The sequence below is a fragment of the Allofrancisella inopinata genome, assembly GCF_012222965.1.
GTDB classification, from domain to species: domain Bacteria; phylum Pseudomonadota; class Gammaproteobacteria; order Francisellales; family Francisellaceae; genus Francisella; species Francisella inopinata.
Genome location: NZ_CP038241.1, coordinates 1,614,799 through 1,672,469, shown reverse-complemented (window position 1 = coordinate 1,672,469; position 57,671 = coordinate 1,614,799). Strand labels below are relative to the sequence as shown.

The window sequence follows — 57,671 nt, the reverse complement described above, 5'->3', positions numbered from 1 at the left end:
TGGCATAGATACTAATGGTATCTTAGTTATAATAATTTGTATGTTATTTTCTTTTACAATGCCCTTTGTTTTATATGCTTTTTTACAGAAATGGATTTTGAAAGTAAGAACCGATTCTGTTTTGATAGCCTCATCATATAGTTCTGTAAGTGCTGTAACTTTTATAACTGCAATAAATGTACTTGTGGCAGATAGTGTAAATTATGATGGCTATATGATAGTAGCTTTGACTATTATGGAGTTTCCAGCAATAATAGCAGGCACGATGATATATTATCTTTTTATCGAAAAAACAACAAAGGCATCACAATCTACAGTATTTTTGAATTCTGTTAAGGAATCACTATTAGATTATTCTGTTATATTGCTTGTAGGAAGCTTGTTTATAGGGTTTTTGTGTGGAGATAGTGGAAACATGGATATGTCACCTCTGACTTCTTCGTTATTTAAAGGAATGTTAGCGCTTTTTCTTTTGAGTATGGGTATTTCAGCTGGGGAGCAAATAGGTATATTAAAAAAAGCTGGAATTAAATTAATAGCTTTCGCGGTGCTGATGCCAATAGCATTATCATTACTAGCTATTTTGTTAGGTTCTATTATACATCTAGGCGAAGGTAATACTCTATTATTAGCGGTACTTTTCGGTGGAGCATCTTATATAGCTGTTCCAGCAGCAATGTCTGAAACAGTTAAAGGTGGAAATATAGGATTAATGGTTGCTTTAGCATTAGTTATAACTTTTGTTTTTAATATAAGTGTCGGTATACCTATATATTTGTCTATCCTTTCTTAAAATATATTTATTAAAAAGCTTAGATTCTATATTTTCTTTTCCAACCTTGCTAAAATTATCTCCATTAATTTTTCTAGAACTTATATAGTAATTTACGGTTTTTTATAAATGAAAGAGATGAACAAAAACTATAATCCAAAAGAAATAGAACAGTCTAATTATCAGCAATGGGAAACAGCTGGTAAATTTGCTTGTGGTAATAATAGTCAGTCAAAAGAAACTTATACCATAATGCTTCCACCACCAAATGTCACTGGAACGTTACATATGGGGCATGGTTTTCAGATGACTCTAATGGATATACTTACACGTTACAATAGGATGTCTGGTAAAGATACATTATGGCAACCAGGTACAGATCACGCAGGTATAGCAACTCAAATGGTTGTAGAAAGACAGCTAAATGCTCAGGGGATCTCAAGACATGATTTAGGACGTGAGAATTTTGTTAGTAAAGTTTGGGAATGGAAAGAGCTATCAGGTGGTACGATTACATCGCAAATGCGTAGAATAGGGGCATCACCAGATTGGGATCGTGAGAGATTCACTATGGATGAAGGTCTTTCTGATGCTGTTAAAAGGTGTTTTATCCAGTTATATAAAGATGGGTTAGCGTATCGTGGTGAGCGATTAGTAAACTGGGACCCTAAGCTAAAAACAGCTGTATCTGACTTAGAAGTTGCTCAGGTAGAAAGCCACGGCTCATTATGGCATTTTATTTATCCAGTAGCTGATAGTGATGAGAAGATTATAATTGCAACAACCCGTCCTGAGACAATGCTAGGCGATATGGCAGTTGCAGTTCATCCAGAAGATGAAAGATATACTCATCTTGTTGGTAAAATGATAAATCTACCACTTACAGATAGACAGATTCCAATTATTGCTGATGATTATGTAGAAAAAGATTTTGGTACAGGTTGCGTAAAAATTACTCCTGCTCATGATTTTAATGACTATGAGGTGGGTAAAAGACATGACCTGCAAATGTTCAATATCTTAAACAATGATGCTAGTTTAAATTCGCAAGTTCCCGAAAAATACCAAGGTTTAGATAGATTTGAGGCACGTAAACAAATCGTTGCTGATATGGAAGCTTTAGGTCTTTTAGATAAAATTGAGCCTCATGCACTAAAAGTGCCAACTGGAGATAGAACGGGAGAAATTTTAGAGCCATATCTAACTAAACAATGGTTTGTTAAGGCTGATGTGCTTGCAAAGCCAGCTATTGAAGCAGTTGAAAAGGGTGATGTAAGATTTGTCCCTGATAATTGGAAAAATACTTATTTTGCATGGATGAGAGATATTCAAGATTGGTGTGTATCTAGGCAGCTATGGTGGGGACATAGAATACCAGCTTGGTACGATGACGCTGGAAATGTATATGTTGGAGAAGGTGAGGCTGACATTAGAGCTAAATATAATCTAGCTGCTGATATTACTATCAGGCAAGATGAAGATGTCTTTGATACATGGTTTTCATCAGCTCTATGGCCTTTTAGTACTCTAGGTTGGCCTGATAAGACTCCAGAGCTTGCTAAATACTATCCAACAAGTGTGCTTGTGACAGGTTTTGATATTATCTTCTTCTGGGTTGCTAGAATGATGATGTTTGGCATGTACTTTATGAATGACGTGCCATTTAGAGATATTTATATTACTGGTCTTATTCGTGATAGCGAAGGTCAGAAAATGTCTAAGTCAAAAGGTAATGTTTTAGATCCTGTAGATTTGATAGATGGTATTTCGTTAGATGAGCTTCTGAAGAAGAGAACTGCTGGTCTAATGCAACCTCAAATGAAAGCTAAGATTGAGAAAGCCACCAAAAAAGAGTTTCCAGAAGGTATAAGTGCTTATGGTGCAGATGCTGTAAGGTTTACTTATGCTGCATTAGCATCGACATCGCGTGATATTAGCTTTGATACTGCGAGAGTTGAGGGTTATCGTAACTTCTGTAACAAGCTTTGGAATGCTTCAAGATTTGTGATGATGAACCTTGATGATCATAAGGTTTGTGAAACTCACGAATTAGGTGTTGCAGATAAATGGATTTGGAGTGTTTTAAACGCAGCAGTTGCTGATGTACATAGACATCTTGCTAACTATCGTTTTGATTTGGTAGCAAATACTATTTATGACCTTGTATGGAATAATTATTGTGATTGGTATGTTGAGTTTGCTAAAGTCGCTTTGAAGGATGAGTCAGTATCTGAAAGCCAAAAAAATGGTGTTAAATATACACTTACTAAGGTTTTAGAAAATATCCTTGCTTTAGCACATCCACTAATACCATTTATCACAGAGAGTATTTACCAGCAGTTAAAAACGCACTTAAATGATGCTAAAGAAACAATTATGGATGTATCTTACCCTGTAGTTGCTCAAGACTTAGAGGCACCAGAAGCTGAAAAGGCCATCACATGGTTACAAACTGTAGTGACTACTTTGCGTAATATGCGTAGTGAAGCTGGTATCAAGCCATCTTTAGAGATTTCTTTAATTGTTAAAGATGTTGCAGATAAGGATAAAGAGTATCTAGCACAAACTGAAGGATTTATAAAAGCTTTAGCTAAAGTCAAAGATATTGAGTTTAACGATAATCCACCAACTTCTTTATCACAAATTGTTGAAGGGCTTGAGTTAAATATTCCATTAGCAGGGTTAGTTGATATTGAAGCTGAGAAAGCAAGGTTAGATAAAGAATTAGACAAGCTAAAAGGCGAAGTTGATAGGGTACAAAAGAAGCTATCTAATGAAAGATTTGTTTCAAATGCTCCAGAAGCTGTGGTTGCTGCAGAGCAAGAAAAACTCGCGAAGTATCAAGAGCTTTATGCTAAGGTTTTAGAGAAAAAAGAAGCCTTTAAGTGGTTTTAGTGTTAGCTTTTATATAATTTGTACCTTAGCCTTTATTTCTATACAACTTTATTAAACCACATCAATTTCACGACTATACCAATCCTACTATAAATTAAGACATACATTCCAATCTCTAGTACATATAGATTTAACGAGTTTAGTATCATTTGAGAAAGCGTTCCAAGTTTGCTGTAATTTATGGGGCTGTTGCAAGCTGGAATTAGATGTGTGCCATCCAGCATTATCTACTATTAATGCCGCATGCCTACCTTTACCAATAGTCCTCTTTCGAAACTATAATATAAAGTTTATACTGAGTTTCAGAGAATGCTAATATTATGGTTTTATATTGAAAAGTATAAATATCAGAGGTTGACACTATTTTAGCAGCCACTTTTTTGTAATAATTCGTAACGTTCACGGTAATACCTTTTCATATGATTTATAAAAGCCTTTTTAAGAGAAGTAATTTGTAATAAAAATCTATTTAGGCTACTTTGCAACGTCTCACCTTGCTCACCAATTATTGTGTTTTGGCAAAGAACAGATTCTCCTTTTGTAAACTCATTACTTCCAAGCTCATTAATTCTATCAATAAGTAGGCTTCTTAAAATATCTATAAAAATTAAGTTATATTTTTGATCACTTTCTTTTAATGCTTGATCCCTAGCTTTGAATATTTCACTAATGGCAGCGGGGTTATATTTTTTTATTTTTTCTATTTCATTAACTATTTTGTTAAATGATGATCTAATTCCTGAGACATCTTCAGTATTTACTAGACTATAAATCAGTGGATTTTTTTCATCATATATTTCTGTTTTCATCTTTGTTTTTGATAATGCAAACTTATCACTGCTTAGGACACTTTCTAACGTTATATTTTCTAAATAACCTGTAACATTAAAATTAAAACCTGAACCTTTATATTTTTCAACTAGTAAATTGAAAAATTCTTCATGATAGTTTCTAATAGCAGCGTTACATGATATAAGTTGAATATCAGCATTTAATCGGCTTAGATCTAAAGAGGATAAAAGAATATTATCTAAAATAGAAATAACACTACTATAGCTTACAAAACCGTTGTTTAATTTTTCATCCCCTGTTCCAAGACTCATATTATCAGCACCATGGCCAGAAATAAAAACTCTTATATTTGTTATCTTTTTATTTAGATTAATATATTTATTTAAAATGTGTTGCTTCAACAAGTCCACATACTTGGGAAAGAGTTCATTATCAAAATTACAAGTAAGGTTAAACACTGGCACAAGTTTTGCATATTTTCGAAAATTAAAACTAGAGTGAGGAAGGCTTTCGTAAGGTTCAGCACCTATAAGCCTTTCATATTGGACTTGTCCTATCCAAGCGCTTGAGTTATTATTAAAACGGTCTAAATCGTACTCATTAAGGCGATCTCCAATAAATTTAAAGATAGGGTGGTAATCAGGATTTAAACTATTTGTTTCATCAACAAACTTACTAAAGTTTATTGCGAATTCTAAATCATATGCCATTTTAGTTTTCCCTTTATTTTGTCTTGCTACCACCCGTCTAAGTCTGGTTTGCAACAAGTCCCTACTTAGCCGTAATAAACATCTGTCCAGCAGTATTAATACTTATTTGGCCTCCCCAAGTACACATACATGTCGCGTTCTTTAGCAGAGCTGGTTGACCGTTAACCTTTGTTTTAGTTGCTGATGGTGTCCATGGAGATGGTATTATAGGTACACATGGACATGGAGTAGGTACTATTGGTTTGCCCATACCAGCTGGATTTGAGGGGCTATTACACATTCCAAATGGTTTAATATTTGCCATAGGAATATGATCATTTATAGTCGCTGCCAATTGACCTTGACCTTTTACTAAAGGTCCTTTAGGTAATACTGTTAAAGGAGTCGATACAGTGCCAAAAGAACATTTTAAAAGAGCATTACTTACTACAAAATTACTCATTATTACCTCCCATAGGACTGTTGCAAACTAAAATTATATGTTTCTAACTGTGTTAAAAATATTCTCAAAATGCTCATTTACTACGTGTAAACTGTGCTTTTTCAAATGTTTTTGCCTTGTTACCACCCATCTAATTCCAGCTTGCAATAGCCCCCCTATGTTAAATTTTATTACCTAATCAACAATATGCCAAAGTAAGCAAAAACAGGAAAACAAACAGCTGCTAAAAATATACTTTTATAGATCCATAATTTATAAGTTTTCCTAAATTTATTCTCTAGATTATTAAACGTTGGATAACTAATGTCACCTAATTCCTCATTTGGCAATATAGCACAAAGCTTATTTTTATATTTGTCTATTTCAGATTGTAAGCCGACATAACAACCTTTAAACCCTAATGCTAATATTAAATATAAAACTTGAGCTACAACTTTAGGAAATACAGGGTTATCAAGGACAATTTCTATTATTTCAAAAAAATAGTCTCCCCCATCGTTTCGCTGATAAACCTCCTCTTGGAGTAAGTGCCAATTAGTAACATTACTATCTGCTTCTAAGTTTAGTTTATTAATCACCTCATCACAGTAAATGTATATTGCAAATGCAATATAAAAACTAACTCTCTCACCAAGCTCTTGGTAAATCAAATTGTGTATATGCGTCGTTTTAGTAATTACTTTCTCACGAAAAGCTATAATATCTTGCATATTTGTGTCTGAGTCATAACTTTCTATGAAAAAATTTATAGTAGCAAAAACATCTATAATATCTTGATTCATAAACACTCCTTATATTACTTTAATTTGAAAGTTAACCTTAACACCTATTCGTTTAGAAAGGTGTGTTTTAAGAAACATACGTACAAGATCTGCATAGAAAACAAATTCAGGTTTATATAAGTCGGTTCTTATAGATATTACATAACGAAATTCACCACTTGACTCAATATTAATAAGGTTTTTCTCAATAAACTTTACGGTATATGTATCATGATTTGTTATAAGAGAAATTAGTGTTTTAAAAGTGTCAATATTAAGACCTGTAGAGTTAATGATATTTAATACTTTTAAGATATTTTCTGCTCTTTCTAAGAGTTGATTCCTTCTAAAGCCGTAACTATAAATTATATTGAATTTTAGGCTACCAATGCTCCTGCTCAAAGGAATAAAAGTATAACTTTTTTTCTTAACATCCGCGGAGATTATCTGTGTCCATTGAGCGTTTATAACAATTTCATTAGAACCTGAAAGCTCCTCTAATGAAGGATCTAGGAAGGCTATTCTCATATGCCCTGAAGGCTCAAATATTAAATTATAGCTTTTGGCATTACTAAGATTTAGATAGTTATGATAAGCAATTTGTTTATTATATTCCACGCTATATAATTTTGTCGGAACATATTCATTAGGTCCATCTAGGTGTTTTACTCCATAGCTTTCTTGAGTATAATCACAGTTAATTTTCATTGCGTGATCTTCAAATAGATTAAAGACAGGGAGTAGATTAGTTTTTATAACATTGGAAGCTAAAGGTTTCGATATATTATTAGATTTTGGTACTTCTATTTCTAACAAAATTTTATAAAAAAGATAATCTTCTGGTAAATCCTCAAACTCTACGTAAAAGTTACTAAATACTGCTTGTGTTAATGCCTTTAATATGATTTCTTGAGTTATCTCCAGATTAAACTTTAAATCAAAGTTTAAAAAAACGGTAATAGATATAGGTTTATCTAACTCATTTACAAATAATGTCATCTTTGCTGATTTATATTCTCTCAACGTATTTATAAGATGATAAATTTGATGGTTTTTCATAACCAAAGGGTTAGCACTTAGCAAAAAACGGTTTCTATCAAACCTAAAAGGTTTAATTGCATCAATTTCAATGTTAATTATGCTGTTATCTATATAGCAATTTGTTACTTGAAAAGGTAATAGCGCGAAAGGTATAGCAGCTTGAAACCTAAAATTGCTATCGTCTAACTTTAATACAAATTCTTCACCTAGCTCTAAATCTATAAACTTATCGTTTTGATTTGTAGATGCTTCTACTATAGCATGATTGGGTACGTGTTGAAAAAAGTAAGGATAATAGCTATAAAATAAGTTAAACCTTCTTTGTAATATAAATTCTTGAATGCTTTGTGTAGAACGTTGTACCGTATACTCTACCGCATCTATAATTACTTTTAGGTCACCTGACCCTAGAATATCATTTTTATTATGTTTATTTAATTCTAAATATTGATATAACTGTTCTTTTGACTGGATGTTCTTTAAGTCAGTATCCATACTTATACCTCTCATAAATTTTTATTTTATGATTAATTAACTTAGTGTCTTGAGATAGATAAAAGGGCATAAAAATTATTTTTACAGGTTGAACTATAAGCCAAACAGTTACCATGATAGAATATCTATTTATGTCAAAAAGCTTACTTAAAACCAACTTTTCTATACATTTTGAAACCTCTTTGCATTTTTTTTTGTTAAATAAACGGTCCGATTGGAGAGTTATAGTAAAATGTAATTTAGGTGACAGTAATTTATTTCCAAGATGCATATTAGAGAGGTTCGTTTTATGACTTAAGTAGCTAGCTTTATTAACTAAACTTAACTGCCATTTTGATCTAACGTTCAATTTATACTGTACAAGAGCCCTTTCAAATAAGCTGTTATAAGAAGATAATGAATAAAAAAAATTATCATCTCTTGTAAAAAGAACGTCTCCATTTAGATATAAATGTTTTAATTCATCAGACTGTTCTATCAGAAGCATATTTATTTGGTGTTTTAAAAGTTTACTTGCTAAAGCGTTTAATACAGTACAAGATACAGAATCATTATTTATAGAAAAAAAATCCAATACGTGATCAGGCAAAGCCGAATTTGCAGATAGTATTCCCATATTTACAATAAGCTTAATTTTGTCCTGATCAAAAACTATATCTTCTATAAGCCTGCTAGTCTGGCTAAGACTTAAACGGCTTTCAAATGTAATATCTTGTGTATTAAAACCAATACGGTGCAACATGTTTAGCAGTATCATAAGATCAAGTTGCTTAAGTTTATCTAGAGGTACTTTCTTTAAATCTGTTTTGTTCATATATAATCTAACTATCCCTATACATAGTAATAAACGAATTTAAGTTCACTTACATCTTTGCTATTTAGCAAAGATATTACCTGCTCACTAAGAACGTAATCCCACTCTCTTGATGGTAGAATTTCATAAATATCACAGTATTTATCGACACTTGATACAGGTAAAGGGTTAAACTCCAACTTAGAAAGCTTTAAACCAACCATTGCGTATTTATTTACATGCTTAATTCTGCTTGGAGAAGTTAGCTTAATTGTAGAAAGTGAATAGCTATAGTCTTGTGTTGGTTTACGCACAACTAAATAGTGCTTTTTACGATTTAAAACTTCAAACTCTATAATGCCTGTAGATAGTAAATTTTCTATAGGTTTTAAAACCTTATACTCTATAGCTTTTGTATGTAATACTTTTTCACGGATTGCCGCAATTAGATGTTGAAAACTTTCCAAAGGTTTCTCGTGCTTATAAACCAGAGAAGAATCTACTTCTGTAGTTTCTTGGTATTGTAATAAATATAAATATATATTTTGAGTAGCATGAAATATAATTATAGGAGAATACTTACTATATGATAATTGCCAAATATAATACTGAAGCTGGTTACGGCTATACAAAATATTATTTAATAACGTTAATTTAAAAGATGATATTGCTGAGTTAGTTGATTTTTCGTTTAAAACGTAGGAGTGTATTATTTGTAATAAATTACTTAGTTTATCAGTCACTAATTTAAAGTTATAAACTTTTGTAGTTAAGATAGGAGGAAGGAATTCTTTAAGTGTCCACTTGCCGTCTTCTAGTTTATTTAAGGTTAGTACTTTGAAACTAGATAACTCATCTGTTTGCTCAGGATTTATAGTTAGTGAGAGATTTGAAAATTTTGTTTGAACTTTTGTATTATTATCACCAACGTCTTTTGTCAAAGGTTTTTTATTAATTTGTACGACAATCTCAGCAGTATCTGAATCTATAGTATTTAAATTTAATTCTAAGATTTTAGGGTAAGTTGAACTTTGATAATGGATACATTCACAAGTAAGTGTTATGTATAGTAAGGATTCTATCCTGAGGATGTTTTTATCAAATAAATATTCATCTATTTTAAGCTCAGCTAGACCATAAAAATCTACAGTAGAGTTAACTTGGCAAAGGTGAATATTGCGCTTGTTTGATAGATGCTGAGATAATGTAAAATGCTCGGGCAAAACTGCTTGTCCTAAGTGCCAATTTATTTGTTGCATACTCTTACTTTCACTCTACTGTTAGTAAATGTAGTAATCATTTTTGCTCCTCTTTATAAATCCAAAATATCAAAATCTGGACCAAAAGCTTCATCATTATTTGGTGGTGTCTGATAATCATTAATTTTTTCATCAAGCATATTTTTAATATTATTTTTATAGTTAGAAGCTTGCAAAATATCATCTATATCAAATCCAGTATTTATTTTTTTATTTTTAATATTTAACTCAATATCAGCGTGAGTTTTTTGCAGCATAAAATCCCATAAAGCAGAGCCTTTACTATTCTCTATAATTTGTTGAATTTGAGAGTAAGTTTCTGGTGTAACCGAATTTAAAAAAACCTGGAACTGCTTGGGAAAATATTTAATTGGATTAAATTCTTGTATTTCAGTTTGGATCGAATCAAAGAGTAAAGCTAGCTCAAACTTATCTGATACTGCATCCAAAGGGTTAGCTAAGTTGTTAAATCTAGCTATTTTTAGCAAAAGGTTAGACCAATAGAAACTATATGCATTTTCTTTGCTTGTCTGAGCTAGAGAGTTATCTACCTTCTCATTATCAGCTTTTTCTTGATCACTATTAATATCTTCTTTAAAAATGTATTTAGAAATAGTAGCTAGTATTTGGTTTTTTGCTCTATTAAAGTTAATTAATCCAACTTCTTGGATATTACATGCCAAAAGATCTTTAACTTGTTCTAGAAATTCTGTAACTTGCTGTAATTGGTTATCCAAAAAATCAGGATAATAGTAGTTAATAGCATCATTAGCTTCATTAATTAAAGTTATGACGCTACGTAACACTATTGTGTCTTTTTTATTTGTAGGAGTAATAAGGTGATAACCACTTAATACTCCAGCTAAAATTTCTAATCCTGAGACAAAATCTTCAGCTGAGTGGTTTATATTAAAGTAAGCTTGCAAGTAAAGGCAAAACAATTGTATATCTAATACATTATTTTCTTGAATATACTTAGTAATTAAACACATCGTTTCTTGAAAGCTTCGGTTATTTAAAAGTTCTGTACACTCATTTAGTACCTCAAGATTAGAGCGTTTACAAACTTGCCAATCTTGATTAGTATCAAATAGTTTTTTTAACTCTTCACTTGCCTTACTCATGTTTATATCTACTTATTATTTACCACTATCTACACCTACAACTATTTTTTGACTACTATCACTAGTCCATGTAGAAATAGGTGTACCTTTTTCCCATTTACCGGAAATGATAATAGTTCCTGTTAACTCAGTTTCATTATTTGTAGCTGAACGGCTATATAAATCACCACACTCATGAGCTAGCAGATGCTGAAACTGGCGGGTCTTTTCTTCACACAGTGTGAATTTTGCTCCCTGTGGATCGAAATATTTAACAATAGTGCCTTTGTTAGCTTGATCTACAGTTTGCTTATCATTAGCAGATGCTATCTCTACACTTAGCTGTGCTTTTGCTCCAGAAGACAATAGTTTTGTAATAGCCTTGTTTAATTCTGAAACTATAGTTTTTGTTGTTCGTAAGTGTAAGACTATAGTTTGGTTGACAGCATCAAAATCGCCATGCTCTAACTTAAAATTTACAGCAGCACTTCCTGGAGACGTTGTACCAACATCATAATAAGGTATTTTTGTTTTTAGATCTGCTGGTCCTGCTTCTGCACTAAATTTAAGCTCCAAAAAGACAGCATCATGGGTTGGTGACGGACTAGTTAAATTTGCACTAGGGTGCGAGTTTGGAGTTAAAACCATTTTTTGACCATCGATAGCTATAAAATCTGACATCTCTACTCTCCTTATTTATTTAAATGCCAACTACTTATGAGTTAAGTCTTGCATCAATACTTAACTCAACATCCATACCTTCAAACTGAACATGTGGAAGTATGGTAATATTTGATCTGTACCAACCGATTTTTCCTTCTATTGGCTCCACAGATATTTCTGCAGCTTTGAAAGGAAAATAACTTTTTGTCAGATCAGTAGGGTTTGGAACCGTGGTAACATAGCTATTAATCCAACTAGAAAGAGTGTTTGTAATAGTCTCTTTTGTAGCGGATGATCCAATACGGTCACGCATTATCATCTTTATATAATGAGCTAATCGAGTAACCGAATATGTATAAGAAATATTCGCTATCAATTGTGAGTTCTCAGAGTCTTTTGGATCTTTATATTCTTGAACCATCTTTAATGAATTAACACTAAAAAAGCAGCCTTCAGAAGTCCCTTTTTTATATACAAAAGGCATAAATCCTGCATTAGCAAATTCTAACTCCCTGTAATCTGGTATAACAAATTCTGTAGGGACTTTTAGCTCCTCGTAGCCTCTTATGTTAAAGGTATGAGCAGGAAGTCCTTCTACAGTACCTCCAGCACGAGGACCTCTAATACTTTGACACCAACCAGTAATTTTAAATGCTCTCATTAAGTTTTTAGCAAATAGTACTGATGAATTACCCCATGTATACTCTTCATTTGAAAGGGGGCTAGTTATTTTTTCTTTAAAGTTCTTAATATACTTGCCAATGGTTGGATTATTATCTGGATCATACGGAGCTCTTAACAAAAACTGTGGTACTGTTAAACCGATATATGCAGCTTGTTCTGTTTTACGAAAATTATTCCACTTACCGTATTTTGGATGTTCCATAAGAGCACCTAGATTTTTGATATCTGCTAAATCTTCAGCTGTTTCACACCCGAAAAACTTAGGACTAACTGCTGCAATAAAGGGAGCGTGCGAGGCTGTAGCTATTTTACCCATCAAAGACAGCCAGTTTATATCATCTTGTGTATTTTGAAACTCATACAAGCCAATCATTGTGCCGTAAGGCTCCCCACCATACTGGTCATATTCGCTTACGTATAGTTTTTTAAACATATCACTAGATGAAATATCAACTGCATTGGTTTCAAAATCATCTAATAACTCTTCTTTTGAAACATCTAGAACTGAAAGTTTAATAGGAGCATCATTTGGTTTATCTAGATAAATTTCATTAATAGATAACCATTGTTTCTCTAGAGCTTTAAACTTTTCATTGTGAATAATATCATTTACTTGCTCTTCGATTATACTGTCAATACGGTTTATAACGTTACGTGTTAAATGTTTATTATAAAGATTCATATCTTCATTTTTTGCATTTGCAAAAATAGCCGATAATCCAGCAGCTAGCCTTAAAACATCATCAGATGTTATATCTATCTGGTTATTTGCGTCTGTAACGTATTCATATTCAACTTTTCGCAAGATGTTTTCTGTTGTTTTTAAATTCAAGCTAGAGAATAGCTTTGATAAGTTAATCTCATCCTTTACTTCTATTGGTGTAACTTCAGACATTACTTCTCCTCCTTTTCGACTAAAAAAACTTCTTCAGTAACCATTTTGAAAGTCTCTAACGCAGGGAGCTCTTGTTTTATTTTTTCCAAAGTGGATTCATCTCTTAAGATTTCTTTTACCAAATTGCGAAAACCTTTATTGTTATCAACCGTTGATTCAAATTCTTGAACCATTTCTCTTAGTCGAATTAAAGACTTAAGTTGAGGAACGCTTTCAGCTATTACTCCTGGTTGAAAAGATTTCATGGAATCAATTTTTAACTTGACATCTAAATTTGAAGATTTAGATGGAGTTATACGATTTGGAACTGAAATGTTAAGCTCCATATCCATATCTTTCATCATAGAGTCTATAGTTCCGTCCATGTGACGGATTTTTCTTTCTTCAAAGTCTTGCTTTCTATCTTTTGATAAACCTTGGGAAAGATCTCCCACTACCAAAAGTCTAAATGGCAACTCTTTGTCTTTTAGTTCCCCATCAACCTCTGTTTTATAGCGAAGCATTAGTCGTGACTTAGGAATTTCATCATTTACAGCCATTTGCATCTCTCCTATTTCTTTGTTTTTAACTCTATCTTATAAAAATAGGGTTTTTGCTTTTATCTTAAAATTCATTCTAACAAGTAAAATTTTTTTTATAACTTTTTTTACAGCACTTGTTTTAAATAAAAAACTAATATTAAACAAAAAAACTCCATCTATGTATCAAGTTTTTAGGATAAAAAGATGGTAAATTTTAGATTGTTTTTAATCTTCATAAATTTTTGGTGTAGAATCTCACGAAACTTTACTTTTCATATGTATAATTCATAAGAACCAGGAGGATAAAAAACTAAGCGTAAGAAGATGGATGAAGAAAACATAAATGATTTGATACTGCTAAATGTAATTAAAGAAGTTTCTCAAGATAAGCTTATAGACTTAGTATACACAGAAAAATTTAATGATCTATTTAAACGAGATGGCATCCTAGAGAAGATGTTACCTATAGATGAGAAGCTTCTGGATAATATTGATCTAAATAAAAAATGGCATAAATCTCTTATAGAAAAATTACTTCCTAATACATATTTATCATTAGCTTGGCAATCAATAAAATTAAAAATAATACCTCTTGATGAAAAGTTTTCTTTACAGGTAGATAAGAGTATAGAAGTTAACTCATTCTATATTCAAGACCTTAAACTTTCCTTAGAAACTAAAGGATTTTGTGGACATATAGATTTTGTATATCCATACCAAACTGAGTATGATAATAAGCTTATGGATATACTTGCAGATGGACTTCCTTTCCAACTAGAAATCTTGATTAAACAAGAGTTTTTCTTAGAGAGTGATCAAAAAGAATTTATTGAAAAAAATGGTGATTTAGGCAATGAAGAAATAAAGTTTACCGCCTATTCAGGTAACCATGAAACGAAAGAAACTCTAATAAGATCTCCAGAATTTGACTTAGTAAGTGGAAAAATAAATTCTCCTTTAGTTAAATGTGATGCTTTATACAAAATAAGTTTTTGTGACGCAATGAGTTTCTTTTGGAAGCAGTTAAACCCTGTTTGCATATATAGTGGTCAATCATATAATGATATTTTTATAGAGCAAAACGCGCCTTTTGAAAAATTAGTTAAATTAATTTTTGATAAAAGTAGTGAAACAACCCTCAAGCAGAAGTTACCTTTTATCTGCATGAATTGTGAAGGTGGTAGTTGTGAAGATGGGTTTCTTGGATACGTTAGTTATATTTTAGAACAATACAATTTATTGTTATTATACGACTATATTAGTGCCACATATACAATAACTTCTGATTACTCGAGCATATTGTCAAAAGCTAAACCTGTTAAAGGTATTCTAAAAGAAGATAAACAGCGTATACAAAGTATTAGGTATACATATAATAAGCCTTACTTACCAGAAAAGACTCTAATAAATGTAAATCCAAATTCTGCTGCTAAGCAACAATTAAAAGTCACCGAATTAGACGATATACCTAAGACAATAGATTCATTTAAGCAAGATCATACAACACAGCATGATGTTAACAACTTATTTAAACTAAAAATAGATAATTGCCAAGCTAGACTAAAAAATAAATTTGCAGCAAAAAATACTGGTTTAGAAATAAATTCTAGCTCGCTTGCATGTTCATACTCAATCTTTCCATTACAAAACACTATTAGCTTAGCGTCAGAGGAATGGTCCCTTATTTTAGGTAAAAGTGATAAAAATATGGTTTTACATAAGGTTGATTTGAATTTTGAAAAGACACCACTTTATGCGAAAAATAATAAAAGGCATCCTCTTGCCTATGAAGATAGGCAAGAAGGTAAAATATTAGAAGACAAAATTAGTTTTGAATTTGAAGATAAGCTTTTAAAAAACAATAAACTTCCTTTAATGTTTAACTGTCATTCAAAGCTATACTTATATAATAAGGAGCTATGGCCTAAAAATAAAAGTTACCTAGCTTCTAAAGCACTAAAAATTAGTGGACATATTTTTGCTACAAAATCAGACGATGAAAAAGCAACCCATACCAGTGAACTTTTTAATTACACAGCTGATTCAAGTAAAGGTATAGCAGCAAATGAAAGCTATAGTTGCTCTGATAAGATAGCCACCTTAGATCCTAACGCAGTTAGTAGACCTAGATATCAAGTAAAGGTAGCTCCTCAATTATGGACAAAATTAACACCGGAAAATAAGCGCTTTGTACCTGCTGATATGACCTTATTATCATATTCAAATATATTATTTTATTTGAAATCTGGAACCGAAGTAGAGATTAAGTTATTTCAAGAGCATGCAAACGTGACAAAAATAAAGAGCTATATTGCTCCAGAAAATATGTTTACAGCAGGTGATAAAGAGCAAAATCAAGGAATAATATTTGAAAACCGCAAAGAACAACTCACGATGGTTCAAAATACTTACGTACCCGGAGATAAAACAAGCTCATTTAAAATAAGTCATTGTCCTACAGACAATGGCACTGCGTCAAATCTAGAGATGAATAATAAGTCGTTCAAAATAAGTGTAGATTGCAAAAAATAAGATTTTGGAGTAAATACAAATGAACTTATATATCTTAATATTATTAGCTTTTGTATTAATTTTTATTGTGGCTGTGATTATCCTACTAGTTTTTAATATTAAAAATTTAAGGAAGTATTTAAGAAAATTTCTTTCAAAATTTAAGTTAGGAAATTCTCTAAGGCTAAACAAGTCTTTTAGACAGTTATTATCCCAAGCAGACAGAAAAACGAAAAAATCTTTTAAAACTGATGCTAATTTTTTTATTCATATAAACCCATCTAACTCAAAAGTTATTGAAAAAGAGACAAATAAAACTCTAGGGGTAGAGCTTTATAAGGTTGAAAGTACTAGCTATAACCATTTTATATCAGACCGATCTTATATCCTTGAATTACATAGATTTAATGAAGATCATATATACAAAGAATTAGGAACATTCTGTCATAAGGTTAGTTCGATGTGTGGGAAAATCCCAACTATTGTTTACTCATTTGAGCATACAAATATTAAGAACGAAACACTTATTTTAGAAGAAATAAAGAATCTAAGATCAGTAATAATACAACTAGCAAAAACGTACAAAAAGCTTCCTAATTTTGTTTTGTCTGTTGCTGATATTGAAAAGCATCCTAACTATAGTACTTTTATTGATTACGTTGCAAAACATGATATCCCTCTATTATCATCTACTTTAAGCCCACAAAACATAAAAGAAGAATTTGAACATTATCTTAAGAAATTAAACGCCCTAGCAAATAATATGTTACTTAAAAAACATCCTCATGGATTTTTGCGTTTTAGTTACTTCATCAACGATATCTATAATTGTTTTAAATATTTTTTAGAAAAATTAGATTATATAGATACGCCCAAAGCTATTCAGAGTATTTCTTTATATCTTAACAATACTACAGCTAGCATTAACCAGAACCTGTTTCAGAGGTCTTTTGGTTCTCAACCATATAATGGAAAAATGCTCAAGAAAATAATATGGACATGTATGGTATCTATATTAATTATACTAGGTGTAATATTTGCAGCTAATATTTTCGTTTACAAAAATATTATTAGTGGATATAAACAAGAGCTTTTTGCTATTTCAATTAAGCCTAAAGAAGCTAAGCAAGTGGTCAATTTAAGTAAAAACTATATATCAGAGATAAAAAGTAAACTAATAAAAAGTGTTCTGTACCCAGATAAAATGTTAGAGCATGGAATTTATATTAATGAAGGTATAAAGATTCAACATCAACTTTTAGGCTTATTGGAAAATACTTTCTCAGCAGATGATACAATAAATAGAGTTTTTATCTTTTTAATCTTATGTGCACCCCAAAATACCGATTTACAACGTCTTGTAAAGTCAAATATAAAGTTATGGAGCTTAGCAACAAATATACCTGAAGATGTTATTACAACGTATATCAGTGCTCCAGTACCAAAAGTAAATATTAATATAGCTAATAAAGATCTTAATAATTTAGATTTGACTTATAAAAACTTACTTGTTAATTCCAACCTGTATAAAATGGTTAAATCATATGTGTTAGAGAATACTACTATTAATCTAAAAACTTTACATATATTTCTAGACGAACTAGACTTACCTGTAGCAAAACAACAAACTATAAATATATTCATGGAGAAGATTTTTCCTACAATGAGAAAATCTCTATCAACATATAATAGAGTATTTCTTGAAAATCTTTACGATAAGATCAAAGATACTACAAAGTCTTCAGATGAGTTTAAAGATATAAAAGAGCTAATTCCTTCTATAAGTGATACCCAAGTAGACAATCTCCAGGCAGCTATTGATTTATTAAAAAAAATAGACAAAAAGTTAGAAAAGAATTTACCTAATGATACAAAAATGACCAAGCCAATATGGCATAAAGTAATTATGCAGGCAACTTATAACGATATAACGAACAATCTTGTATTATCAAGAGCTAAACTTATAGATAAAAATACTGTCAAGCAATCTACAATTAATATAGCTGACAAAGGCGGTTATTATGGCAATATCTCAACTATATATACCAAGGTTGGACTAAAAGAAATAATATTACCAGAGATAACTTCCTATAAAGAGGTTATTAATTTACTAAAAAAATACGATATTAATAGTTCTGCTATTAATAACTATTATAATAATGCTTTACAAACATATATACACAATTATAAAAAATCATATATTAAACTTATAACTTCATACAAAAATAGTATAAACCCTAATGATATGGTTGCTTCTTTACTGCTTATTTCATCAACTAGTTCCCAGTTTAATAACATGTTAAAAACTCTAATAGAGAACACGACTTTTGATAAAAAAACCCTAGAAAAAATACCTCAATTAGAACTAATTAATTCATACTTCCAAAACATTAATAAAATGATTTCTAACCCTAATGATATGGAGCAGTATAATCAAATAATAAGAAGTATAGTCGATAAAATTCATGACTCTGATGACAAAAGTGATGCTATAAACAAGTTAACTCTTGATTTATTTACACAGCCAAAAGGTTCTTACTTATATAAAGTAAATTCTTTGCTAAAGAAAAATAATATCAGTGAAGAAAATTCTATTATTTTCACAGCACCATTACAAAATATCATGAAATTCGGAAGACCTTATCTTACCACATGTAAGTATAATCTTTGGGAAAAAGATATATTACCAATGATTGATAAACAAAAAAAATATTATCCTTTCACAGATAAATCTGACACAGCTGTTTCTCCAAAAGAGCTTACTGAAACCTTTGGTCCAAAAGGGAAATTTTGGAAAACTGTTAAAAAAGATATGTACGGGATATTCGAATACAAAAATGAGCAATGGACAGCTAAAATCCCAGATCTATTTGGCTCTAATACTCAGAATATGGTTAGTATTCTTAATAGTGTCCAAAGACTTACAAACTCTTTATGGGATAAATCTGGAAAACCACAACCTTTAGACATTACATTACATATAATGCCAGCTCCAAATGCCTACTTGGCAAATAATACTTTTGTTAAAATGAGTATTTTAAGTACTGGTAATGAAAAAGTTATAGGAATTAGTACTCAACAAAAGCCTATAACGCTAAAATATAAATGGTTTGAGCAGCAACCCAGCTCTGTGGGGTATATAGATAACTATGATCAAATTAACTCTATAGAGATACATTCAAGCTACTGGTCTTTTTTAAAGCTTCTTGATGCAGCAAATAAAGACGGTAACACATATACTTGGAATCAAAATAATATAGCTATTAAATTTAAAATTCAATTTGACAATGTTTTTAGGGCATTTAATAAAATAAATATTATGGAGAGTGTATAATGATGAAAAAATTCCTCTTTAGTATAACCACCTCCCTTTTGTTGTCAGGTTGCATAACGACTACAGCAAAAGACCAATTTTATCTTAATCTAAAATCTTCTGCTCAGGCAAACCAAGGTAACAATTATCTAGTAGTTTATGAACAACCTAGTTCTATGGAAAAGATAACTCAGACAACATATGACTCTCTTAGCAAACAAATCTTAGATAGCGAGCACCAAACAAAGTTAGTTCACCCTCAGAATCTAACTGACACGTTGTCGTTTAAATCTAAGGATGAGCCTGGAGCTATATATTTTGTTATGAATATAGGCAAAGATTATAACACCTGGAGATATTATATACCTAACCCTGCTGGAAACTCATGGAGTTGTACAGTAGATAATAAGGGGTATATAAGCTGCAAAGAAAGCGAGTAATAATATTATGGCAGACAATAATAACAATTTTTTTGAAATAACTTCTGACGATATAGCTATAAATGCAAACCAAAAAACCATTTTAACACTAAGTCAGAAAGATGAGTCAGCTAAATTAACAGCTAAAGAAACAACTATTGAGTGTAAAGATAAAATCGTTCTAAAATGTGGTAGTAATAGTATAGAAATAAATTCTAGTACAGTGATCATAAAATGTGGAGAAAGCTCGGTGGAGCTTTCTTCTAGTGGTGTTAGTATTAAAGGAACATCTATAAATCTTGATTAGTTCGTTTGAAAAAATAGTTGCAAATACAATATTCATAAATTCTTAACAAAAGTTGTAAAAAATTAATTCGACTTAGCGTAAATAAAACCATTACTATCAGAGTAGTATTCTAAATTACTATAATTATTATCTATTAAATCATTTTCAAGGTGTCGTTTTGAACGAAGAAGACCTGTGTAAAAATCATCTTTTGGTCTTTCTTTTATACTGAATTTAAAATCTTTCTTTGTGAGTTTCCTTATATTAGTAAAAATAGAGGACATATTCTGATACAAATCATAAGCATTACTTTTTATATTAAAATTAACGACTCCCCTGAATAAATATAAAAAATTTTCTTTATATCTCCATAAATACTCAAATAACATTTCAGCAAAAAAATATTTTTCAGGAATGTACCTGTCATAAGCGCATATTAATTGATAAATACATTTAAACGCTTTTTTAAGTTTACTTGATGATAAGGATACTTTAAGCATATTAACCACAAACTCCCTAACATATACATCTTCTTCTTTTGACCCTATTTGCTTTTTTATATAGTTATTAAAGCAAACTATAGTAGCATTCATCAATATACTCATATTTCTAAATTCAGAATTATGGAGTTTTAGTAACAACGTCTGCCATTGGTCTTTATTAGTTACCCAAGGAGGAGAAGACTCCACTATACGTTCTATTTGTTTAGCTCCATTTCTTTGTACATTATAAAATTTAATATTATTTCTATAGGTGTAATCTAACTTGTAAAGTTGATAACATTCTATTAATTCATCAAGTGTGATACTAGGTAGTTGTATAAGGATTTTATCAATTAACTTATTAATTTCTTTTATATGACATTCGTTTTCATCTTTAGATTCGGCGGAACTATCTATGCCTTCAAAGGCGGTATTTAGAGGTTCTTCAAATGAAGTTATATATAGTTTTAGCTCTAAATCTTCCAAAATAAAATGTATTTTTCTACCTCTTTTTATGAAATGAGATATATTTTTTCGGCAAAGAAAGTTAATAATTAAGTAATAAAGATTCATGCTTAATAAGCATTTACCGTCATTAAATTTTTGTGGATATTTACCAATAGCTTGTGCCCAACTCGTTGCATATTTCTTATAGGAGTTCACTTCACCAGGGTGTCTTGCAAGATACCCTTTGAAGGGCCCCTCCATATGCATACATTTATCAAAAACATGAGAAGTATTAAAATTATTAAGCTTAAATTCATTTTTTCCTCGGCCTAAAAAATTATATATTTGTAGATATAAATGGTAATTTGTAGTTTGGCCATCGAAAGTTCTATTTAGGCCTATTAGGTGGTTATATTCATCAGTTAGCCGAGGTAAGTAGTGTAAATCTTTTAATCCATTTTTTAATAAATATTCTTGCGGCTCATCTCTTCCACCTAAACCATAAATTAAGTCACCATAACTAAAATTGTTTCTTAAATCCATACGGAATAGTTTATGCTATATATTTTATTAACAATTATAACATTATAGTTTATATTTATTTATGGGAAAAATTATTTTTTAACTAATTTTTTATATTATTATTCTAGCACTCATTTATTTTTATTATTGGTAGATCTAGATTATTTGATCTACCTAATAAATGTTAATTTAGTTGGCAAATAAGAGCTGTAAAGAAGAACATCTTTCTGACACATAATAGCTTTCAGGTAGATAATAACCTTTTTATAAGTTTCCTCGCTTTAATAGGGTTAAATAAAACTGTGCTTAGAGATAAATGATCAGCCCCAGCATCTAGGTATTTTTGGGCATCTTCTAGGGTATATATCCCACCGCCGCCAATTATAGTTATATTATTGCTAAACTCTTCTCTAGCTGCTTTTATGGCTGGAAGAGTGTATTTCTGTAAAGGATAACCTGATACTCCGCCTTTATCAGTAGGAATCGTATTACAAAGGTGAAAATTTGTTATTCCAACAGCTAAATACTCCTTTATCTTAGCGTTAATATCTATAGTTGGTGGCATTTTGATAGATATATTTCTACCCTCAAATAGATAGGCAAGCTCAGCTGGAAAATCAACAATACTAGCATTAGGACAACCTATATTAATTTCTATATTTTTATGATTAGCAAACTTTTGTGTTTTTAAAGTTGCTGCAAAGCTATGCCAGTCTGCTATCTCTAATGCTGCTAATGAAATAATATCTTGAGATCTTTTTGGTGGTTTTGTGTTTGCTAAACCAGGGTTACGTAAACCTATCTTATTACGCCAAGCATTTTTTTCTATTTTGCGAATTGTTTTTATAGCTTGTTTTATAAGGCCCCAACGTCTATTTACTGTAAAAGATCCATAGACATTAGAGGTTTCTTTAAATTTAATATACTTACCGAAGGGTGGAGAGATTATTATCTTCTTTAAATTTTGGTTTTGCATAATTTTTATATAAACTCTTGTAACTTAGCCACGATATTATCAGCTTTTAATAGAGGTCTTCCGACTATTATATAGTCAACTTCTAACTCTTTGGCTTTTTGCGGGGTTAAAGCATTAAAATGGTCATCTTTAGAATCTGATTCAAGTCTAACACCTGGCACATATAACTTAATTTTATTACCAAATTTAGCTTTTACATCTGTAACTAAATGTGGATGACATATAAAGTTTTCCACACCTAAATTCATACATCTTTCAAATTTAGCTAAACTATCTTGTTTATCAAAATTAGCATCACTACTTAGTGTAATCACTGCTAAAGGTGTAGCCTGTGTATCTGCACTAAGAGCTGCTTTTACCATCTCATCACTAGCTGTACCATGAAAAGTAAAATATTTAAAGTTTGGAATAGCTTTTGAATAATTTTCAATGGCTGTTTTAACAGTATTTGGAATATCATGTAACTTAAAATCTAAAAATATATCTTTATCGCCTACAAGTTCATGAATCTCTTTAAAAGAAAGAGTAGAACATAAGATATGACCTATTTTGATACAGTCAACATATTTTGAAATAATAGCTGTCTTTTCTAAATCAGACTTAGAAATGCCATCAGCTGAAAACATTATTTTCATATAATTCTTCTTAAAGTTAATTACTAAATGAGTATTTTGTATTTAGTATAGCAAACCTTGTTGGATATAACTAAATGGGTTTTACAAAAAGCTTATATTTACTTTAAATCCAAATAAACCACCTATCTTTATACAGCCGTAGTTAAAACGCATGATCAAACTCTAAGGCTTGACCTTTTTTATCACTTACAATTTTTCCTTGATGATATTTTAATATGCCATTTACGATAGTTGAATGGATTTTTGACTTAAATGTATAACCTGCAAATGGTGTCCATCCACATTTATAATGACAACATTCATCAGTTACTGTATGTGGGTTATTCAAATCGACTAACACTAAATCAGCCATATAACTTTCTCTAATAAAACCACGTTCTTTAACTTTATACACTATAGCAGGAGCGTGAGCTGTTTTTTGTACCACTTGTTCAAGTGTTAAGAAACCTTTGTGATAATGCTCTAAAACCGAAATAAGTGCTTGCTCAACTAATGGTAAACCAGCTGGTGCTTTAAAGTACGTCCCTTGCTTTTCTTCCCAAGTGTGCGGAGCATGATCTGTAGCTATCACATCTATCACATCATTTTTAACTGCTTTTAAAAGAGCTAAACGGTCAGTTTCTTCTTTTATAGCTGGATTACATTTAATTAAAGCTCCTTTTTCAGCGTAATCTTTACGTGAGAAAAATAAATGATGAGCACAAACTTCAGCTGTAATCCTTTTTTGTTCTAGTGGTAACTCGTTATTGAAATGAATCATTTCCTCAGCTGTAGTTAAATGTAAAACGTGCAAACGAGAGTTATATTTTTTAGCTAAAGATACTGCTAATTGTGACGATTTAAAGCAAGCTTCACGTGAACGAATATCAGGATGCAAGTCAAATGGTACATTTTCACCATATTTTTCACGGGCTTTATCTTCATTTGTTTTAATCATAGGTGTATCTTCACAGTGAGTCACTATTAGTAAAGGACTATTAGCAAAAAAACCCTCTAATGTCTCTTGATTATCTACTAACATATCACCAGTTGAAGCGCCCATAAAAATTTTGACTCCACAAGCATCATTTGGTTTTAGGCGCTTTAGCTCTTGTACATTGTTATTTGTAGCTCCTAAATAAAAAGCATAGTTTGCATGTGAACGTTGAGATGCTCGCTCTTTTTTCTCAGCTAATCTTTCAACTACCGTAGTAGCTGGGTTAACATTTGGCATCTCCATATAAGAGGTAATACCTCCCATTACAGCTGCTCGTGACTCAGATTCTATATCTGCTTTATACATTAAGCCAGGCTCTCTAAAATGTACCTGATCATCAATCATACCTGGTAATAAATAAAGATCTGTAGCGTCTATAATCTTATCAGCATTTTTATTTATATGATTATTAATTTGCGTTATTTTGCCATTTTCGATGAAAATATCAGATTTAAAAATTTTTCCTTCATTTACAACGGTAGCATTTTTAATAAGTAAACTTTGAGTAGACATATTTTATCTCCTTTTGACGTTCTAAGGAGATTATAATCAACGAAGTTATAAATCTCTAGGCTTAAAAAATATCGTACATGGTAAGTCAAAGGAGGATTTTAATAATTTCTAATTACTTCAAAAACTTCTTGTAATTTTTTCTCATCTTTTTCACCAGTTTTAGATTCTACTCCTGAGTTTATATCATATCCAGAACATTTAAACTCTATTGCTTTAGCTATATTTGTAGAATTTAGACCACCAGATAAAATTATGCTTTTTCTATCCTTTATAAGATTCCAATCAAAAGTTTTGCCTGTACCACCTTTTTTACCATTTACTTGACTATCTAAAAGATGGTAATCAACATTATCTAAAAACTTCGGAATTTCTGTATCTACACCGTACGCTTTCCAGATCTGACAATTTTTATGTAATTTAGCTTTTAAGCTATCTATGTATTGCTGATTTTCGTTGCCATGAAGTTGGACTGCACTTAACTTTAAACCATAAGCAAAATCTACAACTTCATTAATATTAGCATCAGCAAATACGCCTACATAATTTAATCTAACTTTTTTAGATATCTGTTTAGCGGTGTCATAATTTATAAAACGAGAAGATTCTTTTACAAAAATTAATCCTCCATAAATAGCTCCCGCATCATATGCTTTTTGAGCATTTTCTACAGATGTTAAACCACAAATTTTATTAAATCCATAGATAATCTTTCTTACAGCAAGTTCTAGGTTACGTTCCCCCATAAGAGAGCTACCTATAAGAAAACCATCAGCATAATTTCTTAAATCTCTAACCTCTTTGTTTTTATAAATACCTGACTCAGAAATTATAATTGTTTCTTTTGGTATTTTAGGGGCTAGTATTTTTGTTGTGTTTAAATTTATAGATAAATCTCTAAGGTTACGATTATTTATACCTATAACTTTTGCTTTTAGATTTATAGCTCTTTGCAGCTCCTCTTCATTACTTACTTCTGTTAAAATACCCATGTTTAATCTATTAGCAACTTTTACTAATTTTTTATATTCTTGATCTCCAAGCACAGAAAGCATTAATAAAATAGCATCTGCCTTATAATATCTAGCTAAATATATTTGGTATTCATCTATAATAAAATCTTTACATAAAATAGGTTGTTGAACCTGGTTTCTAACTATTTCTAAGTTTGCAAAACTTCCCATAAAAAACTCTTCATCTGTAAGTACAGAGATAGCATTAGCATAATTTTTATATACAGAAGCTATTTCATTAAGGTTAAACTTTTTACGGATAATTCCTTTGGAAGGTGAGCCTTTTTTGCATTCTAATATAAATACTGCTTTTTCAGATTTTAAAGATTCATAAAAATTTCTATCTGCTTTGACAATTTCATTTTTAAAAATTTCTAGAGGGAATAATCTCTTTTTTGCAAAAAGCCATTTTCTTTTTGCTTCAACAATTTTTGTTAATATCGTTTCCATATTTTACTTCTTTAGGCTTTTTGTGACTATTTTAAACGAAAAAGAAGTAAATGTTGAATATTTAAAACCAGTCTTTTCTTAAATTTGTAGGTATTTATTTGTTACCGTGTATAATTTAAATTCCGGAGCTATCGCTGTAAAATATAAACTATGTCCCAGCTAAATATGGTAAAAATATACTTTATAAGTAACTAATTAGTGGAATATTAGTTATAAAGTTATTATCAGAATTTGATGACATATTGGTTATAGATAGAGAATACGTTTTTAAAAATATAAGTAACCCTAATGAGAACTCTATAGCTATCGGACCTTTATTCACCTGTGTAGCATTTTTATTGATATGCTATTTAGATGAAACAGATGTTGATGAGATCATTCTATTTGCTGCTCACTTACAGTGTGGCGGTTTTGAATATAAAAATTTAGACATTATAGATAAAAAGATATCTAAAAAAAATATCCAAAAATTGGAATACTATTATATTATTCCAGGATCTATTGATAAATTCTATATAGAAGATATCGAGAAAATAACAGCTTTTCTAAAAGAATATAGTGTAATAGTTCAAGATAACGTAATTGAGCTATGTAGTGATGGTGCTCCTACTCCACTATTTATATATACCCATATTTCATTTCAAACTACAGAATTAACTTTAAGAAAAACTAATAGTGATTTGAGCTTATACATATTTGATCTTATATATGAAGATCAAACTAAATACGCATGGGAAAGAAATTCATCTATTTGTAGATGTTGTAAAAAAACAAAATTAAAACTACTTCATAGGCACCATTGTAGGGTGTGTGGTAAGTCAATATGTGATAGATGTACCTTTAGAAAAAATATAATTGATAAACACATCAGACTAGCTACAAAGAATAGCTTTACTCCTTCAAGAAAAAAAGCGGATGAAAACCTACTGGAAGTTAAAATTTGTGTCAATTGTATTAATCTATACTTAGATGATATTAGTGATTTTAAGTGAGCTGATAGTGAGACCTAAAGTATTGCTATCAAAAAAACATAAGTCCTATCAAAAATACCTTATATACTTTTATATTATTAATCTATATGGTTAATTTATCTAAGCATTTTAAAACTGTTTGGATAAGGAAAAATCTATGACTAAAGCATTAAAACACGGTAATCATGCTTTAAGTTGCAGCTCTATAAAACAAAAGCGATTTATAACGTATAACTTCTTATTAAATTGAGGTTCATAAGGTATGTCTATTTTAGACAATTCAAGTAACAGGGAGTTGTCTTTTTCCATAATCAATTTGTCAGCTAATATTCCAATTAAACACAATATCAACAGCTTTAGAGATTGGTTAAAAGTTTTAAGTTTGCAACAAAAGCTAAAAAGGAGATAAATAATGAATGACTTTGAATATATAGACAAAGCACTAGGTGTTGTTTATATGCAAGATGATTTGCTAGCTATGTTTTCGTTAGTAAAAATTCTCGGTAAAGATGGAGATACAACGTACGAGTCAGCAAAGACAAGTTTAACAAAATTTATCTCCGCTCTAAAAAGTCTCGAATCAATCGTCATTGGAGAAGGAGTTTCAAAAATTACTTTAGAACAGTTACTTAAGCAGTTTGAAAACTCTCTGACAAGAGCCAAGGCATTTATCTTGTTACAACAGTATCACCAAGATCTAGTAACAAAGATTAATTTGCAAACATCAACAAAACAAAAAAGCGCTTCTGTTGATGGTATGGGCGTTTTGTTATACGCTTACTCTTTGGTTCAGGCTTTTTATAGCGCTAAACCATTAGCTACGCTTTTAAAAGCTGTGCACACTTTAGCAGTTAAGGAGAACGGTTATACCTATGTACTAGAGCAAATAAAAAACTCAGAAAATGCACCTTATTACCTGTATAGCTTACTTATGCCTAGCGAAATTATTGATGAAAACAACAATGCTAAAGAAGTATTTTTAGAAAAGTTGGATCTACGTTACGAGCAATCAGGTTTGCGTAAAAAAATCAGTACGAACCTAAGAGGAAAAAGGTTTGAAGAGGGTTACTACTATGAAATGCTTTACTATGTATTAAGTTATTTTGCTGATTCTAAAAACTATGCAGAGGTACACAATAAGATTTCAGAACAATCACGTGAATCCGAAAGTTATTACATCATCAGTAAAGATCTGTATCCAGAGTTTCCAATAACTGCGCCAAGTACCATAGATGAAAAATTAAAATCTGTTTTGTTTAACGCTGAAACTATACAAAAAAAGACAAATGAATATTTTAAAGAGCTTGAACAAATCAAAAAAAATGCTGAAAAGCTGAAAGAATATAAGCGTAAAACGTTAAATGTCAGTTTAAAACAAGCTATTTTAATGTCTAAACTAAACTTGGCAGTTGCTATGCTTCATGAATTAGGTACGCGTTTATCAAAGCTAGATATTGAAATTAAAGATAAGCTCTTTTTCCCAAAAGAGTCAGTTATTAATACAAGAAAGCTGCCTAGATTCCAGCAATGGTGTAATGCATTAGATGAGCTGATGTCACGATTAAATAATAAAAGGGACAGTTTTTCTTGCCTAATATATCATAAAATCATGTCAGCTATTTTAACCAGATATGATGAATTATCTAAGATTTATGATGAAATGTACACTGGAACAGCTTATGATGATCAAGCTATTCGTAGTATAGTTAAGACTAAAGCAAAGATGATTGCAAATATCCAGATGGACCCTCTTAAATTATTGGGTGATGTATGTGATGAAAATAATGTCCAAAGAGGTGACAAAGAAACAATTAAACATCTGTTTTTAGATTTTAATAGTGAAATTCTTCCAATTACTAAAAACTGTCTAGAAGAGTTTTGTTATTCATCTCAAACTAGTTTAAATAAACAATATCAGCTTGCAAAGAGAGAAACTCATCGCCATCCATTATATCCATTAATAACTATATATAGCGAATGGTATAAACTAAGGTCTTTTATTTTATTTTTTGAGCGCTTTGGTAGCTATGTTAGCAATTATTTCTTGGGGTTTGAGGAGGTCAATGGAGTTGCGTTTGAAATACATCATAAAGATTTAGTGTATTTAAGTTATGCTTTTGGGGCAATTTATAATGATCTTGAGCAGTCTGCACAAGCAATGTTGTTAAAATACATGGCAATTTTTGCTATTGATCCAAGTGACGAAAATTACTATCTAGCATTTAAGAAGTTTGCAATTATTGAGAGCTGTATTTTCACACACTCAGCGTTTAAATCAGTGTCCTTTCACGCAATGTTAAATAGATATATTAAAAAAGAAAATTTAGAGGTAAGTAACCAATTTATAGAATTTATGAAAAGCTGTGAGCATAGTAGAAGTGGGTTTACTCTTTCTAGTGTAGATCAATATACATATACCTTAGCTTATCAAGCAGATAGTCAGTATCAGTTTGAGTTAATTGTTACAAATAATGAGTTTACAGATGTTCAAGCTGAACTTGGGCAGTTATATGAGCTTAGCGGTGTTCCAGCGCTTACAGCAATTGCAATGGTGGTATTTATAAAAAGTTATAATGATAAATTTTTAACTGAAACACGAACGAAGATTGACAACTTTAAGGGCTTTTATACTTCAGATATTTTTACTACTTGGCGTAGAGCTGGTGTGAAGAGTAAAGATAAAACTTTGAGATTAGTTAATTTAGATGATGATCACAGTAGACTATTAAAGTTACTTGAAAAGTTACAACAATATAAAACAACAGAGTCTATAAAACATCAAGCAAATAATTTTTTAAAGGAAAAATGTCAGCTTTTTATAAGCTGTTTTACAGAAAAAACTAGATTAAATCTTGAGCAAATTAAATCTACCCTTGACAATATTGATCGTATGCTAAGTATAGAGGCAATTATCAAAGCAACGGGTAAATCAAAATGTAAAGAAAACTTATTACAGTCAAAGAATGTGTTTAGATGCTTATATCAGAAGCTTGTTTACCTTGATATATCATGTTTTTCTCAACACATAATTACTGGATTAAAACCATTTAAGTCTAATAGAAAATTTATTGATATGTTAGCATACTATTTGACCAAAACGTTTGCTCGCAATGAAGAGGTGGTGGTTACACGCTATAGCGATTTACCTAAGCAAGAAGGATTTAGTAATATTAATGAGAACGGAAATTTTCAACTTGCACTTAATAAACAAAGCGAAGTTCAGCTTGCTTTCCAGCCAAGCTATAAGAAAGATTGTGAAATTTTAGGAATCATTCACGAGCGTGAATCAGGTAGAGAAATTGTGCCACGCGATATTAGTAATAAATTCTATTTTTTTCTAAAAATGCTTATAAACATGTGTGAATACTACATGGATAGTATTATTAGAATATTTGGTGATCACTACGATAAAAAAAATAAGGAACGTTTCGACCAATTTTTAGATAAATTGCTGGAAGATTTTCAAATAGCAGTTAACACTGACTTTAAGACCACCTACTTAGATAAAGTAGTTTCAGATTTGAAACTAAATATCAAAATTATTAATTTATACGTTATATTTTCGTCAGCTCCTGAAACAGATCGCTTTAAGGAAGAAAATAATATCGATCTTAATCTTTTGTACCTATTTATTGAAGAAAGTGTAGCTAGTCTTAAGGTTAGATCCTTTGATAAAGTAAAATTCTTTGATAGCTCATACCGTGAATTTAGTTTGATTGAAAGTTTTATCAAGGTCTATGATGAACTTAATTATATTTATACGTTTATGAAAAATAATGATAATTTTATTATCTTATCACGTTCGGACTTATTTAATATATACAAGTTAGAAAATGATCAAGCGTTCAATAAACGTCTTTCTAATCCAGAAGACAAACAAGCTCAAACTTTAAAGACTATATTTGAAGGGAAAAGAACAAAGTGCTTTAAAATTAAAGATCTAAAGCGGGTGGTTGATTCCTATGAATTATATTTAACAAAACATGTTATATTCCCTGAATACAATGAGAATACAGTTTTGTCATGTGGACTATTATGTTATGAGTATAATCAAATTATTACTATCATATATCAGGATATCCTTGAAAGAAGCCAAAACTACCATGGGCTATACAAGTTTAAATGGTGGCATGTGGCATCTTTAGGGTTCGGTGCTGCAATTGATTACCTTTATACGACGAACAATCTTGCTGAAGGGATTAAAGAAATTCAAACAATAATTTCTAGAGGGTCGTCTAACACTAACCAACAAATTCAACACATCATAGCAGTTGCAAATAAGCGTTTACAAAAGAATAGTAAACGCAATGATAGCGTGCGACGCTTATATGCGTTTTTAAATCAAGACTTATCTAAATATATAGCAGAAAAAACCAAACAAATTAATCTTTCTAAGCCAGATTTTGAGTTTCGACGAGTGTCTACTGTTAATCAAAGTAGTTTTGAGCAACATTTAAACAAAAAAGATTCATATGATGGTAAAGAGAAATTTAGCTCTATGAATGACAGTTCATTAGATATTGATATAAATAATACATTAGTACTCTCAATTAGCCAAAATTTAGCTCCTCTAAATTTACTTACCCCAGAGTTACGAGCTTCGATGGCTCTTGATATTGTCCAGGATATCGCTAGTCATAATGTGGAACGCGCATCTTTTATTTCTAATGGATTTATTGATATTTGCGTTGGCAAAAGGCACCAGGAAGGTGTTATTAACTTAAATCAAGATGACAAGTTTATAATAAAACCTTGCCGAACGATACTAAGTGATGAAATTGAAAAAGGGAATATACTAACTGAGATTAGCCAATTAGTAGCAGTTTCAAAAGATAGCTTAATTATCTTACCAATTAGTTTTGGAAACTGGCACTTTATGTTATTTATGATTGACACTGTAAATAAAAGACTTTATTTTTTTGACTCATTAAACGGTAATCGAGCTGAGTGGGCTAAATCTAAAATCAAAGTATTGGGGATAGAACGTTATCAATTAGTTTGTCTTACTGAATCATTTCAGCAAAACAATGATTGTGGATTTTTAGTGCTTGCCTTTATAGATCAGATTTATCTTCGCAATAATAAAAATATGGATATGGTTGAGCTATATAGATCAATCAAGAAAGGATATGATAGTAGTTTCCTAAGACAATATTTTTGTCACTATGCTGGGAAACCTTATGCTGCAGATAATTGGGTATTCACTACTAAATAAAACTAAATAATTTTGGCAACAGTCATCTTATGTAACTTAAAAATTGAGAAAATCTAAGGCTTTATAACCTTTATATTGAACTCTTTTCTGATATCTTTTATAGGCGTATTCAGGTAACTGTCATAACTGTACCAGTCCCATTTTTTACTCATTTTAAAAGCTCTAAAAGCAGCCAAAAGATATGTGGGGATATAACTTAACATTACAAGGTAAATTACGAACTTATATTTGTATTTTTTGAGGTAACTATTGATAACTGTTTTATAATCGATAAATTTAAAAAGCTCTTTATATCCTTTAAAAGTAACGTTAGAACCAACTAAGGTCCAAATATCATTTATAGCCTCTCCTTTTATTTGAAAAGGTTTTGTACCAAAAAGCACATGAGTAATATCATGGTTTCTAAACCATCTACTGGCCTCATCATGACCATCATTTGCATTTAGAAATGGGTAATTTCTATTATATTCCTCTAAACACTCTTGTAAAGTTAAAGAACAATTTTGTTTTAAATATAGCATTTATTTGAGTAGCTGAGATTTTTTAGTAATTATAGATATTATATAAGTAGGTTTTATAAATTAAATATAAAAATAATAGGAAAATTAATCTTTTGATTGCTTAGCTGTTTCGTTATTCTTACCCTTAGGCTTCTTATTTTCCTCACTACAAGCTTTGTCAGTATCATGACAAGGGCAAGCACATTCAGAATCACAGTTACCTTTTTTATAGTATTTACAAGCAAACAATACGATAACTGCAGCTATAACAACCAACCAAGCATTACCATGGCTGGAACCTGGAAATATAGCTAAGATTAAAGTAATTATCTTTAATACTACAGCAACCCCTAAAATAGCTAAAAAGACTACTAAAGCGCATTTAGCCATTTCTTTATAACATTCAGGATTTTCTTTAAAGCAACATTTCATAACTCTATCTCCATTGTTTTACTATACAGCTTAATTTTACCAAGAAAAAACGCTATTAGGTAGTATTAATTCAATAGGCAGCAGATGAAAAATTAAAAGATTTGGCTGCAATAATTGCTTGCACTATTGCTTAAATTAAACAAAGGTTACCAAAAATAATACCGTTACAACAAGTTTTTTTATACCATATAACATAAGTAGATGTAAATGTTGAGTTCTAAAGTATGAAAGAGTTTAGTAAGAAAACCCATACACCTTTTTTACAAAAAAATTATCATAATTTATTATCTAACCCTGTAGATCATTATCTTAGGGGTGTAACAGCATCTTTAAAGGCTTATCCAGCTATTTTGCTTGCTGAGGAGCAGCCTAATTCTATTAAAAACGGTATTAGATTATTGAAAAAATTAAGCGATGATAAACGTATCGGTCATGCTACAGCGAAAAAATTTTGGTCAATAGTGGGGGATTCAAAAGTACTAGAGTATTACGAGTTAGTTAAGAATGCTAATGAAGGGGCTAAAGTACTATTTGCTAATAATTTCGATTTAATTAGCATTTTAGCTGAGGTTTTAAATATTTCAGGAAACTCGGCATTAGAGTTACTTAAAAGCATAGGACTTGGTGAGATAGGAGCGTTTGCTCTTGATCTGGCTATTCCTGATTGCTGGGGGACTTTGATTGGTGTTAGTTTATCAGTTTGTTTACTTGGGCTTGATTTTGGCAGTTGTGCTGTAGCTGGTATGGCAGCTGATGCCGTTAAGAGCACTAAAAAAGTTTATGACTACACTAAAAAAGGCCTTGAAATTGGTGGCGCTGCTCTTAATCATAATTTGATGCTTCAAGTCTTAATATGTAAGATGCTAAATGGAATTATTAAATATAAACCTTCTGAGATGCCTTCTAGGATATGCGTGGATATTGTTGATATGGTACTTTTCCTTCTTTCAAACATGAATGGAGTTTATATTGGATCATACTCATTGTTTGAGCTTTTAATGGTTAATAAGCTTAATTTTATTAGCACAGCTCGTGACAATAAAGTTGATGCTTATATTATGAAGCTTTATAAAAATTATCAACAAAAATCTGAAATATTAAACCGTTTTATAAATATAAAAGATATCGATGAAGTCATGAAAATTAGACAATTTTTCTTTCAAAATCGTTTTAGTAATTTAGAAAGCCATTATGTCTCTGTAAGAAACGCTGCTACGGAAGATAAAATAAGAAAAAAAGCTAATGAGAAAAACAACTCTATCATTATGCAGCCTGATGAAGTGTCAAGAAAAATAGTAGCTTCCTATCTAACTATACAGACAGTCTTCAAAGAAACATTAATAATCGAAGTAGGTCGTATAGCATTAAGTGAAAAAATTCCTATTGAAAAAATTAATAATAGTACGGGCAAACTTTGTGACAAAACATTCGATGTATTAGATGAAGTTGATAACCTATTACACTACTATAGGACTCAAAGTACTAATATTAGAAGGTTGCTTGACAAAATTTCTGGTGATTGCAAAAAGCTTAGAGGTTCATTAGTCCAGGCGCAAAAAGTTGGTGTTAAGCGTAGATTTATAAATAATACAGCAGAGGATAAACGTTTAGGAAATTTAAGACAACAAATTGATACTGTGATAAGGATTAATGATCAACAAAATAGGGTCCGTCTAGACGGTATGGGTTTAGCCACAGAATCTCTAGATTACAAAAAAGTGATTCACAATGGTAAGGCAGTATTTGAACGTAGAAATAATGTTCTGAAAATGAATCAAATAATTCGACATAGTCAATGTCAATCATTAGATTCTTTACTAAATAGTAATTATCAAGAAGTTTCTAATGAAGAAAATAACTCCGTTAGCTCACAAAATATCGAAAAAGATGCAATAAAATTTGATGAGCATATTAACTACGATTTAAACTCAAATGATAGTATTGATAACTTCCTTAAACAAGTAGGAGATGCTCTAGGTGACAAAAGTAATATTGATAAATATTATCAGTATGGAAAAGCGATAACTTCAACTATACCCAGAATTAAATATAAAGCTATTGATTACTCTAAAGTTTCTGAGCTTCAGATTCTTAGCAGAGCCGCGCTGACTTGCTTTTGGAGGACTGAAACTGAATTTTCATTGAGATTCATTTTTTGGCATTATTGTGTTTGTACAAGAATTGACATAGATGATATCTCAAATAGTTTTATTAGTGATAAATTATCAATTGCACATAAGTTATTTTCTGACACTTTGTATAATAAATTTAAAACCGCAACTTCTAATTTTGAATATTAGTTTTTATATAGCATACTTCTTATAGAAATAGTATGCTTGATATATTGTAAAAGTTGACATTCAAATAACTTATATGGGCCAAATATCAAAAGGTGATTATCAAATTTTGTTAAATATGCAAAATTTATATAAAGAATTAGACCTGAATTTTCCAGAAAAGTATAAAGTAGGAGGAACAAGGAAAAAATGTTTTTCTACTGAATATTACATGAACAATGAAATTGTTAATATTGATACCTTAAGAGAAATTGCAAAATTTAAGCTGCATATTCATAGTGATAATCCTTATTCACATTATAATAAAATAACCGAAACAGTTTTAAGACATCTGGGTACATTATTAAGAACTTATGTAAATAGATCTATTGGCCATAGAGCTGATTTGGTTAGGTATTTACTTATATATGAAAATATTGAGGCAATTTTAGCATTAAGCCAGTCTGATATGACACCTAGTTCAATGAAGCAAATTATGTCACGATGTCTGCTTTATAAACAACTTGGATATTGTGAAAGGTTTTTTTATTCAGGAGTTCTCAGTACAGAATTTGCAAACACCTTTAAAAATATATATGAAGAAACTAGAGTTTTAATTTTCGAGCTTCTCATAGAGTTTATTAGCCAAAGTCATGTAGAAAAAGTAGGAAGTCTAATTAATATATTAACAACGTATCGAGAATACCTTTTTCTTTATTCTACTTCTAGTGACATGCTCTCACTTGAAGAAGAGGAAAATAACGATTTAGATGTCAATCATCTTAAGATCTATTTAAACCAAATGATGCTTGGAGCGTTTTCTTTATCAGAAAATAGAAGCAAGAATAGATATCTAAATATAGTGAGATTCACAAAACAATTAGTTCAAATAATGGAGAAAGAATTTTACATAAAATTTATTTCTCTTGGTTCTAATAACTATACTTTACAAGATGTTGTTGAAACGCATAAGCAGGTTAGGTATATAACAGCTAGCATTTGTAAAAGTTACGATGATTTTGCAAGAAATTGTATATATAAAGATTTATCTGAAAAATACACGTTCAAGGAATCACGAGATTTAAGAGATCAACGTATAAATGCTGGTAATAAAAATGGTTTAAAAGGGATCGTATTTTCAGATCTGTTATTAGCTTATTTTTGTAATGGTTTTTTAATATCTTCATCACTAGGTAATTTGATTGATGGTTCTATAAAATCAGGATTTATTGATGAGGTATTACAAAGAAGGGCAGATAAACATAAGTTTTCTAAGATGGTCAAGGATTTTGTATCACCCTTAATAAATCTGCTCAAAAATTATATCGTTGTTTCGTCAATTTTGATTGAGCTTAGAATATATAAGGACTTTTATATACACCATGGTGAACGATCTAGAGAAAATTTAAATAGGTTTTTCATTAATCTCTCAGCAAATATCCAAAATGTGTTAAACAACTCAAGGGATAATATGTCGAAGGTAAAAGAGTATTTAAGTACAGAAACATCTATATCTCACAAATGCAGAGAAATGAATTCTATTTTTAATCAATTAAATCTTAGTGAATCATCTTATGTTTCTAATATTTTAAAAGAATCTAAGAATGTATGCTTACAAAACGATTTGATTAGTAAAGATGAGTTGCTAGATTTTAAACAATTTTTTATAACGGCAAGAAATAACGAAGATATTATCTCTATTTTGTCTTTATTTGGAATGAAAGTAAAAAATCATAATAATACACGACAAAATGTAAATCCAAGCATGAATGAGAAAATTCAAAAGTGGGTGAATAATAATAACGAAGGAATTTACAAAACTATGAAAATTTTCCTTGAGCAAGTACAATTTACCAAGAAGCAAATAAACAACTTTGTAATAGTTGATGAAAATATTGACACTAATATTTTAGATGAGAATATTAATATTGACGTTTCATATTTTAATTAAATGATTTCAATACCAAAAACTTTGAATACAACATAAGAAAAAAAGAGGCTAGATTATGGCGAAACTAAATGAAAACCAATTTAACGCTTTAAACCGTATATTCAAGTACTATGAAAAGAGCAATGTTTATGTAGATAAAGAGAAATATGGTATTGATTTAACACCCCATAGGATGTTTAGTTTTTTTCTAATTGGAGAGTTTGGACCTAAAAGATGGTATAGTTACTCGAATGACTTAACGCAAAAAAACCTTAAAAAAGTGCGTCTGGAAGGTAGGTCGAAACTAATAGAAGATCCTCATGGTAACTTTACATCTCTTGCGATAACAATCACAAATATATTTCAAAATTATTTTCATTCACATGATTCAGAATGGTTTACCTCACCAGATATTATAAGAGGGATTGTGGCACAAATAGAATTGGACTGGACAAAGAGTGAATTATGTAAGTATCAATATTCTAATTATGCTTTGCTAGAAATAGCCAATCGGATTAAATTTTATGTAAGTCTAGAGACTGATGAATATTTTTATCAAGGGAGATCAAAAAGGTTTATTGAAGTAATAAGGGAAGTTAAGAGAAATGCTGTTAGCACATTAAAAGAGGCCATGCTAAATTATTATAACTATGGGAAAGTCAAGCAGTTTAAAGATATAAAAAGGGTGGCTACGTACAATAATGAAATAATACTAACTATTATAACTTCAAATGAATTACAAAATAGTCATCAGGGTCGCTATCAAGATCTAATAGAGTTTACTCTTAACGTCTCTAGAGACATTTCAAACATGCATATTATTAATAATCTAGCCAATAAAAAAGAATATGGTGGCCCTCTATCTGGAGGAAGAAGCCATTTACTATTTAGCCAAATTAAAGAAACTAGTAAAGAGAATTTAGTAATTAGCTTTCTGGTTAAATGTGAAGATGTTTTAAATAAAGCATTGTTGGAGCTAGATAATATTAAGAAGTATGCGTTGAGTAAAAAAACTACAGGATATACCACAACCCAATTAAGGATGGAAAATTTTGGCATTCCTTTAAATGGGAATTTGATTCCTGATAAATCATATCACCACTCAGGGATAAGAAAAAAGCAGTACTTTGACAGATCATCGCTAGAAGCATTAATAGATATTCATAAAACGTTTTTAATGTGTACTTTTATACACTCTATTTCTTTGGCAATAGAATGTTATTTAGAAATATATGGCGAAGATAATTTTAATACTATTGAGGAGTTTAGGAATCACGTTTGTAACTTTTTCAGTAAAGCTACAAATAGGCTAATTAATGAAATAAATCCTAACAGAGCTTTGGATGAATTGATTTATGCTTTTGTAAGAAACAACGAAGATAGTGAGTTCTTATCATCCGCTAAAAGAAAAATAGCTATCTCACCCGGGTTTAATCCTAATGGTTCATTACATTTATTAAAAGAATTAGTATCTTTGTTGGCAAATGCTAAAGAGTATAGAAACAATATTAATATCTCTGGAGCTGAGGTTGGTGAGATTAGTAATTTTATTAAAGAACATGGAGGTTATTTACACAATGATTTTATAAATGATGAAATAATAGATATAGTTCACACTAATGGCACACCTGCTGATATGACAATGCTTTTTGGAGCTTCTGCTGCACTGGCATATATAGTTTATAAAACGTCATCAATCACAAGATTTTTTTAGGGTAAAGCTGAACAAAGAGTTAAATGTCTATGTGCCATTTTTAGTTGCTGTTCGTTTATGTAAGTTCTTCTCAAATCTAATAAACTACATCTGGAACTCTCTTTCAACTATTTTAAAACTTTCAGAATACAATCTAGCATTACAAAGCTAAAGCGTGTTCACATTTTCATAATTTGTTTGATATAGGTTAATAAGTTTATAGATGTTGTTGATTATTATTCGTCTTATAGTGAGTCTTAAGTTTATCTTTATTCCAGGCCTCAATGGTTGCTTTGGACGGGGCGACACCTTCATAATTTTTAGATGGGTTAGCATACATCTCAAGATAGTAGTAAAGGCTACCATTCTGTTTCTTATTTGGAAGTAAAAGAGCAGCATTTTTATAACTTTCTATAAATGTATCTTTAATATTAGCTATATTGTTACAGTAAGATATAATATCCTTATCTTCGGTTAATGAGAAGGCATAATCGTAACTATTGCTAAGGTACATTGTAAGCATTTCGATATAGAACTTTAGTAAAAAAGCTCGGGTTTGTCCTGTTACTCCATGACGGTTAATAAGGCCATATCCTTTTGAGGTTGTTGCTATTTCTAGTAGCTCTGCTATTACTCCAGTTGCCATTTTAGTGATAATTCCTGGAGAGAATATTGATTGTAGCATTTTTAAAGACCCTGTAGGATTTGGGCCACCCATTAAGGAAGTAATTTCATTACCTACGTGTGGTTCCAAAGAACCAAAAACAAAAGTTTGAGCTTGACCTTTTGCTACGTTAATTGCTCCAGACCCTGTAGGAGGAGAGCCAGTTTTTTCTTGGTATTTTCCTTGGTAGGCAATAATTGCTTCAGCGATCAACTGTTTGATCTTAAAAGTGTCTGTTATATTATTAAAAGCTGTTTTTATAGCTTTAGATGCGGCTTCGCTGACTATTTCATCAAGATGATTATCTACAAGGTTTTTATTTTCTATGAACCGCTCGATTTTTTTATTTAGTTTTATATAACTCTCGTATTTCTCATTTCCAAGTAGGATTTTAATTTTATTTTCAAATTGAGGTTCTCCACATAAGAATGCCCATAATTTATCAGTATCACTTATTTGCGTGATAGATCTGAAATCAAAAGCTGTATTGTCATTCAAATATTTATAGTTGGGATCAGAAAAATTACTTAAGGACCTTCCTACAGCATTAAAAAGATTTTTAGTGACCTTAGGTTGTAGAGTATCAGGGGTAAGGTAGCATTTCAGTAGATCACCCATATTTAAATAATCATTATACTTATCTGTTACTATACATGCATTGTGGAATACTGCTAGAGCAATGAAAGAGTAGTGTGAGGTTATAAATCTTCTTTTATTGTCGTCTTCTTTATTACTACTTAGATTAAGAAGAGTATTCCCGAAATTTTTAAAAAATTCATTCAAAGCAGCCCGGTCATTACCATCATGATCACGCATACGGATTAAAGCGGCCTTAATATTGTTAGCTTTCTCCACCTCTATTGAAGTAATATTATTGGTATGTACGCTTTGGTTTTTTTGTAAAAAAAGGTTACCTATATTGCTACTAATAATATTTTTATTGCTCTGTAGTTTATATAATTCATTGAAATTACTGATGCCTTTTAAAAAAGCGTCAATTAATGCCTCTTCTGATATGATTTTTGGGATATCTGGTAATGCCATGTTGTTTTCCTCAGTTGATGTGTTTTACACCAATATGCTATTAAATTTTACTATCTTACGGTCACTTTTTACTAAACAATGTATCAAGTTTCTCATATTGTGTAGAATTGTCAATTCTGTAGAATAATTTTATTGTGTTGTTGCAAAAGTTTTTAGATTTTGCGTTAATAGACAAGAAAACATTTTTAAATGTGGCTTTTGGTTTTGTAAAGAAACTAGGTAAAAGGACGGGCGTTCAAAGAGATGTTGCTAAGAGAGCTAAATTTTGAGTTAGCAAAGTTTTATAAAGAATCAAAGCAAGAGAAAAAACTTGCAGAAATAACAATAAAGAAATAAAGATATACAGGAAATCACACGGATCATTAAAAAGGCATGTAAATTTTTACTCTCTAAGTAAATAGGCAAAAGGTTATAAAATAGTAACGTTATTTCAATTAGTTCGGTTTTTTTTAATTTTAAACTTAACATTCATCAAATAATAATTTTGAACAATAAATTTTGCTAAACAAGCGTATAACTATTATAATCAATTTTATAACTATGTGATTTGGAGAATTACAATGAAACAAGCGGTTGATAAAAATATTATTGAAGCTACAAGATATTTTATAGCGTTAGTCGAAATGGGGTCCTACACTGCTGTGAAAAACTTTTATTCTGTAGAATTAAATACAGTTAAGAGTAAGCTTGAAGCTTTAGAAAAGTATTTAGATCTAAACCTTTACCAAAATGTCCACAATAAGATAGTTATAACTAAAAATGGGATGAAATACTATCACTCATGCCATAAGTTGTATTTTGACCTTGAAGGTATTATAAATAGAGTAAAATATAAAGGTTTAGATGCTTCTTTCTCTATACGCATTTTAAGTACTCGTGCTGGTTTGAATTTCACTATTCCGTATGTTTTACCTAGGCTAAACACAATAAATCCATCCTATACATTTACTTTTGATAGCTATTTTTTATATCAAAACAAAAGTTACCATTATCAATTAGATAATTATGACATTGCTGTTATAAACTCTAGAGATTTACATATAATTGATCAAGACCGATGGATAGTTTGTTATACACTTGATTCGGCTAATATTCATTCTAACCTCTATGCAAAAAAAGAATATATTGAAGCAAATAAACTTAATGATCCGAATAACGTTGCTAAAGCACCTTTTGTATTTAGGCGTGATGAGATGATTAATCATAGTTTTGGCTTTGAAAGTGGTAGTGAAAAAAAAAGCTACCCTATAAATAATATAAAATATGTTGTTGAGGATGATACCCTTAAAGTCAAATTTATAGAAAGTGGTTTGGGGATTGGCATTTTACCGGAACATGCAGCAGACGTTTTGTTAGAAGGAAAAGAAGGAATAGCCAAAATAGAGGGATTAACTTCAGATATATTTATGGAAGAGCAACTTATAATCGTATCTAAGTATTTAACTGATAGGAAAGAGATTATTACTGCTTTTAGAGAAAGTTTTGACGAGTTTTTAAAAAAATGGGGCTACTGTCCTAAATAACAACAGGTTACGACTTTATTTGTTAGGAAGTCATAAAAATAAATATACAAATAGTATAAAAAGTTTCTAGAATCAGATAAGAGATGTTTGGGAAGATTTACAGACCTAACTATATGATACGAGTTCTATCTTTAGCAAGAGATTCTTTTGTAGACTAAATTTAAGTAAAAACCAATTTTATAAACATGTCTGTATGCTATAATTAAAGACTAATAGAGTATTAGCTTTAATTAATATGCAAGATTTATATCATGTAATAGGCTATCCCGTTAAACATAGTCTTTCCCCTAAAATCCATATGGAATTAGCTAAACAGTACAACCAGGACATGCTTTTTACAGCAATAGAAGTTGCACCAGAAGACTTAGAGCAAAAAATCAAAGAGTTTAAAGCTAACCTACAAATAAAAGGTTTAAGTGTAACAGTTCCACATAAAGAAAGAGTTTTTAAACTATGTGATGATGCGGATGATATTGCAAAAGACGTTAAAGCAGCTAGTAATGTTGTATTTACACCTGATCGTAAAATGATTGCCTTAAATTACGATGGTTTGGGAATAGTTAATGATATAAAAAACAACCACCAAGTAAGTTTTCAGAATAAAGATGTTCTTGTAGTCGGGGCAGGTGGTGCAGCTAAAGCTGTGGTAGCTGCAATTATAAAAGAAAAACCTAAATCCTTAACTATAACAAACCGCACTAAAGAAAAAGCTTTAGTTATTAAAAGCCTATTTAAATATAAATGTGACATTGAAATTGAAGGCTTTGAAAATATTTCAAAAGCTTTTGATATAGTCATAAATTCAACATCGTCAAGTATATCTAAAGAGCTTTTACCATTAACTGTAGAAAATTTTAATAAAAAGGCTCTAGCTTATGATCTTATGTATTCTGAAACTGGTACAGTCTTTACGCAATGGTGTCAAAACAATGGTATCAAAGCTATAGATGGCAAAGGAATGTTACTTGAGCTTAGCAAAGCTGTTTTTAAATATTGGCGAGGGATTTAAAACAAATATTCTAGTTGTGGTAAAATATAAAGTATATAAAATTCTAGCATGAAAATGTTTAGTGTAGGTTAGATTGAATAAAAAAATATTGTTTCTAGGAGTCGGAGGTATAGGCGTTTCAGCTTTAGCTATAGCAGCTAAAAAGCTGGGAGCAACAGTTGCTGGGTATGATGGCAAATCAAGTAAACTTACAGCTAAGCTAGAATCTTTAGGGGTGAACGTTTTTTCTAATCCTCTAGAAACTGATGTAGAAGAATATGATATGGTTGTCTATTCTAGTGCTATTAAAGGTGATCACCCTTTATTATCTAAAGCTCGTCAATTTAATATACTTTGTTTACAAAGAGCTATGTTCTTAGCTATATTAATGAGGGATTTTAAGTATAGTGTAGCGATTACGGGAACTCATGGGAAAACAACAACTTCAAGTGTACTAGCGACGTTATTACAGCAATTAGATAGAACTAGTAGTTTTGTTGTAGGAGGGGTAGTTAAGCATACTAATTCAAATATAGATATAAATGGTACAGATAAGTTAGTTATAGAAGCAGATGAGAGTGATGCTTCTTTCTTACACTTAGATCCGACTAGTATAGTAGTTACGAACATTGATAAAGATCATATGTCTACATATAAAAATAGTTACGATAATTTACTGAAAAATTTTTACGTTTTCTTATTCAAAGAGAGTGTCGAAAGTATCTATTTGTGTCTAGATGATAAGGGTTGCCAAGATTTATTAGAAAAATATAGTTTTGGAGGAAAAAAAATAACTACTTATGGTTTTGCTAATAATGCTGATGCTAAGATTGCAGGCTACCAAATAGAAGATGGTTACACTAAATTTAGTATTTTCTATAATCAGCAAAAGTTAGATTTTTGCACTATTTTACCAGGTAGATATAACATTTTGAACATAACGGCTTGTGTAGTAAGCTGTTTAGATTTAGGTTTTAAATATAACCAAATTAAAAAAGCTCTTAAGCAAGTAGCTGGAGTAGTAAGAAGGTTTGATATATACACTAAAACTATTTCAAGCTATACAGTGCAAGTAATTGATGACTATGGGCATCATCCAGTTGAAGTCATTAATTGTCTAAGCGCAGTTAAAGATAAGTATCCTGATAAAAAAATTATTCATATATTTCAGCCTCATCGCTATAGCAGAAATAGAGATCTTTTTGATGATTGGCCTAAAGCTTTAGCGATAGCAGATAAGCTTATCTTACTTCCAACATACTCTGCAGGTGAGGACATTATAGATGGTGCAACAAGTTTAGACTTATCAAAACAATTATCAAACTGTATTTTGGTAGAGGACTTTAGCCAAGCAATATCAGAGCTAGAAAATGTTATTGATGATGGTTATGTAGTTTTGGTTCAAGGGGCAGGTGATATAACCAATCTAGTGGAGATGTTAGGTGAGTAATTTAGAAAAAGGAGTACTATATGTGGTTGCAACACCTATCGGAAACCTCCACGATATAACGCTTAGAGCTATAGAAGTGTTAAAAATAGCAGAAATTATATTAGCAGAAGATACTAGAGTAACTAGTAAACTATTATCTAACCTAAATATTAAAAACCAGCAAAAGTTAATCTCATGTCATGACTTTAATGAAGAGCAACGCATAGAGCAAGTAAAGCAACTTTTAGATGATAATAAAAATATAGCTCTTGTTAGTGATGCTGGTACTCCCTTAATCTCTGATCCAGGTTATAAAATCGTAGTTACCTTACGTAAAAATGGTTATACAATAGTGCCTGTTCCTGGAGTTAGTGCTGTAATTACAGCCTTATCAGTAGCAGGGTTGCCATCAGATAGTTTTACTTTTAAAGGCTTTTTATCCTCTAAAAAAAATAAAAGACAACAAGAGTTAGAGAGCTTCGTCAAACTAAACTCAACAGTAATAATTTATGAATCTGTCCATAGGATAGAGTATCTATTGGATGACATTAGTGAGATTTTATCAACGTGTAATATAGTTGTCGCAAAAGAGTTAACGAAGCAGTTTGAGCAGCTTATAAGTGGAAAAGCTTGTGAAATAAAAAAATACTTTGTGGATAATCCTAATAGGCTAAAAGGAGAGTTCGTTATTCTTTTAGATTGTAATAAGAATGATCAGCTAACAGTAGATTCTAGTATTGATCAGGAAACTCTTTTGAAAGAATTATTGTTAGAGCTTCCTCTTAAAAAGGCCGTCAAAATAACAACTAAAATTTTAGATTTGAAAAAAAATGAAGTCTATGAAAAAGCATTACAGTTAAAAAAAGATTCGGAAGATTAGTATGTTTAAAAGATCTATATACACTTTTAACAAGATGTTAAAACACAAAAAAGAGCTAAAGAATATCAAAAAAGAACACGCTCTAGAAAGTGTTATACAGCTTGAACCTGCATTTTTAAAGCAAAAAGGAATAAAATACTTGGCTTTAGATTTCGATGGCGTGTTAGCTAGTCATGGTAAACCAGAAATATGTCCAGAGGTAAAAACATGGTTGGACAATTTTGCTCTAAAGTTTGGAGAAGAAAAGGTTTTTATTCTTTCAAATAAACCAACCAACCAAAGATTAGAGTATTTTAGAAAAAATTATCCACAAATCAGGTTTGTATCAAACGTTGCAAAAAAACCTTATCCTGAAGGTCTTTTAAAAATACAAAGTTTATTAAACTGTGATGCAAAAGAAATAGCTTTAGTTGACGATAGATTACTTACAGGTTGTTTGGCTTGTATAATTGCTGGAAGCTACCCTATATTAATTACTAAACCATATGTTGATAGACAAAATTACTCTAAAGAAGAGAAGTTTTTTAATTTTCTACGTTATTGGGAACAGAAGTTATTTTTATAAACTCTAATCCTCTAGCATTTTGCTATAACTTTGCTTAAGATTGTTATTAGCAGTTTTTAAATGAATTTTTTAATATGAAAAAAACGATACTTTTAGTTATATTCTTATATGTTTTCTATCCAGTTTTTGCAACAGATACTTTTTCACAAACTTTCTTTGATAATTATAATCCTCAAACGGAAAACAATTTTGCAACTAAAGAAGATGATTATCGTGATGATAGTAAGCTAAAAAAATATGGTGAAAATTATGATATTGAAAATGCCAAGGAATATAATTGCGAGTACGATGCTTCCGGAGACCTTAGATGTTGGAAATATAAATTAAAAGACACTAGTAAGTCAAAAAAAAGTAATAAAAAAGTAACTAACGTCTCAGTTGATATCAAAGATTTAAAAATAAAAGAGATTAGTAGAGGGGCGGACTTTAATTGTGCATTAGATGATGGTGATGACTTATATTGTTGGGGGCATAATGATAGAGGGCAATTAGGGCGTAAAACCAAGAAAGAAAATATTAACATGCCATTAAAAATTACTACTGATGTTAAATTTAAAAGAATATACACAAAGGCTCACTATGCGTGTGCTTTAGATAAAGATAATCACGCTTATTGTTGGGGAGATGGTACTTTTGGAGAGGTTGGTAATGGTGAAAAAGGGATTTTTAAGACCCCACAAAAAGTTAAGACAGATAAACAGTTTAGCCATTTGATTATGGCAACAACATACACTTGTGGTGTAACTAAAGATACAAACGAAATTTACTGCTGGGGAAAAGGTGTAAAAGGTAACAGTAGTACTTCTAACCTTGACTCTAGTATCCCTGTTAAAATTTAAATATGCAAAAACACACAAATAAATTTATTACCAACTCTCAAGATTCAAAAGTTATTATAGAAATTATTAACCAGTTTGATGAATGTGAAGAATTTATTATAAGTGTAGCTTTTATCACTCTTAGCGGAGTTATTTGTATACTAGAATCGTTACGCCAACTTAAGCTTAAAGGTGTAAAGGGCAAAATTCTAACTGGATGTTACCTAAATTTTACTGAGCCTAAAGCTATAGAGAGATTGCTAGAATTTGACAATATAGAGCTAAAAATACTTGATTCGGAAAATTTTCATGCAAAAGGCTTTTTCTTTCGTAAGGTAGATAACTGGCACATTATGATGGGTAGCGCAAATTTGACACAATCCGCCCTTACAGTTAATAGTGAATGGAATCTATTATTTCGTGCTAATTGTCAAGATAGTATAGTCAGACAAATTTTAGCAGAATTTAATAAGCTTTTTGATAGAGCTAAAGAAGCTTCGGCTATACTTGATGATTACCGCATAAATTATCAAAATACGGAAAGATTTACCCCTTTTGGTAGTTTAGAAAAAGTTAAATCTATCTCACCAAATGCTATTCAAATCCAAGCACTAGAAAACCTAAAGTCTCTAAGGTTGAGTAATATAGATAAAGCTTTGATAATCAGTGCAACCGGTACAGGAAAAACTTTTTTAAGTGCATTTGACGTTGCTTTGGTTAAACCAAAACGATGTTTATTTATTGTGCATCGAACTAACATTGCCAGTAAAGCAAAAGACACCTTTACAAAAATTATTAAAGATAAGGAATTAGGGCTTTATACAGGAAGTAGTAAATCTCAAGCTGATTATTTGTTTGCGACAATCCAAACCTTAAAGAATCCAAAAGTTTTTAGCAGTTTTCAGGTTGATGAATTTGATTACATAATCATCGATGAAGTTCACCATGCAGAAGCTAATAGTTATAAGAAAATTCTTGACTACTTTAAACCAAAGTTCCTTTTAGGAATGACAGCAACGCCAGAGCGTACAGATACTGGCGATATATTTAAGCTATTTGATTATAATATTGCTTATGAGATTAGACTACATCAAGCTTTAGAACAAGACCTACTTTGTCCTTTTCATTATTTTGCTATTGAGGATTTTTACCTTGAGTCTGAAAAGGTATTAACCAAAGATTTTGCTAAATTAACAAGTGATTTTCGTATAAATCATATTGTGGAAAAAATGAACTTTTATGGGTTTAGTGGTCAGCATAGATCAGCTTTAATGTTTGTTAGTAACGTTAATGAAGCAAAGGAGCTAGCAACTAAACTTAATCAAAGAGGTATAAAGTCACAAGCCTTAACAAGCCAAGATTCAGAGTATACAAGGGATTTAGCTATATCAAAATTTGAAAGTTATAGTTTAGAAGTGATCGTAACAGTGGATATCTTTAATGAAGGAATTGATATTCCTTGCGTTAACCAGGTTATCTTACTACGCCCAACCCAAAGTAGTATTGTTTATATTCAACAACTAGGTAGAGGACTTAGAAAATTCGAAAATAAAAAATTTGTTGTAGTCCTAGATTTTATTGCTAATTATGAAAATAATTTCTTGGTACCTATAGCCCTAAGCCAAGATAACAGCTATGACAAAGATCAACTTAAAAAGTTTGTTGTTTCACCAAATAATTATATTAGCGGTAAAAGTACGATAACTTTCACTAATATTGCTAAAGAACTAATTTATAGAAATATCCAAAAAACTAATTTTTCTCAGTTAAAGAATATAAAAAGAGATTATGTTCAGTTGAAGAAAGAGTTAGGTAGAATACCTATGTTAGTTGACTTTGAAACACATAATTTTATTGCTCCAGAGGTTATTTTATCAGCAAAGGATACTTATTATGACATTCTTAAAACCTTCAAAGAGGATATACCAAATTTAAATGAGCAAGAGTACAGAATTTTAAAGTTTATCTCAAAGGAGTTTACTCCTGCAAAAAGGTTGCACGAAATTTTAATTTTGGAAAAACTTCTAAAGCAACCGTGCATGGAAGTTAAAAACTTGGAAAGATTAGTAGCTCAAGAAATAGAGAATTTTAATATAGAAAGCTTTGTTAGTGCATTACAGCACTTATCTCTAAAAATATTTACAGTTAACGCTGGTAGGCAAGAGTATACACCTTTAATAAAGCTAGAAGATAAACAGATCTCTCTTTTACCTTATAGCACTATAATTGGTAACAGTTTCTTACAGTGGCACATACAAGATTTACTGATTTATAATAAACTTATTTATCAGCAAAAATATCATAAAAATAAACTCAATGGTTTATCTCTGTATGCTAAATATTCTAAAAAAGATATTGCTCACTTACTTAATCAAGATTATACAAACGGTGGAGTTAATTTAGCTGGTTATAGATTTTTTGATAATAAGGCTTTGTTGTTTATGACTTTTGATGAGAATAAAAAATTTAGCCAATATGATAATAAGTTTCTTTCAGATTCAGTCTTTACATTTTACTCTAAAAAGAACAAAACTCTAGAAGATAAGCAAGAAAAAGCCTTAGCAGAGAATAGCGTTACAAGCTATGTATTTGCTAGGGTGGAGAAAAATGACGGCTATTACTATTTAGGAGATATACTAAAGTGTATAGAAGCTAAAGAGCTATATTCTAGCAAAGCTATTAGATACACTTTTGAACTGTCTAAAAAGTTACCTGCTGACTTATGGATATATTTTAAAACTGTTTATAAAAATCAAGACAGTATTGGTAGGCTATTTTGAATTTACACAATTACATAGAAAGGCTCGCTGCTCACGCAAAACTTTGCATAGAATATTTAGCCTCCAAAAACTCATAAATGCCTTCATCTGAGCCTTCTCTACCTAATCCAGACTCTTTAATACCTCCAAAAGGTGCTTTTTCGTTTGATATCAATCCAGTATTTATACCAATCATACCATATTCTAACGCGATCCTAACTCTTCTTATTTGATTTATATCGTTACTGAAGAAGTAACTTGCTAAACCATAGTTTGTATTGTTTGCTTTTTCTAACACTTCTTTTTCAGTATCAAAATCAAATATAGTTATAACTGGCCCAAAAGTCTCCTCACAGCTAGCCACCATTTGGTCAGTCATATTGTCTAATATAGTTGGCTCAAAAAACTTTCCACCTAGTTTAGGGTTAATTTGCCCACCATAAACTATTTTTGCACCTTTTGATACAGCATCAGCTATATGAACTTGTACTTTTTCTACAGCGGATTCATTAATTAAAGGTCCAATTTGCACATCATTATCTAAGCCATTACCTTGCTTTAGCTTAGCTATTGCTTTTTTAAGCTTAGACATAAATTCAGCTTTGATATTTTTCTGTACAAAGACTCTATTTGGTGCTACACACACCTGGCCAGCATTTCTGATTTTTGCAGCAATAAGTCCTTCAACAGCTTTCTCAAGATTTGCGCTTTCAAATACTATAAATGGAGCATTACCTCCAAGTTCTAGAGATACTTTCTTGACAGTCTCAGCAGCTTGTTGCATAAGTAACTTACCAACTTTTGTCGAACCTGTGAAGGTTATTTTTCTGATGATACTACTATGTTGAAACTCTTTTCCAATGATACTTGAATCTCCACAGATTACCTGCAGCAGATTTTCATCAGCACTTGTGTCAATAAGTAACTCTCTTACAGCAAATGCAGTTAAAGGTGTAAGCGCAGAGGGCTTAAGTATCACACTGCAGCCTGCAGCAATAGCTGGAGCTACTTTTCGTGTGACCATAGCAATAGGAAAATTCCATGGTGTAATAGCTGCAACTACTCCTACTGGTTGATAGTCTACCCGGCCCTCTACATTTCCAAAATTAGGTTCAAATATACGACTATCTATTCTTTTAGCTTTTTCAGCATACCATTGAATAAAATTAGCTCCATATAGTATTTCAGATTTTGCTTCAGTTAAAGGTTTGCCACTTTCTAAAGTAATGATCTGAGCCAATTCATCAGCGTTTTTAACAATTAAGTCATACCATCTGCTTAAAAGTTTTGATCTTTCTGTAGCTAACTGCTGTCTAGAGCTATTTTGAGCTTGTTTTGATGAATTTATGCTTTTTTGAATATATTCAGTATCTTTTGCCTCAAGCTTACAAATAAGCTCATCTGTAGCTGGGTTTATTACTTCAAAACTATTTATTCCATGAAAGGAATATCTGTTTATAACTCTAGTTAATAATTTATTATCTAGCATAGTTTTTTCCTATAAAATTTTTTATATTGCTTGTATAGCAGTAATTGCTATTGTGTAAGTTATATCATCAACGGTTGCCCCTCTAGAAAGGTCATTTACAGGTTTATTAATGCCTTGCAGTACAGGGCCAATACTTAAAACATTAGCACTTCTTTGAACTGCTTTATAGACGGTATTACCAGTGTTTAAATCAGGAAAGATAAGCACCGTAGCTTTACCTGCAACAGGGCTGTCAGGAGCTTTTTTCTTTGCTACACTCTCTATCATTGCAGCATCATATTGTAATGGTCCGTCTACCAATAATTCTGGTACCTTTTGCCTTAAAAGTTCTGTCGCCAGGCGTACTTTCTCTACTTGAGCACCAGAACCAGAAGTACCTGTACTATAGCTAATCATCGCAACACGAGGCTCTATACTAAACTTTTTAGCAGATTCTGCACTTTGAATCGCTATATCTACCAACTGCTCTGCTGTAGCGTCTTGGTTAACTGCACAATCTGCAAAAACTATAACTTCATCAGGCATGCACATAAAAAATACTGATGAAACCAAAGACGTGTTAGGCTTAGTTTTTATAAGTTGTAAAGCCGGTCTTAGCACATCTGCTGTTGTATGCTCTGCTCCTGAAACTAATCCATCAACTTCTCCAAGATATAGCATAAGAGTAGCTACTATTATGGGGTCTTTTAAAGCATCTTTGGCTAAATTTTCGGATAATCCTTTATGTTTCCTAAGATTCATTAGCGTATTTAAATACTTTAATTTCTGAGTTTCATCTAATTGGATAATTTCTATATCTTTAGGTAAGCTAAAACCATTTAACTTCGCAACTTTATTAATTTTTGCTTTATCACCAATAAGTACACAATCTGCTATACCCTGCTCATAGCAGTTTTTAGCTGCTAGCAAAGTTCTAGGTTCATAACTTTCAGGTAGGATAATTCGTTTTCTCGCTTGTCTTGCCATTTTTAGTAGATGGTACCTAAATGCTGGTGGCGACATCACTTGCTGCTTTGGAACATCTTGTTTAATAGCTTGCAAAATCTTTTCTTTATCCAGTGAGCTTACTATAGCTTCTTTAACCATTTGGATACGCTCTTTATCATCATCCGGTATACCCATAAAATCAATATTAGCTAACTTAAGGATTGTATTTACACTTCTGTTTTTGGTTGTTAGTATCACTAAACCAGCTTCTTTGGCTGTATCTAAACATAGCTGCTTTACCTTCTCATCTAAGTATTCTTCTGCTGTTAAAATAACTCCTGCTATCTTTAAGCCATTTTTAGCAGCCAAACACACCGTAACCAAAATATCTGATCTATCTGCTGATGTTATCACTAAAGAATTTGGTGCTAAGTCTCTGATAAAATTTTCTATTCTTCTAGAGCACATCGTTACTTTGTGTACTCTAGCGTCAAGGTTATTAGAAGTAATAGCATTTAGTTTCAAACTATTTTTGATATCAATAATCCGTGGATAAGCTTTTTCTTTATCCCACTCTATCACGCCCAATAAAGGCAATTTATTTTCTTTAAAAACAGGTAGCTTGCGTATTTCTTCAAAGCTGACATTATTTCTCCTAATAGTAGAAGTATCCTCTTCTGCTAAACTAAAGCTCATATGTCCATCATCGTCGTAGGGTGCGTTTAGTTTTGTGATTATCGCTCCTAAAGTTTTTACCCTTTGAGGTAAATTCCGGTAAGCATAATCTAACTCACCATTAATATCATCCAAAGATTTATTACCATGATATGAAACCACTATAACTTTAGCTGATAGAGCTTTGATTAATTCTGTATTTAATTCACTAATTACACTATTTAACGGGTATAGTTTATGGGTATCATTCCCTTGGCGGAACAAACCATAAACTATAATAAAATCATATTCCTGACACTTATCATAAAATCTGCTAAGTAATATTTCTACATAATCTTTTATACGGCCATTTAACAAATATTTTTCAATCTTTTCTATAGTCATCCCTATATCAAAGATAGGGTGAAAAGTAGCTACTTTTAGTCCTTCTTCCTGTAAAGCATATTCTAAACTTTTTGTTAAAATTCTAAGCCCAGTATACTTCGACGTTGGTAACATAAATATAGATGTTTTCATATCATTACCTCTAAATAAGACTCATCGTTTCAAAAGCTATCATCAACTCTTCATTTGTGTTTATAACTATAATATTATGACTCTCCTGAGTATTAATAAAACTTTCTTTATTGCTATTTTTCTGGTGATCAAGCTCAAAACCAATATTCTTAAGTTTAGTAGCTATATTTTCACGTATATTTACTGCATTCTCGCCAATCCCACCTGTAAAAACTAGTCCATCAAACTTTTCAAAATAAACCATGTAGCTTGCAACAAACTTAGCGACTCTATGACAAAACATTTCTATGGCTAATTTCGCTAGCTCATTACCTTGATTAGCTAAATGAGAAATCTCGCGCATGTCACTATGTCCACAGATACCTAATAGCCCACTTTGTTTATTTAAAGTAGTTGTGATTTTATTTATATTCCAACCCAAATTATTGGCTAAAAAATCAAAAATTCCAGCATCAATGCTACCTGAACGTGTACCCATTATTAAACCGTCTAGAGGTGTAAAACCCATACTTGTATCAATACTTTTACCCTCAACTACAGCTGATAAACTACATCCATTACCTAGATGGGCTACTATAAAATTTCCATTTTTTTTGCCTAAGAGTTTAGCTGCTTGAGTAGATACATACTTATGCGATGTGCCATGAAAACCATACTTTTTTATATAGTATTTTTTAGTTAATTCTTTAGGAATAGCATATTCTGAGACGTACTTTGGTATTGTTTGATGAAATGCTGTATCAAAAACAGCTACTTGTGGTAAATTTGAAAATATTTGCTGACAAAATGTTATACCCTCTATATTTGCTGGATTATGCAAGGGAGCAAGTGCTATACAGTCCTTAATTTTCTTTAGGTTTTCTTCATCTATTATAACAGAATCTGAAAAGTACTGTCCACCATGTACGACTCTGTGACCAACAGCTACAATACTATCTAAATAACCACTTTCTTCTAAAAATACTTTTAACTCTATGAAAATATCTTTATACTGACCATTCTCTATGATCTTTTCGAAATTTTGCTTACTTTTAAGAGCCATTCTACAATTTCGTTGACCTATGTTTTCAGCCAAACCTGTTAGCAAAGACTTTGAACTTATAGGATCTATAAGAGCAAACTTAACTGAAGAACTACCGCAGTTTAACACCAAAATATGAGACATTTATTAAAACATTTAAAATAATTATTGGCCTTAATTATACTATTTATTGTTACATAAGGCTAACTGTAGGCGTCTGTGAGACAATCGCATTAGGCTTTTTTTGAAATTCTAATTTAGAAGATAGTAATTAAGTTTGATGAAGGATTGCTATCAAAATCCCCCTAGGCCTTATCAAATTATCATATATAAGATTATTTTTTTAATTTGTATTATCTGTTGTGTAAAAAATAATAAATTCTGTTTGATTAGCTGTTTGCGACGGAAACTATTTTTTTGTATATAGAGGAGGTATATAAAATGGATATAGATGATTTGATGAATGAAATGGTAGACTCGTACGAAGAAACATTATTAGATAAAAATGAAAAAATAATCATTGATAAGCAGTCAACTAGAGAAAGGCTTAAAGTGACACCTACAAACATTGATAAAAGTATGCTTATGTCATTTGTAAGTCCAGAATCTCTTAAATATGCTTTTTTGGATGGTATTCAACAATACAACTCATATTTTAACATTCAGATCAACTATGGTGAAATAGCTAAAATAGCTAAACGCCTGAATAAAAGCGAACACTATGTCTCAACCAAGGGTCTACAAGCAGCTGCAGAGTGGAATCGTCTTATGGGTTCAGCAGATGACTCCAAGCGAATATTAAGTGTGTTTCAAACATTTCTTGAGTACCAAGGTGTTTACGCTGAAGCGGGTTATAATACAGAAACTCTACAATACTCTAGAGCTTTTGACTGGAAATCAGAACAAACTTCTAAGTTAGATTCTAAAGGTAATTCTGTAAAGAAAAGACATATGTCATCTGAAAGTTTAGTATCTATGAGCACATTTGTATATATGGCCGTTTTGCATCAAGCAACCATATTCAGAGGTCTAAATAGTAAATTAAACTCATATATGCTTGCAGCAGCATCTAACTCACCTGACACAGGTAGTAGGCCATTTCAAGGAGTTGGAGCAATGATAGCAAAATTTATTACAGGAAGGATCAATTCAGGAAACAGCTTATTTTTGAGTGAAGGTGATGAATCAGAATTAGATATGGTTTCTCTCCCTGAATCTGAAAAAATTTTAGCCGGGCTAGCGTATTTGCTATCTAAAACTCCTGAGGGAGGAAATGTATTAAGAAGTATTATATCCGGCGATAGATTAAAGAAATTTAGTGAATTAGGAAAAAAACTTGCTAGCTCCAATAATTTAACCCAACCTAATATAAATAAAGACGCAGGGCTTTCTGAAAAGATGATAAAAAACACTGGTAAATATTTAGCTCTTATTACCCAAGGAATAAGTGATTATGTTTCTAAGGTAACTAACTGGAGTTACGGACTTTTGGGAAAAAGTTAAAGCGAAAAAGTTTTCTATGTGTTAATTTATAATTACATCAACTATGTTATGTTCTAAAAATGAAACAACGTGAATTAGCCAATCTATATACTGAATATTTATTATGTCAAAACTCCCAAGCAAGTGCGACAATGTGTTCAAGTATGTTAGATGAACTAGTAAAGCATGATAGTTTTTCTCGGATGTTAAAAGTTGGTAGTTATGAAAGTAAATATGTCTGGTTAAAAGGTAAAAGTATTTTAAACGCCTACAAAGATAAGCCAAAGATATTATCTATAGACAATACAATAAGTCCTAAATCTGATAGTATGGTCAATGAGGTAGTAAACTGGTTTTATGATCATTCTGTAGGTAGAGCAGTTAAAGGCATCAATCTTATGATCATACCCTCCTATTTGGGACACTTAAGTGTTAAGAAAAGGAGACAAGATGAAGTATCAAAGATATACAAAAGAATTTAAAGATAATGCTGTTAAATTATGTTTACAACCAGATACAAATAGGCGAGAAATAGCAGATAATTTAGGAGTTAAATATAAAACCATTTGCAACTGGATATCCAAAGCTATGTCGAATCCTCCTAAAGAGATAAAGATAGATTATAAAACGCAGTATCAGCAATTATCTTCTGAAAATGCTGATTTAAAGAAAAAGCTTAAACAAGTAGAAACAGAGCGTGAAATACTAAAAAAGGCAGCAGCGTACTTTGCAAAGCAAGGACTGTAAGGTACGCTTTTATTAAGGAGCATTGCAAAGTCATGCCAGTAACAACATTATGTAAATATTTGAATGTAAGTACATCCTCATATTACAGATGGATACATGAGCCTATAGGTAAAAGACAATCTAATGATGCTGAGCTAGATAATGCTATTACTGCTATATTTAACGAACATAAATCTAGATATGGGAGTGTTAGGATATACAAACAACTTAAAGATATGGGTTGGAAAGTTACTCAACCTAGAGTATCTAAACGTATGAAATTACTTGATTTGCAGGCAAAAGCTGCTCGTAAACATAAAGCAATGACAGACTCTAACCATAACAAACATGTTTCTGAGAACTTATTAGAACAGAACTTCACAGCGTTGTCTATGAACCATAGGTGGGTTACAGATATAACTTACATACCTACACAAGAAGGATGGCTGTATCTTTTTGTGATTATAGATTTATTCTCAAGGGCAGTTTTAGGTTGGGCAATGGATTCTAGAATGAAAGCAGACTTAATCTGTAGTGCTTTAAATATGGCATTATTTAGAAGAAATTTTCCTAGTGGTGTTATTATACATTCTGACAAAGGGTCACAATATTGTAGTAAACAGTATCAGGATGTTATTAAAAATAACTGGCTATTATCAAGTATGAGTTCTAAAGGATGTTGTTATGATAATGCTGCTTGTGAGAGTTTCTTTGGTACTTTAAAAGTTGAGTTAGTTCATGATGAAAACTATAAAACTAGAGAAGAAGCTAAGCTATCTATA

General features: G+C 30.9%; 42 protein-coding genes and 1 pseudogene (2 of these 43 only partly in view). 22 read left to right on the top strand and 21 right to left on the bottom strand.

Going from position 1 to position 57,671, the window contains the following annotated elements:
• Nucleotides 1–793, top strand: partial view of a sodium-dependent bicarbonate transport family permease gene (locus E4K63_RS07690; protein ID WP_133940827.1) — the 3' portion only. It extends 161 nt beyond the left edge of the window; the window shows 793 of its 954 coding nt (coding positions 162–954); the start codon falls outside the window, past its left edge; its stop codon occupies nt 791–793.
• Nucleotides 794–901: 108 nt separating this feature from the next.
• Nucleotides 902–3,667, top strand: a complete 2,766-nt coding sequence (locus tag E4K63_RS07685; protein ID WP_133940825.1) for a valine--tRNA ligase — start codon at nt 902–904, stop codon at nt 3,665–3,667.
• Between the two features lie 365 nt (nt 3,668–4,032).
• Here E4K63_RS07685 and E4K63_RS07680 read toward each other — a convergent pair whose 3' ends face one another.
• The 10 genes from E4K63_RS07680 to tssB form a co-directional block, all read right to left on the bottom strand.
• Entirely contained in the window at nt 4,033–5,169 is a 1,137-nt protein-coding gene (locus E4K63_RS07680; protein ID WP_133940823.1) for a hypothetical protein, read from the bottom strand.
• A gap of 61 nt (nt 5,170–5,230) precedes the next feature.
• Nucleotides 5,231–5,611 (bottom strand): DUF4280 domain-containing protein, encoded by a 381-nt coding sequence (locus E4K63_RS07675; RefSeq protein WP_133940821.1) that lies wholly within the window; start codon nt 5,609–5,611, stop codon nt 5,231–5,233.
• Nucleotides 5,612–5,781: 170 nt separating this feature from the next.
• Complete coding sequence (locus tag E4K63_RS07670; RefSeq protein ID WP_133940819.1) at nt 5,782–6,393, bottom strand: DotU family type IV/VI secretion system protein; 612 nt, start codon at nt 6,391–6,393, stop codon at nt 5,782–5,784.
• Between the two features lie 9 nt (nt 6,394–6,402).
• Nucleotides 6,403–7,908 (bottom strand): type VI secretion system baseplate subunit TssF/IglH, encoded by a 1,506-nt coding sequence (gene iglH / locus E4K63_RS07665; protein WP_133940817.1) that lies wholly within the window; start codon nt 7,906–7,908, stop codon nt 6,403–6,405.
• Complete coding sequence (locus E4K63_RS07660) at nt 7,898–8,722, bottom strand: hypothetical protein (RefSeq protein WP_133940815.1); 825 nt, start codon at nt 8,720–8,722, stop codon at nt 7,898–7,900. Before E4K63_RS07660 ends, iglH begins: the two co-directional genes overlap by 11 nt.
• 17 nt (nt 8,723–8,739) lie before the next feature.
• Nucleotides 8,740–9,960 (bottom strand): type VI secretion system baseplate subunit TssK, encoded by a 1,221-nt coding sequence (tssK, locus tag E4K63_RS07655; protein ID WP_133940814.1) that lies wholly within the window; start codon nt 9,958–9,960, stop codon nt 8,740–8,742.
• A gap of 53 nt (nt 9,961–10,013) precedes the next feature.
• Complete coding sequence (locus E4K63_RS07650) at nt 10,014–11,084, bottom strand: type VI secretion system protein IglI family protein (RefSeq protein WP_133940812.1); 1,071 nt, start codon at nt 11,082–11,084, stop codon at nt 10,014–10,016.
• A 15-nt stretch (nt 11,085–11,099) separates the two neighbouring features.
• Nucleotides 11,100–11,744: a hypothetical protein gene (locus E4K63_RS07645; RefSeq protein ID WP_035720422.1), complete on the bottom strand. Its 645-nt coding sequence runs from the start codon at nt 11,742–11,744 to the stop codon at nt 11,100–11,102.
• Between the two features lie 34 nt (nt 11,745–11,778).
• Complete coding sequence (gene tssC, locus E4K63_RS07640; protein WP_133940810.1) at nt 11,779–13,305, bottom strand: type VI secretion system contractile sheath large subunit; 1,527 nt, start codon at nt 13,303–13,305, stop codon at nt 11,779–11,781.
• Nucleotides 13,305–13,850 (bottom strand): type VI secretion system contractile sheath small subunit, encoded by a 546-nt coding sequence (tssB, locus tag E4K63_RS07635; protein ID WP_244947447.1) that lies wholly within the window; start codon nt 13,848–13,850, stop codon nt 13,305–13,307. Before tssB ends, tssC begins: the two co-directional genes overlap by 1 nt.
• A gap of 300 nt (nt 13,851–14,150) precedes the next feature.
• On the opposite strand from tssB, the gene E4K63_RS07630 reads away from it, so the two are divergent.
• Genes E4K63_RS07630 through E4K63_RS07615 form a run of 4 tightly spaced genes read left to right on the top strand, consistent with a single transcriptional unit; the run spans nt 14,151 to nt 20,376 of the window.
• Entirely contained in the window at nt 14,151–16,358 is a 2,208-nt protein-coding gene (locus E4K63_RS07630) for a hypothetical protein (RefSeq protein ID WP_133940808.1), read from the top strand.
• A gap of 19 nt (nt 16,359–16,377) precedes the next feature.
• On the top strand, nt 16,378–19,671 hold the full coding sequence (locus E4K63_RS07625; protein WP_133940806.1) for a cation-binding protein: 3,294 nt from the start codon (nt 16,378–16,380) through the stop codon (nt 19,669–19,671).
• Entirely contained in the window at nt 19,671–20,090 is a 420-nt protein-coding gene (iglE, locus tag E4K63_RS07620; RefSeq protein ID WP_133940804.1) for a type VI secretion system lipoprotein IglE, read from the top strand. The genes E4K63_RS07625 and iglE overlap by 1 nt, the downstream gene beginning before the upstream one ends.
• 7 nt (nt 20,091–20,097) lie before the next feature.
• On the top strand, nt 20,098–20,376 hold the full coding sequence (locus E4K63_RS07615) for a hypothetical protein (protein ID WP_133940802.1): 279 nt from the start codon (nt 20,098–20,100) through the stop codon (nt 20,374–20,376).
• A 62-nt stretch (nt 20,377–20,438) separates the two neighbouring features.
• Here the strand turns inward: E4K63_RS07615 and E4K63_RS07610 are convergent, their stop codons facing one another.
• The 5 genes from E4K63_RS07610 to trpCF all read right to left on the bottom strand — a co-directional run bounded on the left by E4K63_RS07610 (nt 20,439) and on the right by trpCF (nt 26,366).
• On the bottom strand, nt 20,439–21,827 hold the full coding sequence (locus E4K63_RS07610; protein ID WP_133940800.1) for a hypothetical protein: 1,389 nt from the start codon (nt 21,825–21,827) through the stop codon (nt 20,439–20,441).
• Between the two features lie 223 nt (nt 21,828–22,050).
• The gene (locus E4K63_RS07605; RefSeq protein ID WP_133940798.1) at nt 22,051–22,782 is read right to left on the bottom strand and encodes a HisA/HisF-related TIM barrel protein; all 732 of its coding nucleotides are present in this window, start codon (nt 22,780–22,782) and stop codon (nt 22,051–22,053) included.
• A gap of 5 nt (nt 22,783–22,787) precedes the next feature.
• Nucleotides 22,788–23,417: an orotidine-5'-phosphate decarboxylase gene (gene pyrF, locus E4K63_RS07600; RefSeq protein ID WP_208318255.1), complete on the bottom strand. Its 630-nt coding sequence runs from the start codon at nt 23,415–23,417 to the stop codon at nt 22,788–22,790.
• 142 nt (nt 23,418–23,559) lie between these two features.
• Nucleotides 23,560–24,906 (bottom strand): dihydroorotase, encoded by a 1,347-nt coding sequence (locus E4K63_RS07595; protein WP_133940796.1) that lies wholly within the window; start codon nt 24,904–24,906, stop codon nt 23,560–23,562.
• Between the two features lie 98 nt (nt 24,907–25,004).
• On the bottom strand, nt 25,005–26,366 hold the full coding sequence (gene trpCF, locus E4K63_RS07590) for a bifunctional indole-3-glycerol-phosphate synthase TrpC/phosphoribosylanthranilate isomerase TrpF (RefSeq protein ID WP_133940794.1): 1,362 nt from the start codon (nt 26,364–26,366) through the stop codon (nt 25,005–25,007).
• 242 nt (nt 26,367–26,608) lie between these two features.
• Between trpCF and E4K63_RS07585 the strand changes: the two genes are divergently transcribed.
• Together E4K63_RS07585 and E4K63_RS07580 are read left to right on the top strand one after the other, a co-directional pair.
• Nucleotides 26,609–27,358 (top strand): FYVE zinc finger domain-containing protein, encoded by a 750-nt coding sequence (locus E4K63_RS07585; protein WP_166666877.1) that lies wholly within the window; start codon nt 26,609–26,611, stop codon nt 27,356–27,358.
• A 391-nt stretch (nt 27,359–27,749) separates the two neighbouring features.
• Nucleotides 27,750–32,552: a hypothetical protein gene (locus tag E4K63_RS07580; protein ID WP_133940790.1), complete on the top strand. Its 4,803-nt coding sequence runs from the start codon at nt 27,750–27,752 to the stop codon at nt 32,550–32,552.
• Between the two features lie 53 nt (nt 32,553–32,605).
• Here the strand turns inward: E4K63_RS07580 and E4K63_RS07575 are convergent, their stop codons facing one another.
• Entirely contained in the window at nt 32,606–33,073 is a 468-nt protein-coding gene (locus E4K63_RS07575; protein WP_133940788.1) for a hypothetical protein, read from the bottom strand.
• A gap of 84 nt (nt 33,074–33,157) precedes the next feature.
• Complete coding sequence (locus tag E4K63_RS07570) at nt 33,158–33,484, bottom strand: hypothetical protein (protein WP_208318254.1); 327 nt, start codon at nt 33,482–33,484, stop codon at nt 33,158–33,160.
• A gap of 224 nt (nt 33,485–33,708) precedes the next feature.
• Between E4K63_RS07570 and E4K63_RS07565 the strand changes: the two genes are divergently transcribed.
• The 3 genes from E4K63_RS07565 (at nt 33,709) to E4K63_RS07555 (ending at nt 39,404) form a co-directional block, all read left to right on the top strand.
• Nucleotides 33,709–35,784: a hypothetical protein gene (locus E4K63_RS07565; protein WP_133940786.1), complete on the top strand. Its 2,076-nt coding sequence runs from the start codon at nt 33,709–33,711 to the stop codon at nt 35,782–35,784.
• 73 nt (nt 35,785–35,857) lie between these two features.
• Entirely contained in the window at nt 35,858–37,711 is a 1,854-nt protein-coding gene (locus E4K63_RS07560; RefSeq protein WP_133940784.1) for a hypothetical protein, read from the top strand.
• A 55-nt stretch (nt 37,712–37,766) separates the two neighbouring features.
• A complete protein-coding gene (locus E4K63_RS07555) occupies nt 37,767–39,404 on the top strand; it encodes a hypothetical protein (protein WP_133940782.1) in 1,638 nt (545 codons plus the stop codon).
• 196 nt (nt 39,405–39,600) lie between these two features.
• On the opposite strand, the gene E4K63_RS07550 is transcribed toward E4K63_RS07555, so the two are convergent.
• Entirely contained in the window at nt 39,601–41,091 is a 1,491-nt protein-coding gene (locus E4K63_RS07550) for an RNA-binding protein (protein WP_133940780.1), read from the bottom strand.
• Nucleotides 41,092–41,651: 560 nt separating this feature from the next.
• Here E4K63_RS07550 and E4K63_RS07545 point away from each other — a divergent pair.
• The 7 genes from E4K63_RS07545 (at nt 41,652) to E4K63_RS07515 (ending at nt 50,074) form a co-directional block, all read left to right on the top strand.
• Nucleotides 41,652–42,614, top strand: a complete 963-nt coding sequence (locus E4K63_RS07545) for a type 2 periplasmic-binding domain-containing protein (protein ID WP_133940779.1) — start codon at nt 41,652–41,654, stop codon at nt 42,612–42,614.
• A gap of 235 nt (nt 42,615–42,849) precedes the next feature.
• Nucleotides 42,850–43,623, top strand: coding sequence for a shikimate dehydrogenase (gene aroE / locus E4K63_RS07540; RefSeq protein ID WP_133940777.1), 774 nt, complete (start codon nt 42,850–42,852; stop codon nt 43,621–43,623).
• Nucleotides 43,624–43,696: 73 nt separating this feature from the next.
• Complete coding sequence (murC, locus tag E4K63_RS07535) at nt 43,697–45,052, top strand: UDP-N-acetylmuramate--L-alanine ligase (protein ID WP_133940775.1); 1,356 nt, start codon at nt 43,697–43,699, stop codon at nt 45,050–45,052.
• Nucleotides 45,045–45,911, top strand: coding sequence for a 16S rRNA (cytidine(1402)-2'-O)-methyltransferase (gene rsmI / locus E4K63_RS07530; protein WP_133940773.1), 867 nt, complete (start codon nt 45,045–45,047; stop codon nt 45,909–45,911). Before murC ends, rsmI begins: the two co-directional genes overlap by 8 nt.
• 1 nt (nt 45,912) lies before the next feature.
• The gene (locus E4K63_RS07525) at nt 45,913–46,476 is read left to right on the top strand and encodes a YqeG family HAD IIIA-type phosphatase (RefSeq protein WP_133940771.1); all 564 of its coding nucleotides are present in this window, start codon (nt 45,913–45,915) and stop codon (nt 46,474–46,476) included.
• A gap of 74 nt (nt 46,477–46,550) precedes the next feature.
• On the top strand, nt 46,551–47,315 hold the full coding sequence (locus tag E4K63_RS07520) for an RCC1 domain-containing protein (protein WP_133940769.1): 765 nt from the start codon (nt 46,551–46,553) through the stop codon (nt 47,313–47,315).
• A gap of 2 nt (nt 47,316–47,317) precedes the next feature.
• A complete protein-coding gene (locus tag E4K63_RS07515; protein WP_133940767.1) occupies nt 47,318–50,074 on the top strand; it encodes a DUF3427 domain-containing protein in 2,757 nt (918 codons plus the stop codon).
• 31 nt (nt 50,075–50,105) lie between these two features.
• On the opposite strand, the gene E4K63_RS07510 is transcribed toward E4K63_RS07515, so the two are convergent.
• From E4K63_RS07510 to E4K63_RS07500, 3 genes are read right to left on the bottom strand one after another with little or no spacing between them, the layout of a single operon-like run.
• Complete coding sequence (locus E4K63_RS07510; protein ID WP_133940765.1) at nt 50,106–51,542, bottom strand: NAD-dependent succinate-semialdehyde dehydrogenase; 1,437 nt, start codon at nt 51,540–51,542, stop codon at nt 50,106–50,108.
• A 21-nt stretch (nt 51,543–51,563) separates the two neighbouring features.
• The gene (gene pta, locus E4K63_RS07505) at nt 51,564–53,660 is read right to left on the bottom strand and encodes a phosphate acetyltransferase (protein WP_133940763.1); all 2,097 of its coding nucleotides are present in this window, start codon (nt 53,658–53,660) and stop codon (nt 51,564–51,566) included.
• 10 nt (nt 53,661–53,670) lie between these two features.
• Nucleotides 53,671–54,825 (bottom strand): acetate/propionate family kinase, encoded by a 1,155-nt coding sequence (locus tag E4K63_RS07500; RefSeq protein WP_133940761.1) that lies wholly within the window; start codon nt 54,823–54,825, stop codon nt 53,671–53,673.
• A gap of 297 nt (nt 54,826–55,122) precedes the next feature.
• Here E4K63_RS07500 and E4K63_RS07495 point away from each other — a divergent pair, with 297 nt between their 5' ends.
• The 4 genes and pseudogenes from E4K63_RS07495 to E4K63_RS07480 all read left to right on the top strand — a co-directional run.
• Nucleotides 55,123–56,184: a hypothetical protein gene (locus E4K63_RS07495; protein ID WP_133940759.1), complete on the top strand. Its 1,062-nt coding sequence runs from the start codon at nt 55,123–55,125 to the stop codon at nt 56,182–56,184.
• Between the two features lie 59 nt (nt 56,185–56,243).
• Nucleotides 56,244–56,597 (top strand): annotated as a pseudogene (locus E4K63_RS07490) (IS701 family transposase); the annotation flags it as partial.
• A 16-nt stretch (nt 56,598–56,613) separates the two neighbouring features.
• On the top strand, nt 56,614–56,910 hold the full coding sequence (locus tag E4K63_RS07485; protein ID WP_179965690.1) for a transposase: 297 nt from the start codon (nt 56,614–56,616) through the stop codon (nt 56,908–56,910).
• A gap of 11 nt (nt 56,911–56,921) precedes the next feature.
• On the top strand, nt 56,922–57,671 hold the 5' portion of the coding sequence (locus E4K63_RS07480; protein ID WP_244947459.1) for an IS3 family transposase. It continues 126 nt past the right edge of the window; 750 of the gene's 876 nt are visible here — the first part of the coding sequence; it begins with the start codon at nt 56,922–56,924; the stop codon falls past the right edge of the window.

Coding starts and splice junctions, on each gene's coding strand:
- E4K63_RS07610 (WP_133940800.1), bottom strand. CDS start 21,827: ATGGATTTAAGAAACAATTTTAGTTATGGTGACTTAATTTATGGTTTA.
- E4K63_RS07645 (WP_035720422.1), bottom strand. CDS start 11,744: ATGTCAGATTTTATAGCTATCGATGGTCAAAAAATGGTTTTAACTCCA.
- E4K63_RS07675 (WP_133940821.1), bottom strand. CDS start 5,611: ATGAGTAATTTTGTAGTAAGTAATGCTCTTTTAAAATGTTCTTTTGGC.
- iglH (WP_133940817.1), bottom strand. CDS start 7,908: ATGGATACTGACTTAAAGAACATCCAGTCAAAAGAACAGTTATATCAA.
- E4K63_RS07565 (WP_133940786.1), top strand. CDS start 33,709: ATGAAAGAGTTTAGTAAGAAAACCCATACACCTTTTTTACAAAAAAAT.
- E4K63_RS07555 (WP_133940782.1), top strand. CDS start 37,767: ATGGCGAAACTAAATGAAAACCAATTTAACGCTTTAAACCGTATATTC.
- tssC (WP_133940810.1), bottom strand. CDS start 13,305: ATGTCTGAAGTTACACCAATAGAAGTAAAGGATGAGATTAACTTATCA.
- E4K63_RS07680 (WP_133940823.1), bottom strand. CDS start 5,169: ATGGCATATGATTTAGAATTCGCAATAAACTTTAGTAAGTTTGTTGAT.
- E4K63_RS07545 (WP_133940779.1), top strand. CDS start 41,652: ATGAAACAAGCGGTTGATAAAAATATTATTGAAGCTACAAGATATTTT.
- iglE (WP_133940804.1), top strand. CDS start 19,671: ATGATGAAAAAATTCCTCTTTAGTATAACCACCTCCCTTTTGTTGTCA.
- E4K63_RS07630 (WP_133940808.1), top strand. CDS start 14,151: ATGGATGAAGAAAACATAAATGATTTGATACTGCTAAATGTAATTAAA.
- pta (WP_133940763.1), bottom strand. CDS start 53,660: ATGAAAACATCTATATTTATGTTACCAACGTCGAAGTATACTGGGCTT.
- E4K63_RS07615 (WP_133940802.1), top strand. CDS start 20,098: ATGGCAGACAATAATAACAATTTTTTTGAAATAACTTCTGACGATATA.
- E4K63_RS07570 (WP_208318254.1), bottom strand. CDS start 33,484: ATGAAATGTTGCTTTAAAGAAAATCCTGAATGTTATAAAGAAATGGCT.
- E4K63_RS07485 (WP_179965690.1), top strand. CDS start 56,614: ATGAAGTATCAAAGATATACAAAAGAATTTAAAGATAATGCTGTTAAA.
- E4K63_RS07520 (WP_133940769.1), top strand. CDS start 46,551: ATGAAAAAAACGATACTTTTAGTTATATTCTTATATGTTTTCTATCCA.
- tssK (WP_133940814.1), bottom strand. CDS start 9,960: ATGCAACAAATAAATTGGCACTTAGGACAAGCAGTTTTGCCCGAGCAT.
- E4K63_RS07550 (WP_133940780.1), bottom strand. CDS start 41,091: ATGGCATTACCAGATATCCCAAAAATCATATCAGAAGAGGCATTAATT.
- E4K63_RS07625 (WP_133940806.1), top strand. CDS start 16,378: ATGAACTTATATATCTTAATATTATTAGCTTTTGTATTAATTTTTATT.
- E4K63_RS07510 (WP_133940765.1), bottom strand. CDS start 51,542: ATGCTAGATAATAAATTATTAACTAGAGTTATAAACAGATATTCCTTT.
- pyrF (WP_208318255.1), bottom strand. CDS start 23,417: ATGAAAATAATGTTTTCAGCTGATGGCATTTCTAAGTCTGATTTAGAA.
- E4K63_RS07575 (WP_133940788.1), bottom strand. CDS start 33,073: ATGCTATATTTAAAACAAAATTGTTCTTTAACTTTACAAGAGTGTTTA.
- E4K63_RS07670 (WP_133940819.1), bottom strand. CDS start 6,393: ATGAATCAAGATATTATAGATGTTTTTGCTACTATAAATTTTTTCATA.
- E4K63_RS07605 (WP_133940798.1), bottom strand. CDS start 22,782: ATGCAAAACCAAAATTTAAAGAAGATAATAATCTCTCCACCCTTCGGT.
- trpCF (WP_133940794.1), bottom strand. CDS start 26,366: ATGGAAACGATATTAACAAAAATTGTTGAAGCAAAAAGAAAATGGCTT.
- E4K63_RS07580 (WP_133940790.1), top strand. CDS start 27,750: ATGAATGACTTTGAATATATAGACAAAGCACTAGGTGTTGTTTATATG.
- E4K63_RS07595 (WP_133940796.1), bottom strand. CDS start 24,906: ATGTCTACTCAAAGTTTACTTATTAAAAATGCTACCGTTGTAAATGAA.
- E4K63_RS07685 (WP_133940825.1), top strand. CDS start 902: ATGAAAGAGATGAACAAAAACTATAATCCAAAAGAAATAGAACAGTCT.
- E4K63_RS07660 (WP_133940815.1), bottom strand. CDS start 8,722: ATGAACAAAACAGATTTAAAGAAAGTACCTCTAGATAAACTTAAGCAA.
- E4K63_RS07500 (WP_133940761.1), bottom strand. CDS start 54,825: ATGTCTCATATTTTGGTGTTAAACTGCGGTAGTTCTTCAGTTAAGTTT.
- E4K63_RS07650 (WP_133940812.1), bottom strand. CDS start 11,084: ATGAGTAAGGCAAGTGAAGAGTTAAAAAAACTATTTGATACTAATCAA.
- tssB (WP_244947447.1), bottom strand. CDS start 13,850: ATGCAAATGGCTGTAAATGATGAAATTCCTAAGTCACGACTAATGCTT.
- E4K63_RS07515 (WP_133940767.1), top strand. CDS start 47,318: ATGCAAAAACACACAAATAAATTTATTACCAACTCTCAAGATTCAAAA.
- E4K63_RS07495 (WP_133940759.1), top strand. CDS start 55,123: ATGGATATAGATGATTTGATGAATGAAATGGTAGACTCGTACGAAGAA.
- E4K63_RS07560 (WP_133940784.1), top strand. CDS start 35,858: ATGGGCCAAATATCAAAAGGTGATTATCAAATTTTGTTAAATATGCAA.
- E4K63_RS07525 (WP_133940771.1), top strand. CDS start 45,913: ATGTTTAAAAGATCTATATACACTTTTAACAAGATGTTAAAACACAAA.
- aroE (WP_133940777.1), top strand. CDS start 42,850: ATGCAAGATTTATATCATGTAATAGGCTATCCCGTTAAACATAGTCTT.